This is a genomic window from Paenibacillus sp. MZ04-78.2, assembly GCF_024213375.1.
Lineage (GTDB): Bacteria > Bacillota > Bacilli > Paenibacillales > NBRC-103111 > Paenibacillus_G.
In genome coordinates this window covers 1-57,671 of the sequence record NZ_JANAVJ010000022.1, presented here as the reverse complement: position 1 = coordinate 57,671, position 57,671 = coordinate 1, and the positions used below count along the sequence as shown (strand labels likewise).

The window sequence follows — 57,671 nt, the reverse complement described above, 5'->3', positions numbered from 1 at the left end:
ATACTTCAGAATGCCATACCCGATTCCTTTATGGGGAATATGCCTTAGTTCCTCTTTCACCGCTTTGATCGAAGCGGATAATGGTTTGCCCGGCGGCAGTTGGAGAACAACGGGAAACAAGCTTGTAAACCAGCCCACCGTGCGGGAAATATCGAGATCCGGGATAATCGGTTCCCTTCCGTGCCCTTCCAAATGAAGCGCAATCCGTTCAAGTCCCGACCATCGCGAAACAGAAAGGCCGAGGGACGTGATCAATAGATCGTTCATGTCGGTGTTATAGGCACGGTGGGCATGCTTGATAAGCTGGTCCGTCTCTTCCTTGCTCCATTCGACCGTTACCGTCTCGCTGTCTCGGCTGAATCCATCCTGTTCGGGGAAGTCCTTGGGCAGGCATTCGAAGCCGCGCTGCTCCAGTTGGCTCCAATACGCCGCTTCCTTGCTCATCGCTTCACTCTGTGCATAAGCGGTCAAACGCTCGGACCATAGTCGGAAGGAGTCCGTTTTTAGAGGAAGCCGGATGGCTTGTCCCCTTTCGGCCTGCTTGTATCCGCTGGCGATATCTTCAAGCAGGATGCGCCAGGATATGCCGTCTACCGCCAGATGATGAATGGCGATGAACAAATGATCTCCATCTGCACAACGGAACAAAGCGGCTTTCATCCAAGGTCCGTCGCTTAAGCGAATACTGCCTTGGATCTCGTTCGCCTTCGCTTCAATGTCCGGCCCGGGAGCGGGGTTTTCTTGCAAATCGAAGACTTCCAGCTGATACAAGCTGCTTCGGGCAATCTCCAAATTCCAGGCCTCGTAGCCGTTTTCCGTTTGGACAGCCACCATGCGCAGGGCATCGTGATGCTCGGCAAGCTTGTGCAGCGTTTGACGAAGCGGCATTTCCTTCAATCCGTCCGGCGCATGCAGCATGACCGCTTGATTGTAATAATGCGGATCTACAGTAAATTGTTCGAAAAACCAATACTGTATCGGAGTCAGCATCACACGGCCCACGGCCTCGCCTTGCTCCGCGGCTCTTCTGCTTAGCTCAACATGCGGACTTAATTCAGCGATCGTCGGAAACTTAAACAAATGTTTAATTTCCAGGCGATAACCAAGCTGATTCAGCCTGGATGACAGTTGAATCGATTTAATGGAGTCTCCGCCCAGATCGAAGAAATGGTCACCTATCCCGATGCCTTCCGTACCCAAGATGGCTTCCCAGATCGAAACAAGCATTTCCTCCACTTTCGTCCGTGGCGCCCTGTACGCTGCGCGCTCCTGATGCCGAAGATCGGGGACAGGCAGCGCCTTCCGGTTCAATTTGCCATTGGACGTTAACGGCATTTGCTCCAAATGGACAAAATAGGCCGGAACCATGAAGCCGGGCAGCCCGCGAGACAGATGCTCCCTCAGCTGCGATGATGGCAGCGGGCGATCGCTTACGTAATAGGCGCATAACTGCTGAAACCCATGGGCATCGGTTTGGGCCGCAACAACGGCTTCTTTGATTTCAGCCATTTGCTGTAGAGCAGCTTCAATCTCGCCGATTTCGATGCGGTAACCTCGGATTTTGACCTGCTCGTCCATCCGGCCTAGATACTCCATCTTTCCGTCCGGTAGCCACTGGGCCAAGTCCCCTGTTCTGTACATGCGGGTTCCGGGAACAAACGGGTGATCGATGAATTTCTCCGCCGTCAGCTCCGGCCGGTTCCAATAGCCTCTGGCTACACCGGCTCCGCTGATAAAAAGCTCTCCGGGAACGCCGACCGGCACCGGCTTCAAGCCGTGATTCAGCAGGAACAGACTTGTATTGGCCGCAGCCTTGCCGATCGGCACCGATTCACGTTTATCAAGCGCTGCATCATAGCGATGAATCATACAGCCGACAACCGTCTCCGTCGGCCCGTATTCATTAAATATTTCAATTTCTCCGTGTAATTGTTCGTGGATGCTTTGAGCGAGCCGAGTGCTTAAATTCTCTCCTCCCACAATTAGCTTCCGAACGGTTGTCGGGCCAGCGATGTTCATTTCTTTCCATGCCTGCAAATGGGCAGGAGTCAACTTGATAATATCCACTCTGGGGTCCTGTACGATAGAGGCCAGCAATGCGGCTTTATCGGCTCCGCTGAATACGATAATGGCATTTCCTGTGACCAGCGGAGTGAAGATGGAAGTTACCGTCAGGTCGAAGGAAATCGATGAGTACAGCGGAAAATTAGTTGGCTCGCCCTTGACATAAACCTCTCTCGCCCACCAGATATAATTCGTCAAGCCCCGGTGCTCAATGAGTACTCCCTTCGGTTTTCCGGTGGAACCGGAGGTGTAGATCATATAAGCCAAATCATTCGCTCCGCCGACCTCTTCAAGGTTCGAGCAATCTTGGTCGTATGAGCTTTCCTCATCCAGCAGCACGGTCATTCCTTCAAAGTCAAACTTTCGCCGGAGATGGGACTGCGTAAGGACTAAGCAGGCTTTGGAATCGTCCAGCATGTAGCGGATACGGTCCTCCGGGTAGTCGGGATCGATGGGCACGTACGCGCCGCCGGCTTTGAGAACGGCCAAAATTCCGATCACCAGTTCAATACTATGTTCGCTAATGACAGCAACGAACGGATTCGCTTGTCCGCTTCGAGCTCTTACATGCCGGGCCAGTTGGTTGGCCCGCTCGTTGAGCTGTACGTACGTGAGCTGCTGTCCGTGAGCGATAACCGCCGGACGATCCGGCGTTTGCAGCGACTGCGCTTCAAACAATCGATAAACCAGAGCCTGCGGGAACTCCGCTGCCGTGTCGTTCCAGGTATGAAGAAGCGTTGTTCGTTCTTGGTCTGTTAAGATGTCCAGCTCGCTCACCCGAACATCCGCATCCCTTGCGACCTGCTGCAAAATGTGCAGCAAATGCCCTTGCATTCGCTCAATGGTAGCCCGGTTGTATACCCTGGCATTGTAAGTGAATTGTAATCTGATGGTTTCCCCCGGGATAACGATCACATTCAAATCATAATTGGTCTGTTCTTCCATTTGTACCTTGGAAATCTCGATCGGCGAACCGTATTCGCCTCCGATGCTTTCCATGTACTGGCCGACCGGATAATTTTCGAAAACCATCAGGTGCGTAATTAAATGCTGCTTCTGGATCGTGCGGGCTTGAATTTCGTACAAAGGGTAGGTTTCATAATGTTGGGAGGCGATGGCTTTCTCCTGCGTTCTTCTCATAAGCTCGGCAAACGTGATACTGGCCTCCCCTTGTATTCGTACAGGAATCGTATTGATAAATAAACCGATCATCGTTTCCACGTTCGGAATGGCCGCCGGCCTGCCCGACACAACGCTGCCGAATACGGCGTCCTGGCTGGAATTATAGGTGTGCAGCAGAACTCCCCACGCCGTCTGCAGCAAGGTATTCAGGGTGACATGATGCCTACTGGCACTCTCTTTCAACCGCAAGGCAAGCTCCGCGTCGATGACGCCTGTTACTTGCTCCGGCAGGTAAGGTTCATCTTCGGCCGGCTGACCGTCTTTCGGCAGAAGCGTTTGTTCGCTGTAAGCGTCCAAATATTGATCCCAGTAGCGCCGGGCCTCTTCCTCATTTTGCTCGTCAAGCCACTCCATGTACACTCGGTAAGGAGTTAGGCGTGACGGCGGGAGCTGCTTCTGCTGCATCCGCGCAAAATAATCACCAAAAATTTCCTCCGTAATCAGAGGTAGGCACCAGCCATCCATCAAGATATGATGAAAGCTCCATATGAAATGATAACGGGTATCGGACATGTGAAGAATCGAAACGCGCATTAAGGCGTCCTTAGCCAAATCAAATCCCCGCAGCCGATCTTGCCGGGCGTATTCGCGGACCGATCGTTCTTGCCCGGTCTCGTCCATCTCGCGCAAATCTACGCTGGACAAGCCGATTTTTTTGTCTTTCCAAACCATTTGCAAAGGCTGATCCTTCCAGCCTCTGTAGAAATTGGTGCGAAAAATCTCATACTTTTGCGCTAAAGCCTCCAAGCTCTCGGTAAATCGTTGGATGTCCAGCCATCCGTTCAGATCAAATCGGGTTTGCTGAAAATAAGCCGCTGAGCTTGGATCAAGCAGACTGTGAAATAACATGCCTTTCTGCATGGGGGTCAGAGGATAAATCTGTTCGGCTATGCCGAATTCACGCGTTTGCTCCAATAACTGATCCAATTCGTCGATCGTAATATCTTTCAATAAAACATCGCTTGGTGTCAGCGAGCTATGCGGCTGGTCTACGCAATGCGTAACGATTTGCTGCAAACTGTCTCTCAGCAGCTGGGCGAATTGTTCGATGGACGATGAGTTGTACTGCTTGCGGCTGTAACTAAGCGACAGAGTCAATACTCCTTCGGCAATCATGCCGTTTAGCTCCAGGGCTGCCGTTCTCCTTTGTTGTCCGTTCATCGAGGACCCTGATGAATAGGGCGACAGCTGGTAAGCATGATCTTCGAAGGACTGGTCAAACTGGCCCAAGTAATTAAAGCTGATATCCGGTTCCATATGCAGGAGGCCCGCTTCGGAGCGCCCGGACACCTGCTTCAAGATACCGTAATTCATGCCTTTCGCAGGGACCCGCCTGAGCGTTTCCTTCACGGATTTAATATGCTGCGGCAGCGATTTTCCAGCCTCGATATGCAGGATGACGGGGTATTGACTCGTAAACCAGCCCACCGTGCGACTAATATCCAAATCCGGCAGTATCGGCTCCCGTCCATGCCCTTCCAGATTCACCGCCATTTTTTCCATTCCGGTCCAAAGATGAACAGCCCGTCCAAGCGAGGTAAGCAGCAGATCGTTCATTTCCGTGTTGTAGGCCCGGTTCGCTTGCATGAGCAACCTCTCGGTTTCTTCCTGAGTCCACTGAACCGTAATAACGTCGCTATCCTCCACGAAGGAGGTTGGGTGATCGTAGTCTTTGGGCAATGCCCGGATCGGCTCACCTGCGAGCTCCACCCAATAAGCCAGCTCCTGCTCTATCGCGGTGCCCGATGCATATTGCTCTACTTGCTCTGCCCAGAACGAGAAAGAATCGGTTTTCTGCGGAAGCCGGATCGACTGACCCTGTACGGCTTGCTCATAACCGCTGGCAAAGTCCTCTAAAAGAATTCTCCAAGACACGCCGTCAATCACCAGATGATGAACGACAAAAAGCAAATGATCCCCGTCCGCACACCGGAACAAACCGACTTTCAGTAAAGGCCCGCGACTTACATCGATGCTGCTTTGAATTCGGTTCGCGTGGCTTTCGATTACATGGCCCGGATCGGTGTCTTCTTGACAAGACACGATCTCAAGCTCAAACAGCTTGCTCTCGTCAATAGCGGCAATACGGGCGCTGTAACCGCCCGACTGCTCTTCTACGATCATCCGCAGCGCATCGTGATGCTTGGCGATCTCGCTCAGAGCCGACCGAAGCGGAGCTTCTTGAAAGCCGTGAGGCGAATGGATCATCACCGCCTGATTATAATGGTGGAAATTCGGCATTTTTTGTTCAAAAAACCAGTGCTGAATCGGGCTGAACCTCGTGCTTCCCTTGACTTCCCCTTGCTCGGCTATTCGGCTGACCGGTTCGATCCATGGGCTTAGCTCAGCGATGGTAGGATAGTTAAACATATATTTCATGTCTACTTTGTAGCCGGCTTGATACAACCGCGAGGAGACCTGAAGCGATTTAATGGAATCCCCTCCGAAGTCAAAGAAACTATCCTGAATTCCGATCTTTTCCGCGCCAAGCACCGTTTGCCAAATGGAGCTGAGCAGCTCCTCCACCTCGTTGCGAGGCGCTACGTATTCCCTTTCAGCGCGTGTTTTGTCTTCGGCATCCGGCAAAGCTTTCCTATCCAGCTTCCCATTGGTCGTAAGCGGGATTTGCTCCAGATGAATAAAGACGGAAGGAATCATGTAATCGGGTAATTTATGCGAGAGCAGGTCTCGAAACTGACTTACCGTCCCGTTAAACTCCCCGGTATAATAGGCGACCAATTGATCGGCCCCGTCCTTGTCCTTTCGCGTAGTGACAACCGCCTCATGAACCGCATCCAGACTGAGCAGCGCCGTCTCCACGTCGCCAAGTTCGATGCGGAAACCGCGAATTTTCACCTGCTGGTCGATTCGGCCCAAATATTCGATCGTACCGTTCGGCAGCCAACGGGCGCTATCCCCTGTTTGATACATGGTCTGCCCGTTCGCCAGCAGATGCGGAACAAATTTTTGCTTCGTTAGCTCCGGCTGGTGAAGATAACCGCGAGCTACCCCCGCTCCTGCCACGAACAGCTCTCCCGGCACGCCAATCGGCTGGATATGCCCGTGGGTTCCCAGGATATAGACCTGGTTATTGGCCACCGGCTTACCGATGGTAATCCGCTCATGGACGGTGTGAACGGGGTGAAACGTCGTGATGACGCTATTTTCCGTCGGGCCATATTCATTAATGAGCCGAATCTGCGGCCGCAAAGCAAACAGCCTTTCAACCGTGGCCGGTTCAAGCTGTTCTCCGCCGACGACCACATGTTGAACGTAACGGAGGTCTTCCGCTTTCATTTGTGCTATCATCGCGCTTAGCAAGCGTGGCGAAGTTGTGAACCGAGTAATTTTCTCCTCGGTCAACACCTTTTGAATGGCGAAAAGGTCTTTGTTCTCTTCTTCAGGAAGAAGATACAACGTAGCGCCCGATACCAACGGACCGAAGAAATTTAAGATGAAAGCATCGAATACATAAGGATACAATACAAGCACACGATCCTGCTCGGGAAAATGGAACAAAGCTTTCTTCCATTGGAGCGCGTTCGCAATCCCGCTATGCTCGATCATGACCCCTTTCGGCTTCCCTGTCGTACCGGAGGTATAGATGACATAGGCCAAATGATGATGCTGCGCAATGGGCAGCAATGCACTTCCGTCCGGATGATACGATGCTTCGTCGTTCAAATCGAGTACGGTTCCCGCAAAGCGGAGATCGCCTTCTACATCGCCTTGAACCAAGAGAAGACCAGCCTTGGCAACCTGCAGCATATGCTGAAGCCGCTCTTGCGGATACTGAGGGTCCAGAGGCACATAAGCTCCGCCCGCTTTCCAGACCGCGAGCATGGCGACGACCATCTCCAGCGAACGCTCCGTCATGATCGCTACCAGCGTATCGGGCTGGACCCCGTAATTTCGGAGTATTCTTGCCAGTTGATTGGCTTTCGTATCCAATTCGCGGTAGGTCAGCTGCTGGCTTCCAAGCTTAACGGCCGTATGATTCGGTGTCCGCTTCACTTGCTCTTCGAAGAGTTGAAACGTCGTTCGGCTTTCGGAAAAATCGACGGCCGTATCGTTAAAATGAAATAATATTTGTTGTTTCTCCGCTTCGCGCAGCATCTCGATTCCGTGAAGCGGAGCATTCGGCTGGAACAAAGCTGCGGCGAGCATCCGGTCAAGATGCGCCACGACTTGCTCCAGGTAGGGCCTGTCATAGAGACTGCCGTTATAATAGACCTTCACATTCAAGCTGTTGTTTTCCAAATCAAAATGAAATAGCGTGTCGGCGAAAATTTCTTCTTTAAACGTGAAACCATGCAGTTCATTTAGCGAAATGACGATTGGAAATAACGGGGTATGCTCATCCGGGTACAGCATATCTAAGTGCTGAACCATTTTGGGAAAGGGAACGTTCTGATGCCTGAGCACCTGAGCCACCCCTTCCTTTAACTGGGTAAACAACGCCGAGAACGTGCTCCCGCTGTTCAGCACATGCTTGAAAGGAACGATGGGATTAATTACCGAGGAGCTGCCCTTCTTCTTCGTGGTTGTCGGAATGCCCACAATGACGCTCGACCTATCGGTATAGTGGGATAATAAACACTGCATCCCTGCTGCGACAAGTAAATAAACAGCCATCTCCGAGCCATTGGCCAAGTCCGTTATTCGCTTCGATACCGCTTGAGATAAAGAGCCGTTCCAACACTCTTCCCGGTAGGCTTCACGGTTCCATGATACGGAGTCCGCTGCTTTAAAGGGTGGAAGCACGCTTAACCGATCTTCTTCGTCAAACACGTTCACCCAATACTCTTCTTGACTGGTATTCCCCGACATGCGAGCACCTCACTCTGCTAAGGATCTAAACCGTGATGCTGGTCCGGCCTTGTTCATTTGGCTAAAAATTCAACTGGAGCGAATCCAATCCGTTATCCTCTTCTTCGAGGCCATTGCCCGATTCGATAGCATCGATCAGAACGCCGGAATGTTGGCTGATTGCCGATAAGATGCGGATATAATCTGTCGATAAAAGCTCGATTCTGTTTTTCTTAAATAGCTTCTTGGAATATTCAAACAGCCCGTAATAGGTCTCCTGGTCCGTTTGGATCGACAATGTCAGGTCCAGCTTAGCCACCGTGTCCGTTAGCTTATACGGGGTGATGGAAATCGAATTCATGGTTACCTGCGCTTGATCCTGATTTTGCATCACGAACATCGTATCGAACAACGGATTACGGCTTGGGTCCTTCGGAACCGGCAAATGACGGATCAATTCGTCTAGCGGATATTCTTGATTTTGATAGGCCCGGATGAGCTCCTCCTTGAGTTCCGCTAAGTATGCATCGAAGGATTTGCGCCCGGACGGCTGACTGCGGATAACCAAGGTATTGACGAACATTCCCACCACATGTTCGAGATCCAGATGAGTCCGGCCGGCGATTGGCGTGCCTACGACAATATCATCTTGTCCGCTGTATTTGGATAAAAGAATCATGTAGGCGGACAGCATAATCATATAAAGCGTCGTACCTGTGGCCTCCGCCAATTGATGCAAACGCTGCTGCAGTTCCGGCGGAATATGGAATTCAAACGCTTCTCCTTCGTAACTGCGTGTTGAAGGCCGCTTGTAATCCGTGGGCAGATCCAGAGCAGGAGTGTCATCGCGATAGCGTTCAAGCCAATACGCCTCTTGACTGCGGTATCGCTTGCCTCGAGCCTCTGACTGCTGCCAAACCGCATAATCCTTATATTGAACCGGAAGAGGCTCCAACTCTCTTCCCTCGTAGAGCAGGCTCAAATCGTTCATCAAAATATTCATGGACATCCCGTCCGAGATGATATGATGCATGTCAACGACCAGCACATATCTCTCGGGTCCAAGCTCGATCAGTCCGACGCGCATCAGAGGCGGCTTGGTTAAATCAAAGTGCCGGACAAACCGGCGTATCGCTTCATTGACTTGTTCTTCGCTCGCTTGAATGCTTTCGATCACAAGCTCCGCTTGGGGATCTACACGCTGAACGGGTTCGCCGCCGTCTAACACAAAGCCGGTCCGCAAAGCTTCGTGACGGTGGATCAACTGTTGGAGCGCCGCAGCCAGTCGGGCTGTATCGACGGTTCCTTCCAGATGTAAAGCGCCGGTCATATTGTAGGCCAGCTCGCCGCCCTGGGCATGACTTAACAGATACATCCGTTTCTGAGCGAAAGAAACCGGATAATACGGCATTTCTTTAGCGACCGGAACCGGCTCGTAGCGGTTTTTTTCCATTTTTCCTATGACGCTAGCCAATTGCTCTATGGTTGGAAACTTAAATAAATCTTGCAAGGACACATGGACTCTCAATTCTTTCTGAAGTCTAACTACCAAGCCTGTCCCCCGAATCGAATTTCCCCCAAGCTCAAAGAAATTGTGCGTAACTCCAACACCGCCGATTTTCAAAACCTCTTCCCACAAGGAGGCCAGCTTAGCTTCGATTTCATTGCCGGGCGGGACATATTCGGTCATTTGCTGTACGGTTGGCTGCGGGGCAGGCAGCGCCTTTCGATTGACTTTTCCGTTCACCGTTAACGGGATGCTTTCCAGCCGGATAAAGTAGGACGGAACCATGTAGCTTGGCAGCGCCAGAGTCAGCTGCTCTCGAAGCTGGACAGGCGTAAAGGATGTACCGCTCACATAATAAGCGCACAGCTGCTTCAAGCCGTCCTCGGCATCTGTTGTTATAACCACGGCTCTTTGAACGGACGCTAGATTCAGCAATGCGGCTTCGATCTCGCCAAGCTCGATCCGGTGGCCTCTGATTTTGACCTGTTCATCCGCCCTGCCCACGTATTCAAGCTTCCCATTGCGCAGCCATTTGGCCAAATCTCCCGTTTTATACATCCTCATCCTGGGGACGAACGGGTTCGGAACAAACTTGTCCTGCGTTAAATCCGGACGATTCCAATATCCCCTAGCTACACCAGCTCCGCTTATATAGATTTCTCCCGTAACCCCAAGAGGTGTCGGATTCCTTTCGCCATCGAGCACATAAACGGCGGTATTGGCCGCTGGCGTGCCGATGGGCACAAATTCTCCCTGATCCCGCTCGGGATCGAACCGGTGAATCATACATCCGACAACGGTTTCGGTCGGACCGTATTCGTTAAACAATTGGAGCCGGCCCTGAAATTGCTCCGTGATACTTCGGGCCAAGCGCGTGCTTAACTGTTCTCCGCCTACAATCATTTTGCGTATGGCTGTGGCAGGATTGATGTTCATCTCTTGCAGTACGTGCAGGTGCGCCGGAGTCAATTTAATCAGATCGATGGCCGGGTCCTGTACCATCTCCGATAACAGGGTGCTTTTGTCTGCTCCGGCATAGATGATCATTGTATTTCCCGAGATCAGCGGCGTAAACATGGAGGTGACCGTTAAATCAAAAGAGATCGAGGAGTACAGAGCGAAGTTCGTCTTCTCCCCTTGCACATAAACCTCTTTGGCCCACCAAATATAATTGGCTAACGCGCGATGCTCGACAGCTACTCCCTTCGGCATCCCCGTAGAGCCTGAGGTATAGATCATATAGGCCAAATCCTCGGGACCGCTGACGGATTGTAAATTCGAACGGTCTTCCTGATAAGCTTCTTGTTCATCCAGGAGGATGACACTGCCTTCAAAGGGTAGCCGGTCGTGCACAGAGCGCTGTGTCAATACGACCTGCGTCTCGGAATCCCGGAGCATAAAGCGTATCCGGTCTTCCGGATATTCCGGGTCAATCGGAACGTAGGCGCCGCCTGCTTTCCCTACCGCCAAAATGCCGACAATCAGCTCCAGACTGTGATGACAAACAATGGCAGCGAAGCGGTCAACGCCCACTCCCTCTGCCCGTAACGTCCGTGCTAACTGATTGGACCGCTCGTTAAGCTGACGATAGGTGAGCGAAGTATCTCCAAATCGAACGGCTTCGTGATCCGGCAGCCGCTCGGCTTGCCGTTCTATCCATTGATATACGGTTTCGTCAAGCGGGTATGCTGAGGCGGTATCATTAAATTGAGTTACCACTTGATCCCGTTCGCTGTCGGATAATAGCGGAAAAGAGGCCAAAGGCAACCCCGGCTCTTTACCGATCGTTTGCAAAATTCGAAGGTAATGTCTGAACAGCTGTTCGATCGTTTCTTCTTCAAACGCCTTGGGCTGAAAGTCAAAGTGCAGTTCCAGCTGCTCTCCATCATCCTCGGCAGTTAACATGAGCTCATACAGGGAAACTCCCGCATTGCGCTCCTTCACTGTAAACGTACAATCGCTCCTTCGATTCGTATGAAATTCGATATTTTGAAACACAAACATCGTGGAAAACAGCGAATGTCCGGTGGTCCCCCGCCGCTTGTTTATTTTGTCAACCAACCAATCGAATGGATAATCCTGATGCTCGAAGGCTCCGAGCGTTTGCTGCTTGACCTGCTCCAAGAAATCCAGAAAGCTTGTTCGCCCCACAGGCTTCGTACGAATTCCGACCGTTTGGATGAACGCGCCGATGATTTGTTCGGTGCTCGCATGATTTCGTCCGGAAACAGGCGTACCCACAACGATGTCGTTTTGACCCGTATATCTGTGCAGGAGCACCTTATAGGCTGCCAGAAGCACCATATACAAAGTAGCTCCCGTTTTTTGCGCCACTTGTTTAAGTGAACGGATCAGATCCGGCTGCAAGGAAGAAGTCCGGCGCTTTCCTTCGGCAGACCATCCCTCGGCCTTGCTATGGTCTGCCGGCAGCTGAAGCGCGGGAAGGTCATCGTCAAACTGCTCCAGCCAGTATTGTTCATGCCGCTTCATCGTCTCCTCGGTGAACCAGCGACTGTACCACTCGACGTAGTCCTTATAATCAAATGAAATATCGGGCAGCGGCTCTTGATCATAGATGGCTAGCAGCTCGCTCATCAGCAGGCCGATGGAATAACCGTCCGAAACGATATGATGCATATCGATCAGCAGCTCTGCCTGTTCGTCGCCGGTTTGGACAATCTCCGCACGTAGTAACGGGGCTTGCTCCAGATCGAAAGGTTGGACGAACCGCTTGGCATAAGCCTCAAACTGCTCACGCTCCATCACCCGGACAGGAACTTCAAAATCAATCGAATCGGCAATCCTCTGCACGATTTCCCCGTCAACTAGCTGGAAAGAAGTTCGAAAGCCTTCGTGCCGCTGAACCAACTGCCGGAGCGCGCCTGCCAAGGCCTGCACATGAAGCGGCCCGGTTATCGAGATTTGACCGAACAGGTTTTGCGAAATGGGGTTCGGCTCCATTTGATGGAGGACATAAATTCTTTGCTGCGTCGGCGAAGTCCGATAATAGGCTCTCTTGTCTAAAGCAACGATCGGAGGAGCCGTTACTTGTTGTTCCTTGCCAAGCAGGCTCGCCAAGCCCTCGATCGTCTGATGCTCGAAAAATTGACGAATGGACAGTTTCTGTTGGAAGCTTTCTTGAATTTGGGAGAGCAGGAGCGTCGCTTTTAACGAATTTCCTCCACTGGCCAAGAAGGGATCGGACCTGCCCACCCGCTCCACTCCTAGCAGCTCCCCCCACATCCTCGTCAGTTGACGCTCGGTTTCATTTTGCGGCTCATCGTACTTCACGGCTCCGAGCAACGAGTCGTTCCCGGGCATGGAAAGCCTGTTGCGGTGAAGCTCATACAGCCTTTCTAAGTCCCCCTGCTCTTCCTTAGAGAACATGGCCAGGGCGGAAAGTGGCAGCGAAGCTTCTGCTTCCACCATGCCGCGAAGCAATTTGGCAAAGCCCGCCGCCCACACTTCCATCATTTCCATGCTGATGACGTTCGCTCTGAAATCAAAATCAAGAACATAGTGCTGTCCCGCATCGGTCACGTTCAGAAATAAATCGTACGGCAGATACGGGAGCGGGCAAGACATAGGCTTGACATTTAAATTGCCGAAACGCAATGGCCGAAACGGTCTGTCCAAGTTAAAAATAATCCGCATGTCCGGAACTTGTCCTGGCGATAGGCGTTTGGCAACCAGTGTCATCGGCACCGCCTGGTACCGCATCACTTGGTTTACCTGTTCCCTTGTAAGGGTAAGGTATTCGGTTAAGGTGCCGGTTTCGGGCACCGCACTTTTGACCGGGATCATATTGACGCAATTGCCGATTAAGCGATGGCGGTTCATATGAAGCTGACCTGCGGTCGGGATGCCGACGACTAAACCGGTCTGATTGGTAATCTGATGCAGAAACAGATGAAAAGCTCCCAGCAACGTTGCAAACACGCTGTTTTTCAAACGGATGCTCAGCGACTTGATTCCCTCGCTTAAGGAAGGCTCCAAAGTAACCGTATGCCGTTTTGCCTCATAAGATTGAGGACCGGCAGCAAGCGAATTTCCGGGGAAGAGGGCCTGCGGTGCCGGCTCCGAGAAATACTCGCCCCAGTATCGGATGCCTTCCTCATATAGACCGCTGTCGATCTGCGCTTGCCGCCAGTCCAAATATTGTCCAAACGAAGTGATTTCCTGCTCCGGAAGCTGCTCTCCCCGTACGATAGCAGCGTACGCGCTCTCCAGCTCTTGCACAAATACCGCGATCGACCAGCCGTCCGCGATGATATGGTGAAAGGTAAGAACCAGCAAATAGTCAGCTTCGGCAAGCTGGAGCAGCCGAACTCTGAATAATGGCTTCTGCTCATGCAGAGGAAAAGGCTGCTTAACCTCTTCCTCCAGCCATTTCTTAACCTGTGCCTCTCTCCCTTCATCCGAATACGCGGTAAAGTCGACGAGCGGAATTTCGATGAGCATCCGGTCTAACACTTGCTGCTCCTCGGTATCGAGATCCATTACCGTGCGCAAGGCATCGTGCCTGTCGGTTACATGCTGTACGGCTTGCTGCAAGGCCTGAGGCCGAACGTCTCCTTTCATGCGCAGCGAAATGGACTGATTGAATGCCGCCGATGCTTCATCTCCGAATTGGGCTGCCAGCGCCAATTGTTTTTGCTCGGGGGAGAGCTCGTAACGCTTGGGTGCCGCGTGGCTTCCGTCGTCGGGAGAATCAGGCCCGTCCGGAAGAAATCCGCCCCGGCGAAGATCCTCCACCGTTTGTTGAACGGCTCGGATAATGGTATGAATATCGTCCATCGTGTGGGCGGTTGACAGGAAGCAGTTGCGGCCTTCCCAGACATAAATCCCTCGATAATTTAAATGGTAGAAAAACAAGTCGTTATCGACAGACGAAACAAATCGGAACAAGGAGCCGAATTGCACCGTGCGAATCGGTACTCGCGATTGCTCAAAGTAGCGGTTTAATTCATCAACGAGGTAAGTCGTGTTTTGATTCAATTGGTCGTAAAGAGCGTTTCCTTCGGACTCAAGCTTTCGAAGCACGGCCAGTGACAATCTCATCGTGAGAGGATGGGTATTGAACGTACCAGCCACAAAGGTACGCTTGGACTCATCCTGCGGATAGGAATCGTCCCCATACTGCCAGGTTCCGCCGTCGATGGCATTCATGAACTCGGCTCTTCCGGCAACAATGCCTAACGGCTGCCCGCCGCCAATAATTTTTCCATACGTAACCAAGTCCGCTTGAACGTCAAACCACTGCTGAGCGCCGCCCAAGCCGATGCGGAACCCTGTAATAATCTCGTCCATAATAAGAGCCGTTCCAGATTGCTTAGTGATCGACCGCAGCTCTTGCAAAAAGTGCTTCGGCTGCAAGTCAGGTCTGCGGCTTTGGACCGGTTCTACCAGAACGGCGGCCAGCTCAGGACCCAGACGCCGGATCGTCTCCAATGAATTCGGATGATTGTAGTGCAGCACGAGTAAATCGTTCATGTAACTGGACAGGATCCCCGGCGCCAGGGCACTGGCCGGTGCGGCTCCTCCCTTGGCATTCGCTACCCCTAACACCCCATCGAACGTACCGTGATAGGAGCCTGCAAATACGACAATTTTCGCTCTTCCTGTAGCTGCCCTCGCTAAACGAATGGCCACCATGACAGCTTCCGTTCCGGAGTTATAGAAAGCGACGCGTTCTACGCCCGTATGGGCGCGAATCCGATCCGCCACTTCCCCGGCCACGTTAGACATCGGCCCGAGAGGCGGCAGGAGCGAATGCGTAGAATCGCGGATCGTCTGTGAGATAAAGGGCGGATTATGTCCAAAAAGATTAACCCCAAAGCCCATCGTAATATCCACGTATTCGTTTCCGTCCACATCCCAGAGCTTAGACCCGTCAGAGCGTTCGGCTACAATGGGATAAACCATGTCCTTCCAATAAGAGCGGAAGCTGGATAAGTTGCGGTTATTTGCGTGAGCAAATCTTGTTTGGTCCGTGTATTGCCGGGAACCTTTGGTTTTGGCTACGTATTTCTGTATAAATTCTTCCAAATACCCCCTCTGCCGGGCGTTGAAATTTCCATTCTCGTGCAGACTTTGGGTTTGAAATGGAACAAAAGGCTTGGCGTCCGAAGCAACTGTTTGCTTCGGGGCTGTGATCGATTCCGTTGACGACAACGGAGCCGCCTGCCCGGTAGGCAAAGCAGGGTACTCCGGCCCGCTCTGGAGCATTCCCTGAACCTGACTGGAGGAATGCGTCCTTAGCAGATTAAAGCTGTGTAGTTGAGCTTGCAGCATACGCTCGATTAATTGATTCTGGGAAGTAACGATACTTTCAAGCGTATGCTCTTGATGACTAGGCAAGGAATGAATTTTCCGTTCAGGCTCGCTCCCAGATTCGAGCTGAGCTTGCCAGCCGCGCGGTTGCGGATCGCGTGCTTGCATTTCCGTTTGAACGGCAGCTTGCGCTGGAGCGACCTCCGTTACATAATCCACGATGGATTGAAGATTATTCATGGAATCAAAGAAGCGCTCCATCGGAATGTCTACGCCAAACTCGTCCACAATCGCTTTTTTCACTTGAGCCAGCATGATCGAATCCATCCCGAATCCAATAAAGTGGGCATTGGAATCGATCTCGTCGACCTTGAGTCCGGAGGCGTTGCTGACCATCGTTTTTAGGACGGATTCGATATGCGTCTTCGTAGGATTCAACTTCACCGGCATCTCAACTCCTTCTCTGCCTGCTTCGTTAGCTGGTGTATGAATGACATCAATCCAACACCGATTTCGTTCAAACGGATATAAAGGCAATGAAATCTTCTGCACTTGCTGCCCGAAATAAATGGATTCCCAATCCAGTGAAGCTCCTTGCACGAATAGCTCGGCGGCTTGCGTCAGCCATGCCATTCGTTCCTCTTTGTTCAAAGCAGGACGCTGCATCAGTGCAGAGGTTTGTTGATTCATTCTCTCCTGTTCGTCCGGTTTTATGTCTTTTAGCTTTCGGTAGCCGAAATAAACTCGAGTCACATCTTTTTCCCCTTGGATCATCCGGGACAGTTTCTCCGCAATCTCTTGCCTGCTCGTCACAACCATAGCTACGCTATGATCCAGATGTGCCCTTCCGGTCCCCGCCGTATAACAAATCTGCTTTAAAGAAGCCTGAGCATTATCCGATATAAACTGCAGGTAACGTTGAGCCAATTCATTGAGCGAGGCTTCGCTTTGAGCCGACAGGACGAAAAGCTGCGGCTCATGGTCATTGTCATTCTCAGGCGCATCCGCGGGCGCCGCTTCAGGCCTATATTCCTCCAGAACAACATGCGCATTGGTTCCGCTAAAACCATACGAACTGATCCCGCCCCGCACCGGTCGGTCCTTCGGTCCGAAATCGCCAGCCTCCTGATTGACGTAAAAGGGAGAGGCTGCAAAGTTTATTAACGGATTCGGTGAAGTAAAATGGACTAATGGCGGGATTTTCAGGTGGTTCAGCATCAGCACCGATTTGATGAAGCCTGCTATTCCCGCTGCCTCAAACAAATGTCCGATATTCGCTTTGACCGAGCCGATCGCACAAAATTGCCGCTTCGCGGTGTACTTCTCGAATGCCTTGCAAAGCCCGTTAAACTCTACCGGATCGCCCAGCTTCGTTCCGGTGCCGTGCGCTTCAATGAAAGACAGCGTCTCAGGAGCGATCCCTGCGTCTTTCCATGCGATCTCAATGACTTCAGCTTGGGCCGCCGGGTTCGGCGCTGTAATGCCAACGGTCGTTCCATCTTGGTTCACCGCGCTTCCCTTGATCACGCCATAAATATGATCCCGATCCCGGATTGCCTCCTGTAGAGGCTTTAACAGAACAACCCCTGCTCCTTCACTGGAGCTTGTACCGTCCGAACCTTCGCTGAACGTTCTCGTAAACCCGTCCGAGGATTCCATATCGAGCCCGATCCGCATAGGCAATAGCGCGGTTCGTATTCCGCCGGCGAGTGCCATGCTGCATTCCCCGGCCAGCAAGGCTTTGCATGCCATATGTACGGCGACCAGGGAAGACGAGCATGCCGTATCAATCGTGATGGCCGGTCCTTTCAAATTTAAGAAGTATGCGATCCGGCTCGCAAGCACCGAAGGGAGATTACCGACAATATAGTGGTGAAGCTCTTCGGGATAATTGGCAGATAAGAGCCGTTCATAGTCGTAGCCTACCTTCGAAAAGCCTGCATACACCCCTACGTGACTTCCGCTGATCCGATCTCCGGCATACCCCGCATCTTCAATCGCATGCCAGGCGTTTTGCAGAAACAGTCTTTGATTAGGGTCCATAAACCGGGCGGCTTTGGGGGTGATGCCGAAAAACGAATTATCAAACTTATCGATTTCTTCCAAATACCCGCCTTTGGTAAAATGCCCTTCATGAAACCCACTGTCCACAGATCGCAAATAGTCCGTCGCATCTTTGACTCTGGCCTCGGGATAAGGACGAACGCAGTGCTCGCCTTTTTCCAGCAGCCGCCAAAACTCTTCCTTATCCGATGCTCCCGGGGCCTGAATCGACATCCCGATGACGGCAATGTCTTTGGAGGGCTGGACATTTGGGATCACCTCAGCCGACTGCTTCTCCGCTGTCTTGCCTGCCGCAAGGAATGCCGCCAAATCGGTTATGGTAGGATAGGTAAACAAATCCGACACCGCAAGCTCGCATCCGAAACGCTGTTCAATCCGTTCGGCAAACTGAGACAGCTCCAGGGAATTGGCTCCTATATCAAAATAACTGTCGCTTCTGCGAGGCTGCTTTCCTGTCAGCACTTCAGACAAAAGAGCCAGCAGCTCCGCTTCAACCTTATGGATGGAGACCAGTTCCTCTTCTTCCCTCCGATCATTCTTCAGCCACTCCGCAATGGTTGCCGATTCGGCAGCAAACTTTCCCGATTCATACCGATTGGCCAGCTCGTAGCGCTGAATTTTTCCGCTTGTCGTTTTGGGCAGCTTTCGGATGGGGAGTACTTCTTTTATGCTCCAGCCTCCCCGTCGGTACAAATGCTTCTGAATATCCTTTACTAAGGGAGCGAAGTGTTCCGCCGATTTTTTGAACACAACAAACAATACAATGTCCCAGCTTTGAGCAGCTTGATCGTATACACCGCAAGCGGCGACTCTTCCTAAATCAATTCCCTCCAATTCGGTAGCAACTCGTTCAATGTCATGGGGGTATACATTCTTCCCGTTGACAAAAATAATATCTTTGGCCCGTCCGGTGACGACAAGCTTCCCCTTTCTTATAAAGCCAAGGTCACCCGTCTTCACCCATCCATCCGGTGTTATCGCTTTGCTCGTGCTCTCGGGGTTGTTGTAGTACCCCTGGGTCACGTTCTCCCCCTTGATCTGAATGTGGCCGATATATCCGTCTTCCAGCATGCCGTTCTCTTCATCGCATATCCGAATCTGACAAAAATCAATCGGCTCTCCCACTTCAACGAAAGAAGCGCAACGCTCGTCTTCACGGCTGACCTCTATAGGCTTTTCGCCCGCTTTTAGATGGTCGCGATGCAAATAGACAGGCACAAATTCTTCCCCTGTTTTCGAGAAGGCAACCCCGACCGAAGCTTCCGCCAAACCGTATACATTCAAGATGGCCGATCGTTTCACACCGAAAGCGGAGCATTTTGTTAAAAATTCATCGCACAGCTCCGGCAGGATCGGCTCCGCGCCGTTTGCGATGACACGGATGTGAGAGAGATCCCATTCCGAAGCCTGCTCGTCTTTTAAATAACTAAGAAAATATTTATACCCGAAGTTAGGCGAAGAAAGGATTGTCGCTTGATGCTCATTCGCTTTTTTCATCCAAAGAACAGGCTTTCGGATAAACAATTCGGTTGGCATTAAATGTTGGGGGATTCCTACCAGGATCGGAACAAGGTGGCAAGCGATGAGTCCCATATCATGGGTCAAAGGCATCCAGGATAAAAATGAATCCTTGAGGTCCATCTTTAACGCATTTCGAATGGCACACGTGTTATGGATTAAGTTATGATGCGTTAGCATGACCCCCTTGGGATTTCCTGTTGATCCCGAAGAGAACTGAATAAATGCGAGTTCTGAGGCTTCAGGCTGGTGCAGCGAAGCCGGCATATCGTAGACTTGATCTTCGAACGTCAAAGAATTCAGGCTTACTTGCTGATAGAAATCCGGCAATTCGTGCTCCAAAGCGAATCTTTTGATTTTATCCAGCACTCGCGGGGATGCAATCAGGAACGGGTGATGTAACGTTTGCCAAATATGCCATACCTTGAGCTTATGCTCAACGTCTTCCCCGATGCTGACGGGGACCGGGATCATCCCGCCTAACAGACATGCCCAAAAAGCAATGACAAACGATCGGTTATTTTGAAGTTGAAAGACAATCTCCTGTTTTGGCCGAATGCCGAGTTGTTGTAAATAGCCTAGAAATCCCTGCGCTTCGTTAAACAACTGGGAGTAAGAAAGAAACGTTTCTTTCCGGTCCGACTCAATAAAACGAATTCCTTGATCCAATACGCTGCTTCTTTTCTGAATGACGTCCACTAGGGTCTCAAATTGATTCCTCACCATGGGTCCTCCTTCAAGGATGCCTTAAGATGTACTTAAGAGCGCAAATTTGCTGCTTCTTGGGGCGGTGCTTGTTTGGCTTCCAAAATCAATTTGCAAATCCGGATCGACTGATCCAGTTCTTCTTCCGAGCATTCCATGTCATTGGTGTTGATTCGCTCTGCGGCCAGCTTTAATTGAGCAAATAATGGGGTAACCCGTTGGGAGTACGCGTTCGTATCCTCGTTATAATTTCGGGCGATGATGGATTTTACCGTCAGATCCTGAAAGATTTTTTTACGCAACCGGATGAGCGTTTTTTGCCTTTCAAATGAATTCGACAGCGACAGCAAATCGGAGGGCTGACTTAGGGAGTAGGCTGCAGCGTGGGTAGTTATTTTTCTTATGAGCGTGCTGAGTACGTTCTTGGGACCCATTTCGATGATCTCGAGGATGCCATGTCCCAGCATGTAGTTCATGGATTCCAGCCATCTGACGGGCATCGTCAATTGCTGCTGCAAGTGTTCTGCGACCGAGTTTCCGCTTTGATACGGGGCAGCCGTGACATTGGAAATGATCGGCCACTCGGCATCCGCAAAGGTTAATGATTGCAGGTGGTCCGGGAATTGTTCGGCTGCCGGGATCATCATGGGGCTATGGAAAGCGGCGCTCACATTCAAGTGAGTGTGCTTGGCCCCTAATCGTTCCGCTTGCTTGACGACATGCCCAACGGCTTGCCGGTGACCCGCTACAACATGCTGCCGTTCGGAATTCAAGCAGGCAATGTCTACGGGATAATGATCGGTGGAAATTTCAGCACATATCTTCCGCAAAGCTTGAGCAGGAATATCCGTAACGGCGACCATGGTTCCAACCTGCTGCGGATCGGCATGCTGCATCAAAACTCCCCGTTGTCTGACCAGCCTGACGGCATCTTGAAAGGGAATGACGCCGGCACAAACAAGTGCTGCGTACTCTCCCACGCTATGTCCCGCTGCATAATGTGGTTTTTCGCCTATTTCCTGTAAGTATACTTGATAAGCAATGACACTTACGGTTAATATTGCAGGCTGCGCATTCTGGGTTTGCGTGAGTTCATGTATGGGACTATCCCAACACAGTTTTTTTACGTCCAAATGAATCGCATCGCTTGCTTCTTCAAACAACCTCTTTGCTATTGTGAAATCATTCCAGAAGCTTCGACCCATTCCAACGACCTGAGATCCTTGTCCGGGAAAAACAAAGGCGAGTCCCTTCATTGCACACCTCCTGTTATTTGTACAGAAAATCTATTTATATACATTAAATTACTTTAAATTCCAATATAGTATAACATAATAACAAATTATTGTGTCGCTGTCGAATATAAAACTATGTATGTCACAGAAAATTCAATAGTTATGTACTCCTTTAGTGAAATAAAGTTTATATAAAAAAGAAGTGCTGATGCTGCTAACATCAACACTCCCGCAACTATGCCTACTGTATAGGCTTCTCCTTATACTCCTCTACCCAATACGGGTAATACGGATTCTCCCACTTGGAACCGTCGTAATACTCAACTTCCTTCACACTGGCCTTAAACGTAACCGCATCCGTTCCTTTATTGAATCCTCCTGTCAGCCGCCAACCGCTGTCTCCACCGCCGGTTTTACCAGGCTGTATATTTTCTTCCGAATTGCCTTGCTTCAGAAAATCCGGAGAAAGCCATCCGCTTTTTACCGGATAACCGTTCTTATCATATCCCAGCCAACCGACTACATATTTTTTTACAACTTTAGAAGTGTTGTTTTTAACTGCTACGGAAAGATAAGTGTCGTCTACCCAACCATCCCCTACAACTCCGGACCTATTCCTCTCCATTCCATCCATGATTGCTAGCCATATCATACCATAATATAACAGTCGCCGACATTTTTTTAAATTCCTATGACTTTAGTAGGATACTTCACTTCCGGATGATTCTTCGTCAACAAAACACAAATTAAAAAAGTCCCTCTTAAGGGACTTTTTCTCTCTCCGACGACAATAAGTTTTATTACTACTATAGAGCAGGCGGTTTACAATCTCCCTCAGGGTTAGAATGAATCAGATTTACGATTTCGATTTGATTTGTGTCAATAGCTCTGTCCAGAGGACTTCCATTATAAGATAGCATTTTACCTTTAAATTTCACCTTTGTTTTAAAGTCAACGCCTAGTTCTAATAATAGTTGAACGATCTCCTTATATCCTAAACCGCAAATCCAAAACAACAACTCTGATTTAGGGGTTGTCTCTTTTTTATAATCCGCCCCATTCGCTAATAAATATTCAGCAATTTTGAGATTGTTTCTCCAACAAGCCCACTTAAACGCTGTTGAAAAATACTTTGTATCGATTCCGTTTTCTACTAGTGTTTTAGTCGCTTCTAAATTCCCTCCATTAAGATTCGTCGTAAAATCAAGCAGAGAGCTTTTTAGACTATCGACTAGATTTATATCGACGCCCCGGGATAGTAGCAATTCAATGATCTTCCTACTTCCGTGAGCACATGCAAAATGAATTGGTTGAAGATTGTTAGGACCTTTAGAATGGATGTCTGCTCCAACTTCAATTAAGTATTTGGTTATATCATAGTGGTTGATAGTAATAGCAATTGATAAAGGCGATTTTCTTCCAACATCTTTAATTTCCTTGTCTGCTCCTGCTTCAACTAAAAGTTTCACAATATCCAGATTCCCGTTTTTGCAACAAATTTGTAGCGGAGTCCCTTGAATTGGATTTGAATAGTCAGTAAGTTTTTTATTGAGCATACTTGGCTTAACTTTAATCAAAAGTTTTTGAACCAAATCTTTATTTTGGTCGTAACAAGCGGAATGTAAAGTTTCTTCAATTATCATTTTTGTCATTTTAACATCCTCTCGAATCATATATTTCCCAATATAAATATTCTTCCTTTATTTAGCTTTTTCCTGCACATTGCCAATACGATTTACTAAGGCTCCATACTGCACTAAACTGCCCGTTCTAAGTGGACATTCTATTCATAACTTATACTAGGCGCTTGTATGTAGGGTATAGAACGAGGGGTGTAAATGATTATGGAAATCGAAAAACGGAATGGATATATACCGCAGCCGATAAGGAATGATGGTGCTGGTTGGTGGGATTTTGGTCCACGGGACGTTATGCGAGACCTTGAGAACCCTGACATGTTAGTTCCGCCCGTCACCGATGCTGGGTCGTTGCCCAATCTGAAGTTCTCTTTCTCTGACTCTCATATGCAGTTAAATCAAGGCGGCTGGTCGCGGGAAGTGACGGTTAGAGAGTTGCCGATAGCAACCACGATTGCGGGGGTGAATATGGCTCTGACTCCGGGCGGTATACGTGAGTTACATTGGCATCAGCAAGCGGAATGGGCAATCATGCTTGTGGGGCGAGCACGCATTACAGCAGTTGACCAGAACGGAAGGAACTTCATTGCTGATATTGCTGTAGGCGACCTATGGTACTTCCCTCCCGGAATTCCGCATTCTATTCAAGGGTTAGAAGAAGGTTGTGAGTTTTTGCTCGTCTTTCCTGACGGTAAATTCTCTGACCTCAATACTTTATCCATCTCCGATTGGTTCGCACATACGCCACAGGATGTACTATCGGCGAATTTTGGTGTTCCAACAAACGTTTTCGCCCATATCCCGAACCATCAGCGATACATTTTTCAAGCAAACGTTCCCGGTCCACTCGAAAGTCAACAGGTAGCAGACCCACAAGGTACGGTCCCAAAAACCTTTACACATCGACTACTTGCACAAGAGCCGATTGTAACTCCGGGCGGGAGTACCGTGCGTATAGCGGATTCAACCAACTTTCCTATTTCCGCTCAAATTGCCGCATCGTTATTGGAAATCAAACCGGGTGCAATGAGAGAAATGCATTGGCATCCAAACAACGACGAATGGCAATATTATATCTCAGGTACGGCACGTATGACGGTTTTAGCACCCAATGGTACGGCTCGTACTTTCGATTATCGTGCTGGGGATGTTGGATATGTACCGTTTGCATTTGGTCACTATATTCAGAATACCGGTAATCAAACCGTGTGGGTATTGGAGATGTTTAAGAGTGACCGCTTTGAAGATGTTTCGCTAAATCAGTGGATGGCGCTTACACCCCATCAACTAGTACAGGAGAACCTAAATGTAGGACCAGAATTCATGAGCGCATTACGAAAGGAAAAATTGTTTATAGTAAAATAAGCCTGCGGTCGCGACCCGAGCTCGGCCGCGACCTCTCCTGCGGGCCTACCTGCCTTGCGCTTTATCGCCCCTTAATGTCATACAAGTGCTTGAGGCATGAGCGATGAGTTTATCGTTCTCGTCTGTAATATTGCACTGGACGAACCCGATGGTCTGTCCACGCTTGTACATCGTAGCATGGGCCCTTATTTTGGCGTTCCATACAGGTCTGAAAAAGTTTACTTTCATCTCAATCGTGGTGAAGGTTTCGTCTTGTTGCAAGGTAGAGCCGTAGGCAATGCCCATGGCCATGTCGGCAAGAATGCCGATGATGCCGCCGTTGCATGTGCCTTGCGGATTCGCGTGTTGCTCCGAAGCCTGCATTTCATACGTGGCCTCGCCCTCTTCTACGCTAATCAGCTTCAATCCCATAAAGCGCTCAACGGGGGACTGATCCAATTCTCCGTTCAGCACTTTCCGATAATGTTCAAGAATGGTCATTTTACATATTCATTCCGACCCTGCGCTTCCGATCCTCTCCGCGCTTGGCATCGTCAAGGCTCCGAAAACCGTTGCCGACAGCACGATTAAAATATTCATCAAGGACCCGAAGCATGTTGTCAAAGCAGTGTAGCGAAGCGGCGACCAGCCTGCAAATTGACTGCCGCCCATCGTATAAACGACCCAGCATAGAGCACCGAGCATAATCAGCAGACTGGCGCCAATGTGATCTTTGGTTTGAACGATTAGGGAGGGATCTCCATTCGTTATGACCAACAGTGCGCCTGAAAGCGCAATGAAAATTGAAATAAAAGTAGACGGCTTGGGTTTACGTTTATGCACAGCCCAATTTACGCATGTCGTCATTAGTGGCATTAACGCCATAATAACGGAGGCAATGATTGCGCCTGACGGTCCGCTGAGCTGTTGTCCGACAAAGGTAAGAAAGCCGAATCCCGAAAACCCTACAGCGCCAAAAAATAGTAACTTCCACGATTTCCCTTCCAATCGGAGGACATTCTTCCCCTCGAAAACAATCAGCATTCCCAGAAGAATGAGGCCAGCCCATATGTAGCGAATCGTTGTGAAATAGAACGGATCGAGAACCTTCAAGGCAACCTGCATGACGGGAAACATGCCTCCCCACGCCAGCGCAGGAATCAAACAGTAGGAGATACCTGTTAGTAAAGTGTTTCTGTTCATATCTAGAACCTTCTTTCATGAGCTACGCGGATTTTCCGGCGGACTTGATCAGAACCTCCTTTTTTCCCATCATAAACGAAGGTGAATAGAACAGATCGAATGGACCAGAACAGAAAGCGGGAGTTTCCTGTATAATAGAGGCACACGCGCAAGTGCGTATTTGCGGGATAATGGGCCTGGGGGCAAAAATATATGAAAAAAACAGTTCTTTCAAGCGGATATGCAGGCAAACTGTTTGAACAAGTCTATGACTATATTGTGGATCGAATCCGTCGCTGCGAATGGAAGCCGCATGATAAGCTTCCCTCCCTCCGCTCGCTGGCGATGGAATTCAATGTGCATCATCTGACGGTCTTTAAAGCCTATCAGCTGCTGAAGGAAAATCGGATCGTGGAAGCGAAGGACAAATCCGGCTATTATGTAAGACCGGACGGCAGTCTTTCTGCGGACTCGCTGCATAATCCGATCATTTCCGCTTACGTGCATGAAAGCCATCTTTCTGAAATCCATCAGGTGCCAGCCGAGTATGTTCTGTCCAGATCGCTGCTCGACCCGAACCTACTCCCTAATCTTTATTTTTCGGAATATGTGAAGCAAGTGTTCGATTTGTATCCCAAAATGCTCGGCACCTACTTTACCGCGCAAGGGGACCAGGAGCTGCGGGATGCGTTGAGCCGCTACTTTACCGATTACCACCGGTTTCACTTATCTGCAGACGAATTGTTGATCACTTGCGGATCGCAGGAGGCCATGGATTTGGTCGCGAGAGCGCTGGTCAAGCCGAGAGACGCCGTTATGTTGGAGTGTCCTACCTACAGCACGGCGATTGACATTTTCAGAAGACAAGGCGCAGCTATCGTTCCGGTCGAGATTCACCCGGACGGCTACGATCTGGAGCAGGTAGAGAAGCTGATGCAAGCCTACAAGCCGCGGCTGTTTTATCTCAATCCCACCTTTCAAAGTCCAACAGGCTATGTTGTTCCCGCCGAACAAAGGAAAAGGCTCGTTGAGCTTGCCGAGCGGTATCAATGTCTGCTGCTAGAGGACGATCCTTACCGTGACATTTATTTTGGCGAAGAGCCGCCGCTGCCTCTTTTTGCTTACGATACAGCAGGCTGGGTCATTTATCTTCGCAGCTTCAGCAAATATATCGCTCCCGGCCTCGGCATCGCCATCGTTGCGTGCCGCCCTTCCATCATGAACTACCTGATCAAAGCCAAATTGTTGTCGGACAGCGGGACGCCTTTGGTGAATCAGAAAATTTTTCTGCATTATTTTTTCTCCGAGCGGCTGCAGCAGCATATGGAGAAGCTTCGCATTGCGCTCGCGGTCCGCAAGGATATCGTAGAACAGGAATTGTCCGCTACCGACTGGCAATGGAACTCCCCCGCAGGCGGATTCAACTTGTGGGTGAAGCTGCCGGAAACGGTGGAGATTGAACGTTTGCTCAGTACATGCATCAAGCAATCCATCACCTTTGTGCCTGGAGCAATTTGCGATCCGCTCAAGGAGTACAAATCATGGATACGCCTCAGCTATTCGTATCTGAATGAGCAGCTATTGAGAGAAGGCATCCTGAGGCTTGTCGAATTGGTAGACGGCGGCAGCGGTTCATCTCAGTAACAAGAACCATTTTTCGGTTAAGCCTACGGATGCGGATGACGAACGTACGTTTGCCATTCATGTCGTACCGCCATCCGATGTCAAACGACCGAGAAAGCCTTTTCACTCGATCGGGTTTATAGTATGCTAGCCGTATAAGGGAGGAGAGGACATCTATGGTGAAACAACTGATCGTCGGAGACGCGATGCATGAGTTGGCCACTACGCGCCGCATCCTGGAGCGCTTGCCCGAGGAGCATATGACGTGGAAGCCGCATGTGAAATCGATGACGTTGGGCGGGCTGGCCACGCACCTGATCAACCTGCTGAACTGGCAAGTCGCGATTTTTCTTTACCCGGAATTCGATCTTTCGACCGTGCCGCATCGGCGGAAAGACGCGAAGACGTGCTGGAGGAATTCGACGCGAACGTCGTCAAGCTTGAAAAGCTGTTAGCCGAATGCGACGAGAAAACGCTGGGCGAGGAATGGACCTTGCGAAACGGCGACCATATCATCCTGCGCCAACCGCGGGCGATCGCGCTTCGCACCTTCGGATTAAGCCACATGGTCCACCACCGGGCGCAGCTTGGGGTTTATTTGCGGCTGCTTGATATTCCGGTGCCGGGCCTTTACGGTCCTTCGGCTGACGAGGAAGGCAAATGATGTTCAAAGAAAATAAATTATTTTCTTAGTGCTTACATTAAGCAAGGGCTCCTTTTTTAGCATTACATGCTACCTGCGTACGTTCTTTAATTTATAATTGGAAATGGATTATAATGAGGAGGACGCTCCCAAGCGAAGGCTTGGGAGCGTCCTTTTTGTTGAACTAACACGAAAAACCCTACAAAATCGTGCAGAAAAAGTCGGGAAGGAAAAAACCTTCTCTGCTATCCTTTGATTAACGAGGGGAGGCAACGTCATGAATATGCTGGCACAACTGAACAACGCTTTAAACTATATTGAGGAGAACCTGACAAATCCTGTTGATTATCAGGAGGTTGTGAAAATAGCCTGCTGTTCGGAATACCATTTTACTCGCATGTTCTCATTCCTAGCAGGCATTACTCTGTCGGAATACATCCGTCGTCGACGTCTAACTTTGGCAGCACTCGAGCTTTCACAAAGTGATATCAAAATTATTGATGCCGCTCTGAAATATGGTTATAATTCGCCTGATTCCTTTTCCAGGGCTTTCCATAGCATGCATGGGGTTAGCCCTTCGGAAGCTCGGGTCCATGGACATTCCCTTAAGGCTTTCCCTCGGATGGTGTTTCAGCTGACTATCAAAGGAGGAAATGAAATGAATTACCGTATTGAAAACAAAGAATCTTTTCGCATCGTGGGGATAAAAAAACGGGTACCAATCATTTTCCAAGGGGTCAATCCGGAGATTGCGTCGATGTATGAAGGGTTGACGCCGGAAATGATTGATGAGATGAAGAGATTTTCTGATGTTGAGCCTTCAGGGTTTATAAGCGCCTCTACAAATTTCTCTGAAGGGCGTATGGAGGAAAAAGGAGAGCTCGATCATTATATTGGCGTTGCCACTACGAAAGACGCATGGAATGGCTTAGATCAGCTGGAAGTGGCGGCCTCTACGTGGGCTGTATTCACAGTTGTCGGCTCTTTTCCGAGTGCGCTACAAGAGATTTGGGGGCGAATATATTCGGAATGGTTTCCGTCATCGGGATACGAGCTAAGTAAAGGGCCTGAAATTCTTTGGAATGAGCACAAAGATATCACATCGCCAAATTTTAAAAGCGAAATATGGATGCCTATCAAAAAGAAATAAAAGCGTTTGTTGGACTAATGAGAACGAGGGATGAATACCCTTTCACCATGAAGCTGCCGCGAAATAATTCCGGCAGCTTCCGTTCCTATCGATATACTTCCCGCTAACCTCATGCCAAGGAGCCTTTTTATGTGGATTAAACGACTATGCCAACACCTTTTCAAGCTCGCCACACCATTTACCCCAGCCATACCTTGCGCCTTCGACTCCTTGAGCATTGGAGAATCCGGTTTGTTCGAGATGAAGGTTAACCTTTCCGTCCCCTAAATCTTGCAGCGTCCAGGTGACCGTATGCTTTTCCCCTCCGCTTGCCCAGGTATAGGACAACCGGTTTGGTGCGTCCACGATAAGCACTTCGCCGTCAATAATTCCATCCCACCATTCGGACGGCTGAGTGCGAAACTGAAAACGATGTCCTACTATGGGCTTAAAATCATTTTCCATCGCCTGACCGGTGTGGATGTTGACCACCCACTTGGCAAGCTTACTTGAATCGGTTAAGGCGGACCAAAGCTTCTCGATCGATGTTGTGTACTGAAAATCCAAGGTTAATGATAAACTCATTCTTCTTCCTCCTCTAGTAGTTGGTTCAAGCGCAACATATTCGTACTCCAGAACTTGCTGTAGAAAGCCACCCAATCTTGAATTTCTCTGAGTGGAGAGGCGTTTAGCCTAAATCGCGTTTCTCTGCCGACCTTTCGGTCAAGTACCAGTCCGGCCTCTTTAAGAATTGTCAAATGCTTGGATACCGCTGTCCGGCCCATTGGAAACTGTGCCGTTAACTCATGAAGCGGTATCTCCTCTTTCTCTGCTAACAGACGAATGAGTCGGCGCCTGGTTGGATCTGCAATTGCGTCAAACACATCCCGCAACGGGTTGTTCTCGCTCACAACACTCTCTCCTAACTATTATTACCAAGAAACGGCCGTTAATTTCACCTTTTAAACAAGATAAAAAACCGCGCACTGCGCGGAACTTCATGACTAGATCTAATTTAATTATTTTGGTTTTTTACTCCCCACTCACATAACTTTTCCAGAACGGGTAATAGGGTTTCCGCTTTATCTGTGAGACTGTACTCGACTTTAGGGGGAACTTGAGGATACTCTTTCCGTTTCACGAGACCATCCGCTTCCAATTCTTTTAGTTGTGAACTCAACATTTTAAATGTAATAGCTCCTATTTGTCTTTTCAGATCGTTAAAGCGAATCGGTTGGTTTTCTGCTAAAAGGTAAATAATAACCATTTTCCATTTACCGCCAATCACTGACATTGTATAACCAAAAGGTGTATCTTGAATATTTCTAACTTTACCTTTATATTCAGCCATACTCATATTTACACTATCCTTTCGGGTATGGACAATTTTCCCACGATATGCAGGGTGCGTTCGTTGGCGAGGGCGATATCGAGGCGCAGACCCGGCAGTCGCTGGAGAACCTCGATCGCGTGCTGGCGGGATTTGGTGTCACGAGGTCGAACATTGCTGAGATGGAGGTCTTTCTAACAAACCCGCAAGAGCATTTCGAGCAGTTCATCGTTCTGTACAAGGAGTATGTGGGCGACCATCGGCCGGCCGTCACTCTTATCGGCGTGTCGGGTATGGCGTTCCCTCATCAACTGATTGAAATTCGCGCCGTCGCACACACCGACTAACTCAGCCTCCGAGGTCGGCGCAGCGCCGGGCGGTCGGGCTTCGAAAAGACGCGACCGCTATTGGCGATCGGCACACATTCTTGGCCTCAAACAATATTACGCGGTGTTTAATCGGCCTATGTTCTTGTCGAGCACAAAGGCTGCCAGATGGATCTGCCGGCAGCCTTTGCTTGTCGTTTATTGAGCTATCGTACCCGTTAAGTTACTCTATTGCCTAACATGTTATGCTTTTCCACTTGAATTAACAGTTATAATCAAGATGGCATGTATCGTTTAATTTTGAAACGTTTTTGTTCTCTGACCATTCGATAATGTTAAGTAAAGTTATGCTGCATGGAGCTATATCAAATGATACTTTTGAAATCAGTTCTTTATCAAACTCCAGCCACCAGTGTATTATTGAATTAATTGTATTTGAATGAGTCACAATCACAGTCGTTTCATGCACTTCGTTCTTAATTCGCTCCATGAATCGCGTCACCCTATCGTGCATCATTGTCCAACTCTCTGCCTCTGGATAAGGTATCCAGTCAAGTATCGGGTAGGTGATGGGTCGCTTTAATTCTTCTGCTTGTTCCTTGGTTTTGTTCGCTGCCAGTCCATTGCTTAATTCCCTGAGATCTTTAACAACAATAGGGCTTTTCGAAATGATTTGGCCTATGATTTCAGCTGTATCGCTTGCTCTTGTAAGGTCGCTGGAATAAAAATTTATCGGTTTACCGCTCAGCAACGAACACAATCTTTCTCCTGTTAATTTCGCTTGAACGCGTCCATTTTCGGTTAAAGGGGTATCTGACCATCCGCCGACTACACCTTTCAATAAGTGTTCCGCTTCTCCGTGTCTGATTAAGTACAATTCCTTTAACAATTTCAATCCCCTTTTTTCGCACGCCCTTGTTCAATTACTCGGCATCATTATCATTTGAAGTTGCAATCCTGAAAAATTACTCTACCGGCTCCACATGATCCAGCGGAACCCAGCCCCATTCTGCTTCTTCCCCTTCCCGCTGGCACCATACCCATTGGTTCAGCTCCCGATGCCCATTCACGATATCGCCGGGGTCCACATTCAATTCGTTGGCGGAATACGATTCCCGAATGATGCCTTCCTGATCGCGCTTCTCGATAATCTGCTCGGGCACCCAGCCCTCCTGCTTCCGGTCGAGCGTATAACAGTAGCGCCAGTTGGGCCAGCCTTCCGGGCCATCATACAATTCTCGCAGAATCACACGCTCTCCGGCTGACAACCGGATCGGCTGGGGGTATTCGGAACGATGGGGCTTGATCACGTTGTATCTACGGTTCATCCTGCTCTCCTCCCTTCTTCCTAGAACATATATTCCTATCATAACAGAAATCGTCTCCTATAAAAATTCCCAATGGCCCACGCGAACCATCGGGAACAAAGCTTTAATATCTTAGAGGGGTTCCGCCAACATTTTAACGAAAAGCTAGATGGGGGAGGGTAGATTTGAGGAGCTTCAAGAGATTGTCGGCATGACTTTTCAATGCTACGCGCATTATGGCACCATTAATTTCCCTTACAGAGGTGTCTACTTTCTAGACTGAGGTTCAGAGTTTCCCTTCGGGCGAGCATTACTGAAACAGGTAATGAAATATGGCAGACCGCAAAAAACTACGTTGCTTTCGTGTATTTGCTGCAAGTTATATTTCGACACCTGAGGATCCAAATGATGAATATGGTGGAAGCCGATATTCCCCGTCATCCATTGCAAAATTCTCGGCAGCTTATAATAGGAACTGAAGTGTACCGGGCGCTCACGTAATCCCATTCGTCCGCATGCTCGTAATACGCACCCTCGAATTGATGCTGCACGTAGAAAAGCCATTTGCCCGCAACGCCGGACAGATAAAGAATCAACCCTTGAATCAGAAGGACCTCTTTCCAGCCCAGCGTCCAGCAGAGCAATCCCATCAAACCGGCCAGCGTCGCGTTCGTGAAGTACGTGTTCATGCGCTCTTTACGTTTAGCGCCTTTCCGGTTCATTCGGTATTCAATCATAAAAAGAAAAATAGGGCCAAGTCCGAACATAACAAACGGGTTGCGGTATAAACGGTATCCCAGACACCTCCATGGGGAGAGCGCGGCATATTCCTTTGTAGTCAACGTCCAAATATCGCCCGTGCCTCTACGGGTTAAATTCCCGCTCGTCGCATGATGAATGGAATGCTCATTTTTCCATTGGTCAAATGGGAAAAAGGTGAGGATTCCCGTTATCGTCCCTATAATTGCATTCGTTTTTTTTCCGGAGAAAAATGACTGATGACAGCAATCATGGAAAATAATGAAGATCCGGACCAGAAATCCGGCAGCCGGAATTACTAGCGCCAATGCGATCCAGATAGAGACCGTCATACTTGCATAAGCGAGAACCCAGAGCAGGATGAAAGGAACGATGCTATTGACCAACTGCCAAACACTCTTCCTCAAATCCGATTTACCATGAGGAGTCATGCCCTTCTTCCAGCGGGTTGAAGTGATTTCATAGTAATCCCCTCTTCTTGGAGACCACTCGCAGCAATGGATTTCCTGAACTCACCAAGAGGTTTTTGACCTTTCGATTCGAAAAGGCAATGTAAAGGAGGCAGCCAAGCAAAAGGCATACGCCCCAAACGGTGAAGATAAATGAAGAAAAAACGCAGAAAATCATTATCAACCACGAACTCTTCTTAATTGTCTTTACAGGTCGATTGTAAAGAATCATTTCTCCACCCCCCCCTTTCCTTGCTTGTGTGATTCTTTAAATTGTTCAGATCGTCCACTTTGCTCTGCAAACTCTGTTTGTTGGAATAAAAATTAATAATGTCATCAATGGTAGAAAATACGACACTAACGTTCGAATCATGTGTACTTGTTTTGATAAAAAACCGCTTTTCTGATGTGGTCACATCTTTATTTTATATTAGCATTTGGTGGCGTTAAGCTTAATTTAAAGCTTCTTTCAGAGTGATTCCTGCCGTGAATACAGGAACTTTACCTGCCGGAAGTTCCACCTCTTCACCGGTTTTGCGGCTTCTTCCCATGCGTGCTTCACGACTACGGACATCAAATTTTCCGAAGCCAACTAATTGAACTTCTTTGCCTTGCTTTAAAGCTTCAAAAATCGAATCCAGTACATGCGTTACTGCTTTTTCAGCATTCTTTTTTGAAAATCCACTAGATTTAGCCACTTCTTCCACTAATTGTTCTTTATTCATTTGCGATACCTCCACTTATATTATTTGAATTACGAAAATGACAGCCTTCGTGCATGGATGCAAGCACGAATAAACAAAAAGCTGCCCGACGTTAAGGGCAACTTGAAAGATTTAATAAACTTTAGAAACGTTCTCAGCCTGCGGTCCACGATTACCTTGGGCCACATTGAACTGGACGCGTTGACCTTCATCCAATGATTTGTAACCATCCCCGACAATCGCGCTGAAATGAACGAATACATCGTTTCCGTCTTCGATTTCGATAAAACCGAAGCCTTTTTCAGCATTAAACCATTTAACTGTACCTGTTTGCATAGAATTCCTCCAAAAATGAATTTATTAACACGATCATTTCAACGACCGCTAATGAAGATTAGCGGTCGTTAGACATTTTCAAACGCATAATTGATGTCCGCTAATGTTTCGGTTAAGATAAGAATACCATGTCCGCTAATGTAAGTCAAGATTTGGAGGATTTGCTAATGAGAGAGACAACCGGGATTTCGGAACAGGGTGAGCAGACTATACAGGATTTCATTCACGCTCTCACTACCCACGAAGATTTGAATCCCAAGACACTAAGGGAATACGCAAGCGACATGAAACATTTTATCAGTTGGTTTGAGACAGCCGAACACCAGGAGGAAGAAGTGATATTTCGAATTGCAGATGTGGCTACTCCAACATTAACGCGGTACCGAGAAGCTTCACAAAAAGTGATGGAATTGAAACCGGCCACCATTAACCGGCGACTTATAACACTGAAACGTTTTTTTGATTGGGCCGTGTCGGAATCTACAATTCGCCGTGATCCTTCAAAGCCGGTCAAATTGGTTCCAGAAGGAAAGGTAAGCCCTCGGCACATGACAGACAAGGAAGAGGCTGCATTAATCGCTGCGGCCGAGCATGGCGGTTCTCTTCGGGATCAGACGATCCTCATTGTCATGCTTCATACCGGCCTCCGAACGATGGAGATTTGTGACCTGGCTCCCAGCGATATTCAAATCGGTAAGCGTAGCGGCCAGCTTACGGTACGATCCGGAAAACGAAATAAACAACGGGAAGTACCGCTTAACGCGACGTGCAGGACCGCTTTGGAAAAATACTTGGCAGTTCTCCCCACGGAAAGTCCTTATCTTTTTCCCTCGGAGAAAACCGGTGATCGATTAACGGAACGGGCTTTGCGTCATTTAATACAAAAATACATGAAAGCGGCCTGGCTCGAAAGATTGAGCGCCCACGATTTACGACACCGGTTCGGCTATGTGATGGCAGAAAACACGCCGTTGCACCGCTTGGCGCAAATTATGGGACACGATAGTCTGGACACAACGATGATTTACGTCAAGGCAACCCGTGCGGATCTGCAAGCGGAAGTCGAAAAAATAGCTTGGCAATAGGGGGATGAAGTACGATGTACGCGAGAGTAAGGGAACTGCTGACTCTAGAGGAACGGCTGCAATATTTACAAATACCGCCTGATCTCGGCGAATGGGAATTGGGCACCTATTTCACATTTACCCAGCATGACCTTGAAATCATCCAGCAGTGGCGAAGAGAATATAATCGACTCGGTTTTGCCGTGCAGTTGTGCGTACTTCGTTATCTCGGCTGGCGCGGCCCGTTGATTACGACTATTTGGACTTATTGGAAAAGAAATTCTATGCGCTCCGGAAATACACGCCAACGCTGCTAAAATCGTTGGAGTTTCGGTCAACCAAGTCCGCAGAGCCGCTAATGAAGGCGGTCGATATCATCCGGGATATGAATGAAATGGGAAAGCGAAAAGTTCCAGAAGGCGCGCCGCTGAATTTCGTTTCGAACCGCTGGCAAAAGCACGTTTACGATGATGACGGAACGATCAACCGGCATTACTACGAAATGGCTGTCCTGACAGAGCTGCGGAATTACGTTCGTTCTGGGGACGTATCCATTGTCGGAAGCCGTCAACATAAGGATTTCGAGGAATACCTTGTACCGAAATCTGAGTATCGATCCTAACGCTACAAAGCTTGCCGTCAGCTTGTCCGCAAAGGAATATCTTGAAGAACGGACTGAATCACTTCTTCAAAGATTAAACTGGGTTTCGGACCACATCGACGAGCTGAACGGCGTTAATTTGGAGAACGGGAAATTGCACATCGAGCGATTGGAGAAAGATGTTCCCGATGAATCCAGGAATTTCAGCCTTTCCCTCTATGAGCTGCTGCCACGAATCAAGCTAACGGATCTGCTCATGGAAGTAGCCAACTGGACGAATTTTCATGAGCAGTTTATTCACGCTTCCAGTAACCGCGCTCCGAACGAGGAAGAAACGAAAATCCTAATGGCTACCCTTATGGCAATGGGAACGAACATTGGGCTTACAAAGATGGCTGAAGCCACGCCGAGCATTTCATATCGGCAAATGGCCAATACAGCGCAATGGCGGCTGTACGAAGACGCAATGAATAAAGCGCAGGCTGTTCTTGTCAATTTTCATCACAAACTGGCGCTGCCCTCTTATTGGGGGAATGGAACGACTTCATCATCTGATGGAATGCGCGTCCAGATCGGAGTTTCGGCGCTTCACGCAGATGCGAATCCCCACTACGGGACCGGAAAAGGAGCTACGATTTATCGGTTCGTGAGCGACCAATTTTCCACGTTCTACGCGAAAGTCATCAATACGAACGCTCGGGATGCCGTACACGTCATCGACGGTTTGCTCCACCATGAAACGGATTTGGTCATCGAGGAGCATTATACGGATACAGCCGGTTACACCGATCAAGTCTTTGGTTTAACACATCTGCTTCGATTTCGCTTTGCGCCGCGCTTACGCGACTTGGTTGATTCCAAGCTCTACGCTATCGGGAAACCCTCCGATTTTCCTAAAATGGAGAAGCTGCTGCGCGGACAGATTCATACAAAGATCATTCAGGAAATCTACGATGATGTTCTCCGACTGGCTCACTCCATCCGAGAAGGCACCGTTTCAGCATCACTCATTATGGGGAAGATCGGTTCCTATGCAAGACAAAACAGTTTGGCTACCGCGTTGCGAGAAATGGGGCGGATCGAGAAAACGATCTTCATCCTGGATTACCTTTCAAGCGAGGCGCTGCGACGAAAAATCCATCGGGGGTTGAACAAAGGGGAAGCCATGAATGCATTGGCCAGAGCGATCTTCTTCGGCAAACATGGCGAGCTGCGAGAACGTGCGCTACAAGACCAGCTCCAACGGGCAAGTGCATTGAACATTATCATCAATGCAATTAGTGTTTGGAATACCGTCTATCTTCAGCAAGCAACAGAACACCGCAAAAAGCAAGGAAAGCTTCAGGAACAACTACTAAACCACATTTCTCCCCTTGGATGGGAGCACATCAATTTCTTAGGCGAATACAAATTCAATTTCAGGCAGAATACGTCTCTAAATTCATTACGACCGCTGAAACAACAGGAGGTTGAATGACCAGTGGTCCGGGCTATACAGCCCGGACTATTGGGCTTAGAGTAAGAAAAAACGCCAAGTCGGTTACATCTGAATGCTTAGCGTATATTTTCGTTAAAATGTTGGCTGGACCCCTTAGAGCTAAAAAGACGCACAACGACGCTTCCGCGATCTATATGATCAGGCTTCGCCGATCATTTGCAGCTCTATTTGCTTCAGTTCATAAAAATATCCCTTTTGCTCCATCAGCTCTGAATACGTTCCCGCTTCAATGACTCTTCCTTGGTCCATGACCAAAATCCGGTCCATCCATTCCAAGCCGGTCAGCCGATGGCTGATCAGAAGAAGCGTATCGCCCTCCGCCTGTGTCAACAGATTCCGGAAAACGCGTTGCTCCGTCACGTAATCCAGAGAAGACGTCGGTTCGTCCAGTAGCCATAGCCGTCCTTTCCTCAACATCACCCGGGCCAAGGCCAAGCGTTGCTTCTCTCCCTCCGACAGGTTCTCCCCTTTTTCGTACACCGTATCGTCCAGCGATCTATTCGGCAGCTGCGCTTTATCCAGCATAGCCAACAACGCTTCGTCGGAATGACGTTCCTCATTCAGCAACAGGTTCTCCCGAAGGGTACCCCGAAAGAAATGGCTGTGCTGCAGCACCACATTCGACGCTTGCCAAATGCTCGCTTCATCCAGTTCCTCAACCGCAGCGCCATTTAAAAGAATCTGGCCGTCTGTCGGTGTACGAAGCTTGAGCAGCAATTCAATAATGGTTGTTTTTCCTGATCCGCTCGGCCCGACAATAGCGGTTTTAGAACCGGCTGGAATATGAAGGGAAATCTCTCTCAGCGCCGGGCGCCCTTCATCTTCATATTGAAACGAAACGCCGCTTAGCTCAATCGAAATGCCCTGATTGACGGAAAGGACGCCGCTTGGCTGCGGCGATTGCCTATCGGCGGCATGAACCGTTTCCGCAAGCCGTTGGGCCGCATGTTCGCTATCCTGCTTATAGGCTGGCAGCGTAGCCATTGGTGCAGCTTCTTCAAACACCGTAAGCGAAGCCATAATCAACATGGCGAGATACACGCCGGCAAGCGAGCCGCCCATAATCAAATAGGCGCCAAGTACGAGCACCCCCCAGGAAATGAGATACGTTGCAAAAGTATGGAGCGATTGCCCGCGCAGCAAGTGCCTGGCTGCTGCTTGCTGTTCGTCCGCCAGTGCGGCGGAGGCATGGTGCAGCTGCTGCTCGCGCTTATTCAATTGTCCGTATACTTTTAGATCGCGGAAGCCATAAAGCAGCTCCGTCACTTCAGTAGACAGTACCGCCCGCTGCCGACGAACACGGCCATGAATCTTTCTCTGCCCAAGCAGAACAAGTCCCGGAACCACAAAGGCCGTTATCAGCATCCCGAGCACAACCAAACAGGCCATCCAGAATGAAAAGGTGGAAGTAAACAAAACCGTGGCCAAAAAAACCATAACGACAATGACAGGCGGATAAGCGACACGCAAAAAATAATGCTGCAAGCTTTCTACATCCCCAACGATTCGTGCCAGCAGCTCTCCACTTCGTTTTTTGCTCAATATCCCCGGCGTCAAAGGTACGAGCTTGGCAAAAAAGGAGGTGCGCAAATTACTGAGCAGAGAGAACGTCGCCCGATGGGAATACAAGCGTTCAGCGTAGCGGCTTGCCGCCCGCAGCAGGCCAAGTATTTTAACCAGGGACGTCAGCACAATCAAGGTATAGAGCGGCGGGGCAAACACGGTCTGGGAGATCAGATACCCGCTTGCGGCAAAAAGGCATACACCGGCGATGCCGGCAATGAATCCGCCGATGATCGCGATGGCGATATCCTTCCGTTCCTGAATCATCGCCTTTGTTAAAATAGCCAGCTCATTCATGCAAATCCTCCCTTCCGCCCGACATCTACCATCTCGGCATATTGGGGCAGACGCGCAAGAAGCTCCTCATGGCTCCCGCAGTCCAGCAGTACGCCATTGTCCATAAACAAGATGCGATCGGCATGTCGTATCGTGTACAAGCGGTGAGCCACGGTAATCATGGTCGCCTTGCTTGCAAGGTCCGCAATGGAGCGCTGCAGGACGCGTTCGGTCTGCAAATCCAATCCGACCGTGGGCTCATCGAACAAAATGACAGCAGGTCGTTTTAAAAAAGCCCGTGCCAGCGCGAGCCGTTGCTTCTCGCCACCCGACAATCCCCTGCCGCCTTCACCGACGAAGGTATCGTAGCCCTGCTCCAATTCGGCTGCAACGGCAGCCAGACCGGCGGCCTCTGCAGCCTGTGCGATATCCGCTCTGGAAACATCCCGGCCCGCGCCAATCGCAATATTGTCGGAAAATGTGCCGGCAAAAATATACGGATGCTGGGTAATATAGCTGACATGATCAAACCATGAAGCTTCATCGTATTGCGCAAGCGGACGTCCGTTCACTAGCACTTCTCCCGACAACGGCTTCAGCAACCCGGCAATAAGATGCAGCAAGGTGGTTTTGCCGGAGCCGCTTTTTCCGACAATGGCGATCTGCTCCCCCGGTCGAAACGACAGGGAACCGACTGCAAGCTCGAACGAATCCGGCGCATACCGAAACCGGATATTCCTCAGTTCGATGGATGGCGGCATCCGGAACAAACCCGAATCGGCTGTTCCACGCTTGTCCGCCTTATCCGTCCTATCGACCTCGTCTGTCCCGTCCGTTTTTCCGGCCCCCTCCCGACTATCCATCGCGCGCTCTTCCCTTGTGTCCGCAAGCATTTCTTCCACTTTACGCACAGCCCCCATACTGGTGCGACCGTTGTGAAAAGCAGTTCCCGTGTTTTTTAACAGACTGTAATACTCAGGCACCAGCAGCAGGATCAAAAAAGCCGTGTGGAAGGAAAGCGATTTGAAAACCAGCAGCTGAAGCGCCAGCTCAAGGGCAACCATGCCAATGCTCAACATCACGATGGTTTCCAGCATGAAGGTGTTGGTAAACGCAATCCGCAAAATGCCCATCGTCGCATCCCGATAGCCAAGGCTGCTGCGTTCAATTTCCTGCTGCTGGCGATGAGCCCGGCCAAATAGCTTCAATGAGACAAGCCCTTGTAGAGAGTCCAGAAATGTACCGGAAAATTCGGCAAGCTGCGCAAATTTCTCCTCCGATTTGTTCTTCGTTTTCAGCCCCACAAGCACCATAAAGATCGGGATAAAGGGGGCGGTAACAAGCATAATCCAGCCGGAATTCGTATGCTGGGTAAACACAACGGCTAAGATCAGGATCGGAATGATAGCAGCTTCCATCATACGTGGCATATACTGGCTGAAATAACTGTCCGCCTCATCCACCGCATCCAGCGCCACACTCACCTTTCCGCCCGTTTGCCCACGAAGCGCCGAAGGTACGGAAGCATTGGCCAGCTTTCGCAGCACTGCTGCCCGCATCTCTGTCTTGGCGCTGGCCGCCATCTGCAAGCCGATTCGTCCGTTTCCGTACGACAGCAGCGTACGCGCAGCCATGACGGCTAGCAATACGCCAAATATAGCAACAACCGACGAAAAGGAAGCGCGCTGCACAAAAATCCTTTCGACGGCTTCTGCGAGCAGTGCGGCCTGACCAGATATGGCTGCGCCGAGCGCAAGCGACATCCCGCCCAAGAGAACAAGACGTTTCCGTTGTACGGACATGAGCTCAGACATAAGACCGTTTTTCCCCTTCACGCAGGCTCCCCTCCTTTAACCAAACGCCTGTAAGCTACTCTCAACATGCATTCATGCACATACCCGCTTATTTTTTGCCTTTGACATAATCCGCATCAAACAGGAATAGCCTGAAGACCAGAATAAGGGACGGAATCAGCAGGCACAGGCCGCCGATAAAGGCAACCACAAGCGCAAGGCCCATCGACTCATGCGTGGCGCCGCTTTGAATGGTAATGTACGGCTCCAGAATATAAGGATATTGCCCTATACCGTAGGCAAAAAAGGCACAGAAAAATTGCAGCATCACACAAATAAAGGCCAGCCCGTAGCGACGCCCGTTGTACAGCAGCCACAAGGCGATCATAAAAAATCCAACGGAAAGCGCCAGCAGCCACCATAAATCCATCATGTTTTGAAAATGCCGCTCATTGTGTTGACTGAGATAAATAAATGCCGTAAGAGCGGCGATAATCGTTGGCGTCCCCCAAAAAAGGGCATAGGTCCGCGTCAGCTTGAGTGCTGACTGATCGTTCGCCCGGGAAGCGTAGAAGGCCAGGAACGAACCGCTGATGAACAGCACCGATACGATGGCCAAGGCGACGATGCTCCACGACAACGGGCTTGACATCAGCGTCCAATATTCCAGAGAAACCGCTCCGCCTTGCTCCACAATAAAACCGCCTTCGGAAAGCGTCAGGGCTACCGACAAAGAAGCCGGAATGAGTAAACCCGTTGCCCCGTATAAGAACAGATACACGATGTTTTCTTTGGAGCCGTAATTTTCAAACGCGTAAAACGAGCCGCGAATGGCCAGCAAAATAATGGCGATGCTTCCCGGTACAAGCAGCGCAGAGCCATAATAATAGGCCGTGTCGGGGAAAAAACCGATGATCCCGACGAAGAAAAAGACAAGAAACACATTGGTAATCTCCCAGACCGGCGATAAATAACGGGATATCAAACGATTGATAAGGTGGTCCTGTTTCGTCAGACGGGCATAGAAGGCAATAAAACCGGCGCCGTAATCAATGGAGGCCACAATTAAATAGCCGTACAAAAACAGCCAAAGCACGGTGATGCCTATCAACTCGTAACTGATCATACCGGATCACCCTTTTCCATGGACTGAACATGATTCTTTTTCACAAACGGTTCCAGCTCAATTTCTGCCGGTTTATCGCGGAACAAGCGCCTGAGTACAAAGACACACATGATCCCCAGTACAATATACAAAAGAAGGAAGAGAAAAAAGAGAATCCTCACATTCGGCGATGAAGTCGCTGCTTCCTCTACTCGCATATATCCGCGGATCATCCACGGCTGCCGCCCGACTTCCGCATAAAACCAGCCCAGTTCAACGCCCAAAAACGCCAGCGGCGCACTAAAAACAATCGCCCGAAGCAGCCACTTGTTGAGCTCATTGCGTTTCTTCCAGAACAAAAACAGGAAATACAGGAGCGCAACGACCAAAATAACAAAGCCGGTCCCGGCCATCAAATCGAACAAATAGTGCACAAGGAGCGGCGGGCGTTCATCAAGGGGAAACTCCTCCAGCCCCTTTACCTCGGCATCAAAGTCCCCAAAGGCCAGGAAGCTGAGAACCTTCGGAAGGTGAATCGCTCCCATTACTTTCTGTTCGGCGTTTAGCCACCCCAATAAAATCAAATCCGCTCCGCTTTCCGTTTTAAAATGCCATTCTGCGGCCGCCAGCTTCTCCGGTTGATGCTCCGCCAAAAACTTAGCCGATATATCACCGGCGATGGTTGTCAGCAAGCTGAAGACGAGAACAACTCCCATCATGAGCTTCAATGCTTTCTTGTAATACGTCGATGCCCCTTTTCTTAGAATAACGTAGGCAGCGATTCCCGCCAGCAAGGCTGCCCCCGTCAAATAGGCCGAGGATAGGATATGGAATACTTTTGAGGGCGTCGCCGTATTAAACATCGCTTGCAACGGATTCACTGCCGTAAAGTGGCCATCTTCCATGACAAAGCCTCCGGGCTGATTCATAAATCCGTTCACTGTCGTAATAAAAAAAGCGGACATGCTTGCCCCGGCAACAATCGGTAACGTCAGCAGCCAATGGATATACGGATTGCGGAACCGGTCCCACGTGTACAAATAAATCCCCAAGAAGATGGCCTCAAAAAAGAACGCAAAAACCTCCATAAATAACGGAAGGGCGATCACATTTCCTGCCAATTGCATAAAGTTCGGCCAAACCAACGCTAGCTGCAAGGCAATCGCCGTTCCGGTCACCACGCCCACTGCCACGGAAATGATAAATCCTCGCGTCCATCTTTTGGCCATGAGCATGTAATGGGGGTCCTTCTTGCGTATACCGACGAATTCGGCAATTGCAATCATTAACGGAACACCAACGCCAACCGTGGCAAAAATAACATGAAATGTCAAGGTCAGCCCCGTTAACCATCTGCTCCACAGCACCGTATCTAGATCCATGCCAGACTATCTCCTTTCAAACCTGTTCATTCGTATCAGAATGTAAAAGTAATTATAACGAAGCATTGACTCAAATTTTCACGAAAGCTTCTCCTTTCAAAAAAAAATTAAAACTTTCCGAAAACTCGGTGAAAAACGCAAAAAACACTCCATCGGGTCATTGTTTCAGTAGCCGATGTGTGGTATGTGATCAATATCACAAGTTGTTTGGAACGCAAATGGTAGAAAAAAGATCGACTTTTCTGTGGAATCGTTTGTACCACCAAACCGATTCAAGAAAGAGACGATCTCATGAAAAATGGTATCCGTGAAAAAATTGACGGTTAAGTAAACGCGGCATCACTCGTCATAGTAGCCTTTGCCTTCTCCGGCCGTAAACGTGGCGATGTACCGAATGACTTGTCATCCAAACGTTTGGTTTAGGAAGCACACCTAGATCGTGAAAAAAGCGTGCTATAACGCGGCACGCTTTATTCTGTATTTTTTACTGACATTCGGCTAGAAACTTTTCGATACGGGACTTAACGGCATCCCGGACCACTCGAAATTGGCTCATGATTTCTTCCTCGGTGCCGGTGGCCTTGCTGAGTCCTCCTGTTTATGTTAGGATGCTTCCTTTGAAAAATACTTTCGCTGAAATCGGAGAGCGACGTTGACCAAGGCAATCATCACGGGGACTTCCACAAGAGGCCCGATCACGGCCGCAAATGCTGCGCCGGAATGAATGCCAAACACCCCAACGGCAACAGCGATCGCCAGTTCGAAGTTATTCCCGGAGGCGGTAAATGCCAGTGTAGAAGTCACCGGGTAATCAGCTCCGGTTTTTTTGCCCATGAAAAACGAAATCAGGAACATGACGACAAAGTAAATCAAGAGCGGAATCGCGATCCTCACGACATCCAAAGGCAATTGGATGATCATTTCGCCTTTCAGCGAGAACATGATGATAATCGTAAACAGTAATGCGATGAGTGTAATAGGACTGATTTTCGGAATAAAGACTGTTTCGTACCATGAACGCCCTTTTGCTTTTACAAGCGAATAACGCGTAATCATCCCGGCCAGAAACGGTATACCTAAATAAATAAACACGCTCTTGGCGACTTCGGCCATCGTAATATCAACAACGACGCCTTCCAAGCCAAACCATCCCGGAAAATCGTGACAAAGACATAGGTGTAGACGGAGTAAAACAAAACTTGGAAGATCGAGTTGAAAGCAACGAGTCCCGCCGCGTACTCGGCATCCCCTCTGCACAAATCGTTCCAAACGATGACCATGGCAATACAACGGGCTAAACCGATCATAATAAGGCCGACCATGTATTCGGGATAGCCTTGGAGAAAAATAATCGCCAAGAAAAACATTAAGATCGGGCCGATGAGCCAATTTTGAATCAATGAAATGGTTAACACCTTTCCATTTCGGAAGACACGGCCGATTTCTTCGTATCGTACCTTCGCCAGTGGCGGATACATCATTAAAATAAGGCCAAGCGCAATCGGGATCGAAGTGGTTCCGACTTGAAATTCATTCAAACCGGCGACAAAGTTAGGAAATACGTAACCGAGGCCAATCCCTAACGCCATCGCAACAAAAATCCATAACGTCAAATAGCGGTCCAGAAAAGAAAGCCGCTTTTTCTCTTGCTTGCTCACCTGCTGTAAACCCCCTTTACTCGCAAGTAACCGTCAGTCCTTGTTGCTCCAATTTCCGCAGCTCCTCGGACAGATCGGGCAGATTGGACAAGGCATACCCAATTTCGTCTAATCGTTTCTCGTTGATCGAATAGAACACCCATTGCCCCTTTCGCGTTTCGCGGACCAGTTCAGCCGTTTTCAGACGGCTTACATGTTTAGAAATGGCTGGTTGGGAAATGTTAAAGATGGGAACAAGCTCGCACACGCAGCAATCGCGAGTACGGAGCAAAGAAAGGATTTTCAGCCTTGTCGGATCGGCAAGAGCTTTCAGAATATCCGCTAACTTTTCAAATTCCATTGTCTCTTAAATCACCTCACATCAAAAACCATATAACCATATTGTTATATGTATATAAGGAAAAGTCAATATGGAAATCCAGATATATAACTCCAAAAAATAAAAAGGCAGTGCCTGAGTGAACAGGCGTGCCTACAATTCATCCCGCATATATTCCGTAAATTCCCACAGCAGTTGTTCATTTCTTCGATAATAGGTCCACTGACCGTAACGTCTGGACTCCAATAGTCCGGCACAACGGCCTGCGGGCAGCCGCTGTTCATCATCCCGGTTGATTCGGCGGATTGGCCTGAATATAGGTAATAAACTCCCGGGCGGCATAAGAAAGGTATTTATCCCGGGGATAAATAAGCGCCAGCTCCCAAGCCATCTGCGGGTGGGAAATCGAAACGGGATGAACGGCAAGATGATGCAAACGGCTCGCCATCGATCGGGGGATCAATGAAATTCCTAGTTGAGACGCCACCATCTCGCAGCAGAAATCCCACAGGGAGGTCATATGAGCCACCTCAGGCTTGAACCCGGCTTGCAGGCATGCTTGCCGAACGACGTCATGAAGGGCGAATTCCTCGGTGAACAGAATAAACGGTTCATGCTTTAATTCGGCTAAATTGACGGACGTTCTTCCGGCCAGCCAGTGCTGACGGCTTACAATGATGACCAGCTCTTCAGCTAACAAGGAAACGGTTTCATACCGCCGCGTGTTCACCGGCAGCACCGTGACTCCAAAATCAATATTTCCTTGCTCCATCTGCGTCTCTACCTGTTTCGCGCTGTATTCTACCATTTGAATCTCAATCCCGGGATATCCCTCCTTGAATCCGGCAATGATTTTCGGGAAAAGCAATGCGCTGATGCTAGGCATAATTCCCATTTTTACGGTTCCTCTTTGTACTTGAACCAGCTCATTAACAGAAGACGATAACTCCTCCAGCAGTTGCAAAACTTGCAATGCCTTCTCGTTAACCAGCTTACCCGCATCCGTGAGCACAACCTCCCTCTCTGAACGGTCAAGCAGCGTAACACCCAATTCGTCTTCGAGGGTCTTGATCATCTTGCTGATCGATGGCTGAGAAACAAACAGCACCTGCGAAGCTTTTGTAAAATTTTTATGCTTGGCGACTTCTGCAAAATATTGAAGCTGTCTAATATCCATCTGATCCGGATCTGCCTCCTTCTTCCCCTATAGGCAAAGCGGTATCCAAACCAATTCCTTTATCTTAAGATTATACCATTATATGCCTTTCGCGCAAAAAAACAGCACCGACGCGCCGCTAAACGCCTGGTGCTGTTCGGGAATGCGAGCGAATTAAACCGGGTATACCGGGTGCTTCCGCTCAGAGAAGACGACCACCTTGGACGAATAAGCCTCGAATCGATTCACTAGCTCGTCACGTAACGAATCGGCCGGAATAATCCCGTCGATAATCATTTCGGACGCCAGCCGGTAAATATCGATATCCTGCTTATATTCCTCCCGCTTTTGTTCGATAAAAGACGCTCGCTCGTTTTCGGGCAGCTGAGCAATTTTATTGGCATAGACGGCGTTGACCGCCGCTTCCGGTCCCATCACCGCAATTTGAGCCGTTGGCAAGGCGAGACAGCAATCCGGTTCAAACGCAGGACCGGCCATCGCATAGAGGCCTGCTCCGTAGGCTTTGCGGACGATTACCGAGATTTTAGGTACGCTTGCTTCGGACATGGCCGAAATCATTTTCGCGCCATGGCGGATAATGCCTGCCCGCTCCACCTTCGTGCCGATCATAAAGCCGGGGACGTCGGCGAGAAACAGAAGCGGGATATGAAACGCGTCGCAAAGGGTAATAAATCTGGCGGCCTTATCCGCCGAATCGTGAAACAGCACGCCTCCCTTCACCCGCGGCTGATTGGCAACGATCCCAAGCGGTTTTCCGTTCATTCGGGCCAATCCCGTAATCAGTTCGCCGGCAAACAGCTTCTTGATCTCAAAGAATGACCCCTCGTCAATAATCCGGTCAATCAGGTCATACATATTGAACGGGGCATTCTGATTGGACGGGATGATCTCTTCTAACGATTTCTCAAAGGATTGCGGCGCCGCTGCTTCTATAACCGGCGGTTTTTCGGCATAATTGGCGGGAAAATAAGCGAGATAGCGTCGTGCCATCGAGATGGCTTCTTCCTCATTTTGGGCCAGCACATCGCCGCAGCCGGATACCGAGCAATGCATGCGCGCGCCACCCATTTCTTCGAGCGTAACCTTTTCTCCGATAACCATCTCCGCCATCCGCGGGGAACCGAGATACATGGATGCATTTCCATCCACCATAATCACGATATCGCAAAATGCCGGTATGTAGGCCCCGCCCGCAGCCGAAGGACCGAAGAGCAAGCAGATTTGAGGAATTTTACCCGACAATTTGACCTGATTGTAAAAAATACGGCCGGCCCCGCGCCGTCCGGGGAACATCTCGACCTGGTCCGTAATGCGGGCGCCTGCTGAATCGACGAGGTAAATCAACGGCACTCTCATTTTTTCGGCCGTCTCTTGGATTCGAATGATCTTCTCTACCGTACGCGATCCCCAAGAACCGGCTTTTACGGTGGAATCGTTGGCCATCACACAAACGGTTCTCCCGTTAATCTTTCCGATCGCCGTAACTACGCCATCCGCCGGAAGGTCTTCGGCCGCGCAGTTGGCAAATAACGCATCCTCCAGCTCGAAGCCCGGATCAAACAATAGCTTCAAACGGTCGCGGACAAATCGTTTTCCTTGCTCCGTATTCTTTTGATGATAATTTTGCGCCCCCCCTTTGAGGACCCGTGAAATACGCTCCTGCAGCTCTTCCGGATTCATTCCTATAGTCATCCCCTATTCCTCCTTCTTTCCAAAATGCTAGTTATTCGCCCTTAAATATAGGGGGACGCTTCTCTTTGAACGCTTGCAGTCCTTCCAAGCGATCCTTTGTCGGAATCGTGACTTCATAGGCATTTTGCTCAATCGCAAGCCCGGTGCTCAGGTCTACATCTAATCCCTTATCGATGGCGAACTTGGCCTGCGCCACGGCGACAGGAGCATTTCGAACAATATGGCCCGCGATTTCCAGCGCTTTATCGAGAAGGGACTCAGGCGGCGTCACATACTCTACCAGCCCGATATCCCTTGCCTCTTGGGCATCGATTTTTCTTGCGGTAAAAATAAGCTCCTTGGCGCGCCCCTTCCCGATCAGCCTCGGCAGCCTTTGCGTTCCGCCTGCGCCGGGAATAATCCCAAGCGAAGTTTCCGTAAGGGCGAATGCTGCCGTTTCGGAGGCGATCCGAATGTCGCAGGCCAACGCCAATTCCGTTCCCCCGCCAAAAGCGGCTCCGTTCACGGCGGCAATGACCGGCTGGGGCAAGGCTTCCAACTCATGGATGCACTCGCGAATCAATGAAACCGTCCTGCGCACCTGGCTCATGTCCATGCCTGCGCGCTCTTTTAAATCGGCGCCTGCGCAAAAGGCTTTCTCTCCCGCCCCGGTGACCACGATACAGCGAACGGAAAGGTCAAATTTACAGGCCGCTGCCGCTGCCCGCAATTGTTCCAGCATCTTGATCGATAGCGCATTCGCGGCTTCCGGCCGGTTTAACGTTAGGAGCACGATGCCATTTCCGATGTTGGCGGACAATACAGTTTTTTCCACAATCCCCCTCCTTTCCTGAACCGAACCCTGCGCCCGCTTATCCGTTTTCGTTCGAGCTGCCGACCTGAAGATGACGGCTTGGCAAAGCTCTTCCGATCTTGTCCTGAATAAAACGGGCCGCGGAGAGCAGCTTTTCCGGATGGACCCCCGTTTGAATCCCCATCGCATCCAGCATGTAAAGCAGATCGTCCGAAGCCACATTGCCCGCAGCCCCAGGCGCGTACGGGCATCCGCCTAAACCGCCGACGGAGGCATCAAACGTCGTGATCCCCATATCCATCGACACCAAAATATTAGCCAGAGCCGTGCCGCGCGTATCGTGAAAGTGCAGAGCCAGTTTCCCGGCATCAAAACGCTTTAACAAAATATCCAATACGTCTTGCACCTGCTTCGGATTGGCAATGCCAATCGTATCCCCGAGCGATAACTCGCCAATCCCCATCTCGAACAACGCTTCCGATACCCGGATTACCTCGTCGATGGAAACCGGACCTTCATAGGGACAACCGAAGACGGTGGACACATAACCGCGCACGGACTTTCCTGCGGAAAGAGCTTCTTCCGCCACTTCTCTTAAAATAGGAAAAGTAGCGCTAATCGACTTGTTGATGTTCCTTTGATTATGGGTTTCGCTGGCAGACATAAAGACGGCTGCTTCATCCACATCAACTTCCAACGCTCGTTCCAGACCTTGACGATTCGGAACGAGAGCCGAATAAAGGACGCCGGGCATCCGTTCAATTCCTTTCGCAACCTCAGCGGCATCGGCCAGCGCCGGAATCCACTTTGGATTCACAAACGAAGTGATTTCAATAGACTTCATTCCGGTGCCGGACAATTGGTTGATCCAAGCTATTTTATCCTCTGTCGAAACAAAGACCTTCTCATTCTGTAGTCCATCCCTCGGACCAACCTCTTTGAGCGTCACACTCGCCGGCCAGTTCATCTCCCCGACCCCCAGCATACGTATTAATCCAGCTCGATCAATAAATCTCCTTCATCCACAAAGTCGCCTTCGTTCACCTTTACTTCTTTTACCGTCCCGCCGGAACCAACCGTAACCGGGATTTCCATTTTCATCGATTCCAAAATGGCTACATCTTGTCCCGCTTCGACATGATCCCCAGGCTTGACAAGAATTTTATACACATTCCCCGCCATAAACGCCACGATTTTGCTCATCTGAATCACCTCCTGTTTTACGATCGTAAATGCTTGGCAACGAAGCCTGTTGTCGTATCGCCTGAACGGAACGCGGGATGCGCGATGACTTCTTGCAGCATCGGGATGTTTGTTTTGATTCCCTGAACGTGATAATGGGCTAACGCCTCTTGAAGCCGGTCAATCGCCTCGTCGCGATCCTTCCCTCGGACCACGAGCTTGGCAATCATCGGATCATAGTAAGGAGTGACCACAGAGCCCTCCCGCACAGCGAGCTCATGGCGGATTCCCGGTCCTTCGGGTACGGCAAACGTCGTAATCGTTCCCGGAGACGGGAAGAACGTCTTCGGATCTTCCGCATAAATCCGCACTTCGATCGCATGACCGTTGCGTTTCACATCGGATTGACCGAAATTCAAGGAATGTCCGGCTGCAATTCGCAACTGCTCTGCAACCAAGTCCAAGCCGGTAATCTCTTCTGTAATCGTATGCTCCACCTGTAGACGAGTATTCATTTCAAGAAAATAGAAATTTTTGTGCTCGTCAACTAAAAACTCGATGGTTCCCGCATTCCGGTAGCCGATGGATGTAGCCGCCTTTACTGCCGCTTCTCCCATTTTGCCGCGCGTAAGTTCATCCAAATAGGTGGACGGGGCTTCCTCCACGACTTTTTGATGGCGGCGTTGAATGGAGCATTCCCGTTCCCCTAAGTAAACGGTATGCCCATAGGCATCGGCCAAAATCTGAATTTCGATGTGCCGGGGATTTTCCACAACCTTCTCGACATACATGGCCCCATCTCCGAAGAAATCGGAGGCGCGTTTCCGGTTCCCTTCAAATGCTTTGTGAAGCTCCGCTTCGCTGTGAACGATCTGCATGCCGATCCCGCCACCGCCGGCCGAAGCCTTGAGCATGACCGGATAGCCGATACGGCTGGCTGCCTGCGCCGCTTCTTCCGCATCCGCTAACGGATAGGAAATGCCGGGGACGACAGGCACACCTGCCTTTTCCATCCTATTCCGGGCTTCAATTTTACTGCCCATGCGGGAGATGACATCCGCCGACGGACCGATGAAGACGATACCGGCTTCCTCGCAGCGGCGGGCAAATTCGGCATTTTCCGAGAGAAGGCCATATCCGGGGTGAATCGCATCCGCTTTGGAAAGACGGGCGATTTCCAATATTTTGTCAATATTCAAGTAGCTCTCCGCTACTTTGGGACCTCCCACCCCGTAGGCCTCATCCGCCATCGCGACATGAGGGGCATTCTTATCCGCTTCCGAGTAAATACAGACGGTGGCAATGCCCAGCGATTGGCAAGTACGGATCACGCGGGCAGCAATTTCTCCCCGGTTAGCGACTAGAATCTTCTTGAACATAGAATCAATCCCCTTTAACAGCCGATCTGGCGTGCAATGACCATTCGTTGGATTTCCGAAGTACCTTCCCCGATCTCCAGAAGCTTGACGTCCCGGAAAAACCGCTCCACCTGATATTCCTTCATATAACCATACCCGCCATGGATCTGAACGGCTTGATCGCAAACCTTCATCCCCATTTCCGAAGCAAATAATTTGGCCATCGCCGCTTCCTTCTTAAAGCCTTTTCCTTGATCCTTCAGCCAGGCCGCTTTATAAACCATGTTGCGCGCGACTTCAATATTCATGGCCATGTCGGCCAGTTTGAATTGGATGGCTTGAAAGGCAGATAAGCTGCGGCCAAATTGTTTTCTTTCTTTGGCGTATTGGAGCGATTTGTCGTAAGCCCCTTGGGCAATCCCGACCGCCATGGCCCCGATCCCGATTCTTCCTCCGTCAAGCGTAGCTAAAAATTGCTTGTACCCGTTTCCTTCTTTCCCCAGAAGATTCTCTTTGGGAACGGTTACATTTTCCAAAACCAGCTCCGTTGTATTCGAAGCGTGAAGACCCATCTTTTCATAATTGCTCATGACCGTAAATCCCGGCGCATCAGTAGGTACGATAAACGCACTGATGCCGTCCGTCCCTTTGGAGCGATCCGTTACGGCCGTGAGCGCCAGATTTTTGGCATAGCTTGCGTTGGTAATAAAGCATTTGGAACCGGAAATGATCCACTGATCGTCATGCCGCTGCGCTGTCGTTTGGGTTCCGCCTGCGTCGGAACCAGCATTCGGTTCTGTCAGCCCAAACGCGCCCAAATATTCTCCTTGACAAAGTGGGGTTAAATATTTTTCCTTTTGCTCGTGCGTTCCGAATAAATGGATCGGCGCCCCGCCCAACGAAACATGGGCAGAATAGGTAATCCCTGTGGATGCGCATACCCGGCTTAATTCTTCTACAGCAATCGCAAAGCTTATCGTATCGGCTCCCCCGCCGCCATATTGCTCGGGAAAAGGCAAACCCATGACGCCCAGCTTCGATAATTTATCGAACACATCCTCCGGAAATTGCTTGGTGCGATCCCGTTCATCCGCGCCCGGAGCCACCTCGCCTTCCGCAAAATCACGCATCATCTTCTTGATCAGCGCTTGTTCTTCGGTTAAATCAAAATGCATGATGTCATCGCCCCTAACTTCAACATTCTGAATCGTTAATAGAGTCTGGTGTCCGTACCGTAGCCTTCAATCTTTTGCTTGACGCTCTGCAAGAAGCGGCCGCACACAAGACCGTCCAAAACCCGGTGATCCAAGGAAAGACAAATGTTCATCATATCGCGGACGGCAATCATGTGATCGATGACGACCGGACGTTTTACGATGGCCTCAACACTTAAAATGGCCACTTGCGGAGGAGTGACGATTGGGGCTGAAAGAACGGAACCGAAAGAGCCCGTATTATTCACGGTAAACGTTCCACCGGTGATATCCTCTAACCCTAACCTGCCCTCCCTTGTCTTCTTGACCAATTCATCTATGGCTTTGGCAAGACCGTAAATGCTTTTTTGGTCCGCGTCCTTAATGACGGGAACGAATAACGATTGATCGGTGGCTACGGCAATCGAGAGATGAATCGCTTTTTTAACGATCATGTGATCGTCTGCCCACTGCGAATTTAAGATGGGGAATTCCTTCAAGGCTTCTACAACCGACTTGATAAAGAATGGCAAATACGTTAATTGGATGCCTTCTTTTTTCTTAAACTCCTCTTTGATCTGGTTTCGATGACGTACCAGATTGGTGACATCGCATTCAATCGTAAGCCAGGCGTGGGGAATCTCCTGCTTGCTTTTTACCATTCGTGCGGCTATCGTTCTGCGGATGGCGGTAACCGGGATCGTCTCGTCGGCTTGGGTTAACGGAGAATGGACGGCAGGCAGGTCATCGACCGGAACGGACGGCTTCGGAATGTCGCGGGCCGGTTCTGCTACCGGTTGGGACGGCTTCGACGGAGGTTCTGCTATTGAAGCGAAGGCGGCTGCGGCCTGCCTCTTTCCTTGCAAAATCTCCAAAATGTCTTTTCTGGTGATGCGTCCGGCAACGCCCGATCCTTCCATACGGGAAAGATCCAAATTGTTTTCTTGCGCCAGTTTAAGCACGGCCGGCGAATAGCGTGGGTTCATGGCTGCTTGCGTTGTCACATCGTCGGCTTGCTGGGCTTGAGCGGCGGCCGACGTCTTGGCTTCAACCGGCGCGATCGCTTGATCTTCCACCGCAATACGGCAAATCAAAGTTCCTACCGCTACCGTTTCGCCTTCTTGAACGATAATTTCGGATACCGTACCGCTAAACGTAGAAGGAACCTCCGCATTCACTTTATCTGTAATCACTTCGCATACGGGGTCGTATTTTTTAATTTGATCTCCGATGTTGACGAGCCACTTGGAAATCGTTCCTTCTGTTACACTTTCCCCTAACTGGGGCATAACGATGTTCTCAGCCATACTCTCCTCCCGGTCGGATCAAAATTGGGCCAATTCTTTCATAGCCTGGTATACTTTATCCGGATTGAGCATGAAAAATTTCTCCATTGCTGAACTATACGGCATAGCGGGAACGTCCGGACCGCAAAGGCGCTGAATCGGGGCATCCAATTCAAAAAGGCATTCCTCTGCGAGCACCGCTGCGACTTCCGCCCCCACGCCTCCCTCTTTGTTGTCTTCATGAATAATTAACACTTTACCGGTTTTACGGGCAGCCTCCACAATCGATTCCTTATCCAGAGGATAGAGGGTACGCAAATCGAGAATGTGAGCGCTGTATCCTTCTCGGGCAAGCCTTTCTGCCGCGTCCAACGCAAAATGCAAGGTAAGTCCGTAAGAAATAACCGTGAAGTCTTCGCCTTGCCGCTTCATATCCGCCTTCCCGATGGGAACGATGTACTCCGAGTCCGGCACTTCTCCTTTGATCGAGCGGTAACATCGCTTATGTTCAAAGAAAAGCACGGGATCTTCATCGCGGATGGCCGCTATGAGCAGTCCTTTGGCATCATAAGGCGTGGAAGGCGTGACCACTTTTAAACCGGGAATGTTGCAGAACATGGCTTCGACGCTTTGCGAATGATAGAGAGCGCCGTGAACGCCTCCTCCATAAGGAGCACGAATGACCACGGGACAGGTCCAATCTCCGTTCGAGCGGTATCTCATTTTGGCGGCTTCATTCACAATTTGGTTGACGGCAGGCATGATGTACTCGGCAAACTGAATTTCGGCTACAGGCCGTAGACCATAAGCGGCTGCTCCAACCGATACACCTGCGATGGCCGCTTCCGATAGCGGCGTATCGATAACCCGCTGTTCGCCAAATTCCTCGTGGAATCCCTGTGTAACCCGAAACACACCCCCGCGTACCCCAACGTCTTCTCCTAATACAAATACCCTTTCATCTCGCTGCATTTCCTCTCGAAGCGCTTGGGACACGGCATCGAGATACGAAATCACGGCCATTTCTCATTCCCCCTATTCTGCATAAACGTGCTTAAGGGCATCTTCCGGAGCCGAATCCGGGGCATTCTCCGCATATTCCGTGGCCTCATCGACTTCCATAAGCATCCGGTCATGAATTTCCTTCTCTTTGGCTTCATCCAATATCCCCAAATCTTTGAGATAATGGCTGAAGGATAAGAGTGGGTCCTTCTTCCGGGCTTCTTCCACTTCTTCGCGGGAACGGTAGGTGCGATCATCGTCGTCGCTTGAATGAGGAACTAAACGATAGACGACCGCCTCGATAAGCGTCGGCCCTTCCCCTCTTTCGGCCCGATCGACCGCCTCTTTCGTGACCTTATACACTTCCAAGGGATCATTGCCATCCACACTGACGCCGGAAAACCCGTAACCGATTGCCCGATCCGCGATACTTTCACAAGCCACCTGCTTGGAAAGAGGGACAGAGATGGCATACTTGTTATTCTCGCAGAAGAAAATGACGGGAAGCTTGTGCACTCCCGCAAAGTTCGCCGCTTCGTGAAACTCCCCTTGATTGCTGGACCCTTCCCCAAAGGCTGTTAATACGACAAGGTTTTTCCTCTCAATTTTACCAGATAAAGCGATTCCAACAGCATGCGGCACTTGACTCGTTACGACACTGGACCCCGAAAGAATGTTCAGTCTTTTACTCCCGAAATGCCCCGGCATTTGGCGTCCGCCGCTGTTCGGATCTCCCGCCTTGGCAAAAGCGGAAAGCATCAATTCCTTTGCCGTCATTCCGAAAACAATGACCATTCCCATGTCCCGATAATACGGACAAAGAAAATCTTTCGTCGGTTCCAACGCATAAGCCGCTCCTACCTGTGCTGCTTCATGACCTTGGCAAGAAACGAGAAAAGGGATCTTTCCCGCACGATTTAGAAGCCACATCCGTTCATCTACTTTTCGCGCCAAAACCATATTCTGATACATTTCAAGAACCTGTTGATCCGACAAACCTAGTGCCTGGTGCCGGTCCTTGACTTGACCATTTCCGGTTTTATTCATAATCGTATCCCTCCGACAATTGTGCCGCTTCACACTGCGGTTTCCTTAATTTTACATCCCATCCCTCCCATCGTGAAATATATATTGTGCATAGAAACTATGCAAAAAAAATATAGCGGGAGGCCTGCACGCTTGTGCATAGGCCTCCCCGATTTGTTCCATTGCTCTCTGTGCCTATATTCCATTGCACCCCCGCGGATGCTTAATCACTCGTAAATTTCGCCAACAGAACGTCATAATTGCCGTTAGCGCTGTCCTTTTGGAACGAACCCGTAACGATATATCCGCCATCATTGGTCGTTGCCACACGCTTGCCTATTTCGCCTGTGTTGCCAAAATCATACATATTCGACCACATTGCATTTCCCGCGTTGTTAATTTTCATCAGCACCAAATCTTCTTTACCCACTTGCGGACTCGTCAGCCCGGTCACGATATAATTGCCGTCCTTGGCCGCTTTGACATCATTGGCAAAATCGCCATTCGTTGAATGAAACTGGTTCGTCCACAGCTTGGCCCCCGAAGTGCTGACCTTGGTTACAAAGATGTTATACCCCTGAGAACTGTTCGGTTGATCGAAGTTGTTGATGGCCCCTGCGGCCACATAGCCGCTGCTCGTTGCGGCAACACCTTGCAGCGTGGCATATCTGTCCAGAGTAGAATCGAATTCCGTCCCTCCGGAGCCGGATACTTTTACCATCAGCCCGTACATCAGCAGCAGCATAGCAGCCAAAGAAGAAAGTAAAGGAATCGATTTTTTCATAATGACCTCCTTTTTTCTTGTAAATATTATATTTGAGTATATTTAACATATTAGCATATTTTTTGATATCTAAATAGTTAATATATTACAAAAAAGTTAACTTTTTTCTCTTTGTTTAACGGCTGTGCCATGGTAATACTATTTAAGAGAGGATGTTGTAAGCGAGAACAATGGAGTAACCAAAAATAGCAGATCAAAAATACTTGTAAAGGAAGGTACTATGACCCAAGAATATATAGAAATCCGCGGCGCTAGGGAAAATAACCTGAAAGATGTAGCTTTGCGCATTCCCAAGCGCAAAATCACCATTTTTACCGGTGTATCCGGTTCCGGCAAATCGTCGATCGTTTTTGACACCATCGCCGCCGAATCCCAACGTCTGCTGAACGAAAACTTCAGTACGTTCGTCCGCAACTTTCTGCCGCGTCTTCCGCAGCCGGATGCCGACGCGATTGAAAATCTTAGCATGGCGGTGATCGTCGACCAGAAACGCTTGGGTGGCGGCGCTCATTCGACCGTAGGCACGATTACCGATATTGCGCCTATACTGCGGCTGTTGTACTCACGTGTAGGTCAGCCTTACGCAGGTAAAGCCAATGCCTTTTCCTTCAACGACCAGCAAGGCATGTGCCCGGAATGTAAGTAAGCGTCAAATCCTCCACACCTAGAAAAACGACGGGATTCATGAGATCATATACGTAACTGATTACGACGCACACGCGAAAAGGTATGGATCAATGAAGGAACGTCAAATAGCCCCGGTTTGAGTGGGACGGGGCTGGACGGTTCTTAT

The 57,671-nt window shown here is 49.7% G+C and carries 38 protein-coding genes and 5 pseudogenes (1 of these 43 running past the window's edge); 9 read left to right on the top strand and 34 right to left on the bottom strand.

The window, feature by feature from the left end; all coding sequences use genetic code 11:
- From NLX71_RS16345 to NLX71_RS16325, 5 genes are all read right to left on the bottom strand, one after another.
- Nucleotides 1-8,076: the 5' portion of an amino acid adenylation domain-containing protein gene (locus NLX71_RS16345; RefSeq protein ID WP_254364881.1), read on the bottom strand. Its footprint begins 8,028 nt before the window's first position; the window shows 8,076 of its 16,104 coding nt (coding positions 1-8,076); the start codon lies at nt 8,074-8,076; the stop codon falls past the left edge of the window.
- 61 nt (nt 8,077-8,137) lie between these two features.
- Nucleotides 8,138-20,143: a non-ribosomal peptide synthetase gene (locus NLX71_RS16340; RefSeq protein ID WP_254364880.1), complete on the bottom strand. Its 12,006-nt coding sequence runs from the start codon at nt 20,141-20,143 to the stop codon at nt 8,138-8,140.
- 32 nt (nt 20,144-20,175) lie between these two features.
- Entirely contained in the window at nt 20,176-21,378 is a 1,203-nt protein-coding gene (gene fabD, locus NLX71_RS16335; protein WP_254364879.1) for an ACP S-malonyltransferase, read from the bottom strand.
- 220 nt (nt 21,379-21,598) lie between these two features.
- Nucleotides 21,599-21,991, bottom strand: coding sequence for a DUF5780 domain-containing protein (locus NLX71_RS16330; protein WP_254364878.1), 393 nt, complete (start codon nt 21,989-21,991; stop codon nt 21,599-21,601).
- A 172-nt stretch (nt 21,992-22,163) separates the two neighbouring features.
- Entirely contained in the window at nt 22,164-23,009 is an 846-nt protein-coding gene (locus tag NLX71_RS16325) for an ankyrin repeat domain-containing protein (protein ID WP_254364877.1), read from the bottom strand.
- Between the two features lie 186 nt (nt 23,010-23,195).
- Between NLX71_RS16325 and NLX71_RS16320 the strand changes: the two genes are divergently transcribed.
- Nucleotides 23,196-24,359 (top strand): oxalate decarboxylase family bicupin, encoded by a 1,164-nt coding sequence (locus tag NLX71_RS16320; protein ID WP_254364876.1) that lies wholly within the window; start codon nt 23,196-23,198, stop codon nt 24,357-24,359.
- Between the two features lie 45 nt (nt 24,360-24,404).
- Here the strand turns inward: NLX71_RS16320 and NLX71_RS16315 are convergent, their stop codons facing one another.
- Both NLX71_RS16315 and NLX71_RS16310 read right to left on the bottom strand, forming a co-directional pair.
- The gene (locus tag NLX71_RS16315; RefSeq protein ID WP_254364875.1) at nt 24,405-24,839 is read right to left on the bottom strand and encodes a PaaI family thioesterase; all 435 of its coding nucleotides are present in this window, start codon (nt 24,837-24,839) and stop codon (nt 24,405-24,407) included.
- A 9-nt stretch (nt 24,840-24,848) separates the two neighbouring features.
- Complete coding sequence (locus tag NLX71_RS16310) at nt 24,849-25,541, bottom strand: DMT family transporter (RefSeq protein ID WP_254364874.1); 693 nt, start codon at nt 25,539-25,541, stop codon at nt 24,849-24,851.
- 192 nt (nt 25,542-25,733) lie between these two features.
- On the opposite strand from NLX71_RS16310, the gene NLX71_RS16305 reads away from it, so the two are divergent.
- From NLX71_RS16305 to NLX71_RS16295, 3 genes and pseudogenes are all read left to right on the top strand, one after another.
- On the top strand, nt 25,734-27,164 hold the full coding sequence (locus NLX71_RS16305; RefSeq protein ID WP_254364873.1) for an aminotransferase-like domain-containing protein: 1,431 nt from the start codon (nt 25,734-25,736) through the stop codon (nt 27,162-27,164).
- 155 nt (nt 27,165-27,319) lie between these two features.
- A pseudogene (locus NLX71_RS16300) lies at nt 27,320-27,807 on the top strand (DinB family protein).
- Nucleotides 27,808-28,063: 256 nt separating this feature from the next.
- A complete protein-coding gene (locus tag NLX71_RS16295; protein WP_254364872.1) occupies nt 28,064-28,936 on the top strand; it encodes an AraC family transcriptional regulator in 873 nt (290 codons plus the stop codon).
- 144 nt (nt 28,937-29,080) lie between these two features.
- Here NLX71_RS16295 and NLX71_RS16290 read toward each other — a convergent pair whose 3' ends face one another.
- The 3 genes from NLX71_RS16290 to NLX71_RS16280 all read right to left on the bottom strand — a co-directional run bounded on the left by NLX71_RS16290 (nt 29,081) and on the right by NLX71_RS16280 (nt 30,272).
- A complete protein-coding gene (locus tag NLX71_RS16290) occupies nt 29,081-29,500 on the bottom strand; it encodes an SRPBCC family protein (RefSeq protein ID WP_254364871.1) in 420 nt (139 codons plus the stop codon).
- A complete protein-coding gene (locus NLX71_RS16285) occupies nt 29,497-29,826 on the bottom strand; it encodes an ArsR/SmtB family transcription factor (protein WP_254364870.1) in 330 nt (109 codons plus the stop codon). The genes NLX71_RS16290 and NLX71_RS16285 overlap by 4 nt, the downstream gene beginning before the upstream one ends.
- 104 nt (nt 29,827-29,930) lie before the next feature.
- On the bottom strand, nt 29,931-30,272 hold the full coding sequence (locus NLX71_RS16280) for a winged helix-turn-helix transcriptional regulator (RefSeq protein ID WP_254364869.1): 342 nt from the start codon (nt 30,270-30,272) through the stop codon (nt 29,931-29,933).
- On the opposite strand from NLX71_RS16280, the gene NLX71_RS16275 reads away from it, so the two are divergent.
- Nucleotides 30,257-30,592, top strand: coding sequence for a RidA family protein (locus NLX71_RS16275; protein WP_375377934.1), 336 nt, complete (start codon nt 30,257-30,259; stop codon nt 30,590-30,592). The two genes, NLX71_RS16280 and NLX71_RS16275, sit on opposite strands and share 16 nt — an antisense overlap.
- A 241-nt stretch (nt 30,593-30,833) precedes the next feature.
- Here NLX71_RS16275 and NLX71_RS16270 read toward each other — a convergent pair whose 3' ends face one another.
- From NLX71_RS16270 to NLX71_RS16245, 6 genes are all read right to left on the bottom strand, one after another.
- Complete coding sequence (locus NLX71_RS16270; RefSeq protein ID WP_254364868.1) at nt 30,834-31,460, bottom strand: histidine phosphatase family protein; 627 nt, start codon at nt 31,458-31,460, stop codon at nt 30,834-30,836.
- A 76-nt stretch (nt 31,461-31,536) separates the two neighbouring features.
- A complete protein-coding gene (locus NLX71_RS16265) occupies nt 31,537-31,899 on the bottom strand; it encodes an SH3 domain-containing protein (protein WP_254364867.1) in 363 nt (120 codons plus the stop codon).
- Between the two features lie 246 nt (nt 31,900-32,145).
- Nucleotides 32,146-32,319 (bottom strand): hypothetical protein, encoded by a 174-nt coding sequence (locus NLX71_RS16260; RefSeq protein ID WP_254364866.1) that lies wholly within the window; start codon nt 32,317-32,319, stop codon nt 32,146-32,148.
- Complete coding sequence (locus NLX71_RS16255) at nt 32,316-33,068, bottom strand: fatty acid desaturase (RefSeq protein WP_254364865.1); 753 nt, start codon at nt 33,066-33,068, stop codon at nt 32,316-32,318. The genes NLX71_RS16260 and NLX71_RS16255 overlap by 4 nt, the downstream gene beginning before the upstream one ends.
- A 470-nt stretch (nt 33,069-33,538) precedes the next feature.
- Nucleotides 33,539-33,811: an HU family DNA-binding protein gene (locus tag NLX71_RS16250; protein WP_254364864.1), complete on the bottom strand. Its 273-nt coding sequence runs from the start codon at nt 33,809-33,811 to the stop codon at nt 33,539-33,541.
- Between the two features lie 111 nt (nt 33,812-33,922).
- Complete coding sequence (locus NLX71_RS16245) at nt 33,923-34,126, bottom strand: cold-shock protein (RefSeq protein ID WP_254364863.1); 204 nt, start codon at nt 34,124-34,126, stop codon at nt 33,923-33,925.
- Nucleotides 34,127-34,293: 167 nt separating this feature from the next.
- On the opposite strand from NLX71_RS16245, the gene NLX71_RS16240 reads away from it, so the two are divergent.
- The 3 genes and pseudogenes from NLX71_RS16240 to NLX71_RS16230 form a co-directional block, all read left to right on the top strand.
- Entirely contained in the window at nt 34,294-35,211 is a 918-nt protein-coding gene (locus NLX71_RS16240) for a tyrosine-type recombinase/integrase (protein ID WP_254364862.1), read from the top strand.
- 14 nt (nt 35,212-35,225) lie between these two features.
- Nucleotides 35,226-35,507: a DUF4158 domain-containing protein gene (locus NLX71_RS16235; RefSeq protein WP_254364861.1), complete on the top strand. Its 282-nt coding sequence runs from the start codon at nt 35,226-35,228 to the stop codon at nt 35,505-35,507.
- Nucleotides 35,420-37,268: pseudogene (locus NLX71_RS16230) on the top strand (Tn3 family transposase); the annotation flags it as partial. The gene NLX71_RS16235 and the pseudogene NLX71_RS16230, both read left to right, overlap by 88 nt.
- 159 nt (nt 37,269-37,427) lie before the next feature.
- Here NLX71_RS16230 and cydC read toward each other — a convergent pair.
- The 18 genes and pseudogenes from cydC to NLX71_RS16135 form a co-directional block, all read right to left on the bottom strand.
- Nucleotides 37,428-39,149 (bottom strand): thiol reductant ABC exporter subunit CydC, encoded by a 1,722-nt coding sequence (gene cydC, locus NLX71_RS16225; protein ID WP_254364860.1) that lies wholly within the window; start codon nt 39,147-39,149, stop codon nt 37,428-37,430.
- Nucleotides 39,146-40,942, bottom strand: coding sequence for a thiol reductant ABC exporter subunit CydD (gene cydD / locus NLX71_RS16220; RefSeq protein ID WP_302058275.1), 1,797 nt, complete (start codon nt 40,940-40,942; stop codon nt 39,146-39,148). The genes cydC and cydD overlap by 4 nt, the downstream gene beginning before the upstream one ends.
- Nucleotides 40,943-41,030: 88 nt before the next feature.
- The gene (locus NLX71_RS16215) at nt 41,031-42,047 is read right to left on the bottom strand and encodes a cytochrome d ubiquinol oxidase subunit II (protein WP_254364858.1); all 1,017 of its coding nucleotides are present in this window, start codon (nt 42,045-42,047) and stop codon (nt 41,031-41,033) included.
- The gene (locus tag NLX71_RS16210) at nt 42,044-43,408 is read right to left on the bottom strand and encodes a cytochrome ubiquinol oxidase subunit I (protein ID WP_254364857.1); all 1,365 of its coding nucleotides are present in this window, start codon (nt 43,406-43,408) and stop codon (nt 42,044-42,046) included. The genes NLX71_RS16215 and NLX71_RS16210 overlap by 4 nt, the downstream gene beginning before the upstream one ends.
- A 484-nt stretch (nt 43,409-43,892) precedes the next feature.
- Nucleotides 43,893-43,994 (bottom strand): annotated as a pseudogene (locus NLX71_RS16205) (arsenate reductase); the annotation flags it as partial.
- Nucleotides 43,995-44,011: 17 nt separating this feature from the next.
- Nucleotides 44,012-44,997, bottom strand: a pseudogene (gene arsB, locus NLX71_RS16200) (ACR3 family arsenite efflux transporter).
- Between the two features lie 85 nt (nt 44,998-45,082).
- Nucleotides 45,083-45,406 (bottom strand): ArsR/SmtB family transcription factor, encoded by a 324-nt coding sequence (locus tag NLX71_RS16195; protein ID WP_254364856.1) that lies wholly within the window; start codon nt 45,404-45,406, stop codon nt 45,083-45,085.
- Nucleotides 45,407-45,668: 262 nt separating this feature from the next.
- Complete coding sequence (locus tag NLX71_RS16185; protein ID WP_254364855.1) at nt 45,669-46,562, bottom strand: LysR family transcriptional regulator; 894 nt, start codon at nt 46,560-46,562, stop codon at nt 45,669-45,671.
- 153 nt (nt 46,563-46,715) lie between these two features.
- Nucleotides 46,716-48,254, bottom strand: coding sequence for an acyl-CoA carboxylase subunit beta (locus NLX71_RS16180; protein ID WP_254364854.1), 1,539 nt, complete (start codon nt 48,252-48,254; stop codon nt 46,716-46,718).
- A gap of 31 nt (nt 48,255-48,285) precedes the next feature.
- Nucleotides 48,286-49,068: an enoyl-CoA hydratase gene (locus NLX71_RS16175; protein WP_254364853.1), complete on the bottom strand. Its 783-nt coding sequence runs from the start codon at nt 49,066-49,068 to the stop codon at nt 48,286-48,288.
- 37 nt (nt 49,069-49,105) lie between these two features.
- Entirely contained in the window at nt 49,106-50,014 is a 909-nt protein-coding gene (locus NLX71_RS16170; RefSeq protein ID WP_254364852.1) for a hydroxymethylglutaryl-CoA lyase, read from the bottom strand.
- Nucleotides 50,015-50,037: 23 nt separating this feature from the next.
- Entirely contained in the window at nt 50,038-50,250 is a 213-nt protein-coding gene (locus tag NLX71_RS16165; RefSeq protein ID WP_254364851.1) for an acetyl-CoA carboxylase biotin carboxyl carrier protein subunit, read from the bottom strand.
- A 17-nt stretch (nt 50,251-50,267) separates the two neighbouring features.
- Complete coding sequence (locus NLX71_RS16160) at nt 50,268-51,608, bottom strand: acetyl-CoA carboxylase biotin carboxylase subunit (protein WP_254364850.1); 1,341 nt, start codon at nt 51,606-51,608, stop codon at nt 50,268-50,270.
- A gap of 14 nt (nt 51,609-51,622) precedes the next feature.
- Entirely contained in the window at nt 51,623-52,762 is a 1,140-nt protein-coding gene (locus NLX71_RS16155; RefSeq protein ID WP_254364849.1) for an acyl-CoA dehydrogenase, read from the bottom strand.
- A gap of 35 nt (nt 52,763-52,797) precedes the next feature.
- The gene (locus NLX71_RS16150) at nt 52,798-54,087 is read right to left on the bottom strand and encodes a dihydrolipoamide acetyltransferase family protein (protein WP_254364848.1); all 1,290 of its coding nucleotides are present in this window, start codon (nt 54,085-54,087) and stop codon (nt 52,798-52,800) included.
- An 18-nt stretch (nt 54,088-54,105) separates the two neighbouring features.
- Nucleotides 54,106-55,089, bottom strand: coding sequence for an alpha-ketoacid dehydrogenase subunit beta (locus NLX71_RS16145; protein ID WP_254364847.1), 984 nt, complete (start codon nt 55,087-55,089; stop codon nt 54,106-54,108).
- Between the two features lie 12 nt (nt 55,090-55,101).
- Nucleotides 55,102-56,115: a thiamine pyrophosphate-dependent dehydrogenase E1 component subunit alpha gene (locus NLX71_RS16140; protein WP_254364846.1), complete on the bottom strand. Its 1,014-nt coding sequence runs from the start codon at nt 56,113-56,115 to the stop codon at nt 55,102-55,104.
- A gap of 202 nt (nt 56,116-56,317) precedes the next feature.
- The gene (locus NLX71_RS16135; RefSeq protein WP_254364845.1) at nt 56,318-56,878 is read right to left on the bottom strand and encodes a hypothetical protein; all 561 of its coding nucleotides are present in this window, start codon (nt 56,876-56,878) and stop codon (nt 56,318-56,320) included.
- A 220-nt stretch (nt 56,879-57,098) separates the two neighbouring features.
- On the opposite strand from NLX71_RS16135, the pseudogene NLX71_RS16130 reads away from it, so the two are divergent.
- A pseudogene (locus NLX71_RS16130) lies at nt 57,099-57,518 on the top strand (P-loop NTPase family protein); the annotation flags it as partial.
- Between the last annotated feature and the right edge of the window lie 153 nt (nt 57,519-57,671).

Excerpts from the sequence above, each read along its gene's own strand:
- NLX71_RS16340 (WP_254364880.1), bottom strand. The coding sequence starts at position 20,143 with ATGGTGAGGAATCAATTTGAGACCCTAGTGGACGTCATTCAGAAAAGA.
- fabD (WP_254364879.1), bottom strand. The coding sequence starts at position 21,378 with ATGAAGGGACTCGCCTTTGTTTTTCCCGGACAAGGATCTCAGGTCGTT.
- NLX71_RS16330 (WP_254364878.1), bottom strand. The coding sequence starts at position 21,991 with ATGGATGGAATGGAGAGGAATAGGTCCGGAGTTGTAGGGGATGGTTGG.
- NLX71_RS16325 (WP_254364877.1), bottom strand. The coding sequence starts at position 23,009 with ATGACAAAAATGATAATTGAAGAAACTTTACATTCCGCTTGTTACGAC.
- NLX71_RS16320 (WP_254364876.1), top strand. The coding sequence starts at position 23,196 with ATGATTATGGAAATCGAAAAACGGAATGGATATATACCGCAGCCGATA.
- NLX71_RS16315 (WP_254364875.1), bottom strand. The coding sequence starts at position 24,839 with ATGACCATTCTTGAACATTATCGGAAAGTGCTGAACGGAGAATTGGAT.
- NLX71_RS16310 (WP_254364874.1), bottom strand. The coding sequence starts at position 25,541 with ATGAACAGAAACACTTTACTAACAGGTATCTCCTACTGTTTGATTCCT.
- NLX71_RS16305 (WP_254364873.1), top strand. The coding sequence starts at position 25,734 with ATGAAAAAAACAGTTCTTTCAAGCGGATATGCAGGCAAACTGTTTGAA.
- NLX71_RS16295 (WP_254364872.1), top strand. The coding sequence starts at position 28,064 with ATGAATATGCTGGCACAACTGAACAACGCTTTAAACTATATTGAGGAG.
- NLX71_RS16290 (WP_254364871.1), bottom strand. The coding sequence starts at position 29,500 with ATGAGTTTATCATTAACCTTGGATTTTCAGTACACAACATCGATCGAG.
- NLX71_RS16280 (WP_254364869.1), bottom strand. The coding sequence starts at position 30,272 with ATGAGTATGGCTGAATATAAAGGTAAAGTTAGAAATATTCAAGATACA.
- NLX71_RS16265 (WP_254364867.1), bottom strand. The coding sequence starts at position 31,899 with ATGAACCGTAGATACAACGTGATCAAGCCCCATCGTTCCGAATACCCC.
- NLX71_RS16260 (WP_254364866.1), bottom strand. The coding sequence starts at position 32,319 with ATGACGGGGAATATCGGCTTCCACCATATTCATCATTTGGATCCTCAG.
- NLX71_RS16255 (WP_254364865.1), bottom strand. The coding sequence starts at position 33,068 with ATGACTCCTCATGGTAAATCGGATTTGAGGAAGAGTGTTTGGCAGTTG.
- NLX71_RS16250 (WP_254364864.1), bottom strand. The coding sequence starts at position 33,811 with ATGAATAAAGAACAATTAGTGGAAGAAGTGGCTAAATCTAGTGGATTT.
- NLX71_RS16245 (WP_254364863.1), bottom strand. The coding sequence starts at position 34,126 with ATGCAAACAGGTACAGTTAAATGGTTTAATGCTGAAAAAGGCTTCGGT.
- NLX71_RS16240 (WP_254364862.1), top strand. The coding sequence starts at position 34,294 with ATGAGAGAGACAACCGGGATTTCGGAACAGGGTGAGCAGACTATACAG.
- NLX71_RS16235 (WP_254364861.1), top strand. The coding sequence starts at position 35,226 with ATGTACGCGAGAGTAAGGGAACTGCTGACTCTAGAGGAACGGCTGCAA.
- cydC (WP_254364860.1), bottom strand. The coding sequence starts at position 39,149 with ATGAATGAGCTGGCTATTTTAACAAAGGCGATGATTCAGGAACGGAAG.
- cydD (WP_302058275.1), bottom strand. The coding sequence starts at position 40,942 with ATGTCTGAGCTCATGTCCGTACAACGGAAACGTCTTGTTCTCTTGGGC.
- NLX71_RS16215 (WP_254364858.1), bottom strand. The coding sequence starts at position 42,047 with ATGATCAGTTACGAGTTGATAGGCATCACCGTGCTTTGGCTGTTTTTG.
- NLX71_RS16210 (WP_254364857.1), bottom strand. The coding sequence starts at position 43,408 with ATGGATCTAGATACGGTGCTGTGGAGCAGATGGTTAACGGGGCTGACC.
- NLX71_RS16195 (WP_254364856.1), bottom strand. The coding sequence starts at position 45,406 with ATGGAATTTGAAAAGTTAGCGGATATTCTGAAAGCTCTTGCCGATCCG.
- NLX71_RS16185 (WP_254364855.1), bottom strand. The coding sequence starts at position 46,562 with ATGGATATTAGACAGCTTCAATATTTTGCAGAAGTCGCCAAGCATAAA.
- NLX71_RS16180 (WP_254364854.1), bottom strand. The coding sequence starts at position 48,254 with ATGACTATAGGAATGAATCCGGAAGAGCTGCAGGAGCGTATTTCACGG.
- NLX71_RS16170 (WP_254364852.1), bottom strand. The coding sequence starts at position 50,014 with ATGAACTGGCCGGCGAGTGTGACGCTCAAAGAGGTTGGTCCGAGGGAT.
- NLX71_RS16165 (WP_254364851.1), bottom strand. The coding sequence starts at position 50,250 with ATGAGCAAAATCGTGGCGTTTATGGCGGGGAATGTGTATAAAATTCTT.
- NLX71_RS16160 (WP_254364850.1), bottom strand. The coding sequence starts at position 51,608 with ATGTTCAAGAAGATTCTAGTCGCTAACCGGGGAGAAATTGCTGCCCGC.
- NLX71_RS16155 (WP_254364849.1), bottom strand. The coding sequence starts at position 52,762 with ATGCATTTTGATTTAACCGAAGAACAAGCGCTGATCAAGAAGATGATG.
- NLX71_RS16150 (WP_254364848.1), bottom strand. The coding sequence starts at position 54,087 with ATGGCTGAGAACATCGTTATGCCCCAGTTAGGGGAAAGTGTAACAGAA.
- NLX71_RS16145 (WP_254364847.1), bottom strand. The coding sequence starts at position 55,089 with ATGGCCGTGATTTCGTATCTCGATGCCGTGTCCCAAGCGCTTCGAGAG.
- NLX71_RS16140 (WP_254364846.1), bottom strand. The coding sequence starts at position 56,115 with ATGAATAAAACCGGAAATGGTCAAGTCAAGGACCGGCACCAGGCACTA.
- NLX71_RS16135 (WP_254364845.1), bottom strand. The coding sequence starts at position 56,878 with ATGAAAAAATCGATTCCTTTACTTTCTTCTTTGGCTGCTATGCTGCTG.